Raw genomic sequence first — 46,836 nt, forward strand, 5'->3', positions numbered from 1 at the left:
TTGTAATTTTGCAATCGAACCGACATATTTCGAAATTTAACTTCAGACATGCTCTTCAAATCCTTTCATAGCAAGCTTGTAATGAAAAAAATTGTAATAAAACTCTGATAAATTAGTCTGCAAATAGCTTAATTATCTGAGGTTGCACCTTTTTTTGCTACTTTCCCCCATAAAAATCAAAAATCCGAGTGGCAAAAATGCCGCTCGGATTTTTATTGAGTAACTCCAAATTTATTTAATAGCTCGTTTTAATCCAACTCCAGTAAAGCCACTTAGAATTGAAAAGAACGGACAAAGCAAACTAAAGAACACAAATGGCAGATAATGTAAGGTGGGAACATTGAGCGTGTTAGCTACAAACACTCCCGCCACTCCCCAAGGAACTAAATAGTTAATAACCGCGCCCCCGTCTTCAAGGGCTCGTCCTAACGCTTCTGGGGCTAAGTCTGCCTTGCTATAAGATTGCTTAAACGCCGTCCCTGGTAAAATAATTGAAAGGTATTGTTCACCGATAAAGATATTCACGCCAATCGCTGACAAAACCGTACTTAAAACCAACATTCCGGTTGAGTTAACCTTTTTAGAAAAGCGATCCATCACCGTACTAATAATCCCAAGATTGATTAAGAGCCCGCCCAATGCTAGGGCAATAATAATCAAGGTCATCGTACTAGTCATCGAGATAATCCCACCCCGATTTAAAATCTGATCGACTTCCGAACTCCCTGTTTTAATTTTGAATCCATTTTGAATAACATCTGCAATTTGCGCTAGTGAGTAATGATTTCGTGGTGTAATTAATGTTAAGCCAATCGTCAACACAATGTTCAAAAAAAGCGTTGGGATCGTTGGGATCTTAGCCCATGCGCACACTAACAATAATAACACGGGTAAGAGTAGCCAGCCTGAAATTGTAAAATGCTTCATTAAAATATCAGCCGTTTGCGTAATTTTACTGAGACTAGCTCCCGCATGTCCAAAACTAAGCCCAGCAAATAATACCAATGAGATTAAAAAGGCCGGTACTGTTGACCACAACATATTTTTAATGTGGGCATAAAGATCGTCCCCTGCAATGGCCGAGGCTAGGTTGGTCGTCGCAGATAAAGGCGACATCTTATCGCTAAAAACTGCTCCAGAAACAACTGCCCCCGCAATTAGCGCCGGATCAATTCCCATCGTAACTCCAATCCCCATGGAAGCCAGCCCTACTGTTGAAATGATCGTAAACGCACTACCAATAAAACAACCCACGAATGCGCACATCAAAAAAACAGACGGTAAAAACCAGCGGACACTAATAATTTTAAAGCCCAGGACCATTAAAGTCGGGATCACCCCTGCCATAATCCAAACCCCAATCAGGCTTCCAATTAATAAGAAGATAAAAAGCGGGATAATCCCATTTTTAATACCAACAACAAAACTTTGGTTGATGGTTTCCCAGCTAAATCCTCGGATTTTAGCCCAGCAAATTAATAAAAAAACTACCGTTAAGATTGGAACAACTGGGCTTAGCTGCAACCCAATAATTCCAAGACCCATGATGATTAACATGCCAAACAAAATTAGCCCCGCTTCTAGCAGGGTCGGTTGGAGTTTTGTTCCTTCTTTCGACATCAAATTTCTCCTAGCAGCTGAATTCAGCCAATTTTCGATTCAAGTAATGTGCTAATTGTTCAACTGAGTATACCCCAGTCACTTTTTCCGTCCCTTTGCCCTCCCGAAAGAGGACATAACTTGGTAGCCCCATTACCTGATAACGACGGGCTAATTCTTGCTGCTGATCAACATTTACCTTTGCAAACTTCACGCGTCCCTTAAACTGTAGTTCTAATTCATGCAAAACGGGTTCCATCCTGCGACATGGTCCACACCACGGCGCCCAAAAATCAACCAGCGTCAGCGCCCCTTGGACATTTGTTTTAAAATTATCTTGATTAAGTTCGACGGCCACGTCGTTCGCCTCGTTTTCTTAAAAAATGAATTACAATGGTAACAATAATTGCTAAAATCACAAAAATTCCGAACCAAGTAGCGGGAATCTCAATCGCAATAACGGGAATTGAAAGGAACAATTTAATTCCGATTACCAGCACTAGCACATAAGCCATGGTTTTTAACTCAGGAATCCGCTTCATTAGTTTCATCACAAATTCAGCAATTCCACGCATTGCAATAATTCCAATCATCCCACCAATTAGAACGACAACTGGATTAGAGGAAACTGCTAACGAAGCTAACACGGAGTCAATCGAAAATAGAATATCCATAAATTCAATCTGTGCGACCACCCACCAAAAATATTTTCGGCTGTGGGGATTAAAAGCCGGCTTAATTTGATGCCGTTGCTGACTGCTATTATTTTTCGGGATAAAATAGCGTAGCGCTAGATAAATCAAATACATTGAACCAACTACTTTAATTTCCCAAAAATTGATCAGATAGACGCCGGCTCCAATTACTAGAAACCGAAAAAGATACGCCCCCCAAAGCCCGTAAAACAAGGATTCTTCTTGAAGTTTTTTGGTTGGTAACACTTGCGTTTGGGTGGCCAAAACAATGGCATTATCAACTGACATCACGCACTCTAAGACGACCAGAGAAAAAATAATCAACCAGTCATTCCCAGAAGTGATCACAGTACTCCAATTATGAAGATCAAAAAAAGGACCGTAAAGTTTTTCAATTATTGCAATCAATCAGATGTTTTCCTCCGTTAGAAAAGCTTACTTTTGCATCGCTTCTTTATCATACTTATCCAAACCATGAGTTTTAATCACGTTAATTAGTTTTTTAGCATACTTTGGATCAGTTGCGTAGGTGTTTTTTTGTAATAGTTCTGCCTCTTCTTTATAATCAGTAATCCCGCCCTTCTTTAGGAACTTATCATACAGCGCCTGATTGTGATCCTCAATTGCGGATTGCAAATCAGGGTATTTACGAAACTGTCCTACTTGGGTAACCCGTTTATTATCGATATATTCGTCGGTGTTGTAAGAAATGGACTGCCCGTTATAGGTTCCCTTAATCCCAAACGGATTATAAGCATTTTGGTATAACTTTGACTTACCCCAATCTGATTCCAAAATTGCCTGCGCAATGACAACGCTAGGAAGAACCTGTTGATTCTGCTTGTACTGGGCTACCGCTGGGTCAGCCACCTGTTTAATGAATTTTTGGTGTTGCTGGTAAACCGGATCATTTTCCCGATTAAACTTGCGTTCGTTTTCAAGCAAGCGCTGCTGGTTGATGTGCTGACGAACCTTATAGACACCAAATAACAATAAAACTGTTCCAAACACAATCAAAAAAGCGATGATCGGATACCAGATACTGCTATTGGAGTGTCGTGTTTTTGTTGATTTCATTTAATTGTCGTCTCCTTTATTAGCACAATTATAACCTATTCCCGGATTTTTTCGCACTCGTAAAATATTAATTCCTGATTAAATTAATAAACTAGCAAAACTGCTAAACTTTTCTAAGCAATTATAATATACTATTAACATTGCACATTGGGGGTGTTTTCATGATTAAGACCGAGAAAATTAATCAAAATATCGATTGGGTCCAAGTAACAGATTGCTTACCCGTGGAAAAAAAGACCTTAAAAAAAGACTATCAGCTAACCAATGAGATGCTGTACTATGCCCTTGATCGCCACGAACGTCCCCGCCTTGAGTACTATGAAGAAGAACAACTGTTGTTGATCATTTTTGATGTTGCCGAACCCACTAGGTTTAGCGGTGACATTTCATCTGAACCAATTGGGATTATCTTAAGAGATACCACTCTCTTTACTTTTACTGCTGACAAAACCAACTTCGTTAATCCATTAATTCGCTCGCTAATCGATAAACTACCAGATGTCCAGCGGGATAATCTCAAACCACTTGATGTGGTCTTAAAAACGCTCTATCAATTAGCCATTCAGTTTTTTGATTATATCAATCACATCAACAGTATCCGGACAAGTATTCAACGGGGCTTACACGGCCGCACTAACAAAAAAGCAATTAATCAGCTCTTAAATCTCCAAACTGATCTGGTTTATTTTCTAACCTCACTATCAGCAAATAACGACATGTTAATGATGTTTAAGCGCAAACTGGGGAAAACATTATCTGATGATGATAATGCTGCCCTCGACGATGTAATTGTTGAAATCCAGCAAGGACTTTCAATGGCGCAAATGGCCAATCAAGCAGCCCAACAAGTGGCTAACGCTTACTCTAACCTACTGGACAGTAACATTAATAACACCATGAAATTTTTAACAGTCTTTTCAATTGCCCTAACCGTCCCTAACATCGTGTTTGGATTCTACGGTGAAAACGTCGAGCTTCCCTTCATGCACAATCAAATTGCTTGGCAAATCACTCTATTGATTAGCTTGATTCTCGTAATCATTGTTCTACTAATCATGCACTTTAGTGATTTTTTCAATAAATAACGTCATTGCTATCTAAACTCAAAAAAGCAACTCCAGCTGCAGCACGCTGGTAGTTGCTTTTTTACTTAGATCCCAAAGAATCGACGTTAGCTACTCCGTTACTTGCTTAATCTCATACTGGGGATTACCATCCGAATCCAATCTTCCGTATAATTTTTTAGTATGTTCCGCATTAAAGTAACCTAAATCGATCAAGGTTTCTCCATCCGCTTTTACTAGGCTAGGCGAAATTTTAATTAAAAATTGATGCACCGTTTTAACCGTTTGCAGATGTTCTCGGGCTTTTTGCACAGCATTGCCCAACGTGTTATCGGAATCTAAATAATATTTAATCAGTTTAACCGTCATAAAATTATCATGGTCAAATACCCGCGAGGCCATTTTTTCGCTGCGTTCGCTATGAATATAGCCTTTTTGCTCCCAATAACGGAGCTGTCTTGGGGAAACACCGGTCATTTTACTGACCTCCCCGATTCTAAAAATATAATTTCTTGCATTAAAAGACCGTAAAAATGCCTGATGATCAACCATGTGGATACTGCCTTTCTAATCTATTGGTTATAACTAATCACATGCAGTTGCGTTCCATCGACAGCTATTTTAGTAATGCTCCCATTGGCTGGACGTTGGCTTACATCAAATTGACCTGGTTCTGAAAACCGGTCAACCAAGCTCAAAAGAGTATTACCGTGACTTACTAACAAAACATTATCGCCGTCCACGAGCTGATTATTGGCTGTAATCAACTGTAGACCTTGGTTTAACCGCTTCCAGTATTCAGTTGCATTTTCTGCAAGATGAAAAGGATCGGCCGCTTTCAAAAAGTCTTTAGCGTGATTCATATCATATTTATTCAAGATATCCTTGAAAGTTGGAGTACCGTGAGGTGCTCCACTCAGGTACCAGGTTTTATCAACATCAGCGCCTTCATAATAACCATAGAACTCCTCACGAAAGAACGCGGAGACTACCGGCGGATGGGTACTAAACGAATGACTTTGATCATAGATTAATGACATCGTTTTTTCAGCCCGCCCAGTATCACTACAATAGGCAGCTTTAAAGTCCACATCTGCTAAGCGTTTCCCCGTCGCAATCGCATTTTCAATTCCAGTTTGGGTCAGCGGTGAATTACTCCATCCCTGTAGCTTATTAAAAACATTAAAGTAAGTTTGTCCATGTCGGACAACGTACAAAGTAAATTTTGCCATCAAAATAACCTCTCTTATATAGCTCAAGTATATCACGCTGATTGCTCCGGGCTAATTTTAGTTTTACTTAGTTTTTTTAACATCGATTGTCTGCTATAGTATCATTATATGTGCGAAAGAATGGAAGGAATAACCTTTGAAAACATTTAAAAAAATATTTGGGTTTGCCAGTACCAGAGTCGGTTTTTTTTGCCTGCTCATCTGCTTGTTCTGGGCCAAAACAATTTATGCCTATTTTATTGACTTTTCCCTAGGATCTGAGGGACTGCTACAATTTATTCTCTTGTTTTTAAATCCCATTGCCACCACTGTGATTTTATTTGGGTTGGCATTTTTCCTCAAACCAGCCAAACTTTTTTACCCTGCTATCATCTTTTTAGACTTCTTAAATACCGTACTGCTTTATCTCAATGTGATTTTCTTTCGAGAATTTTCAGACTTTATGACCGTCTCAACCATGACCGGTTATTCCAAAGTCGATCAGGGCCTGAGCGGTAGCTCGTTAGCGCTTACCATGCCGCATGATGTTTTTTATTGGCTAGATATAATTATAATAATTTTGCTTCTCATTTTCCGAATTATTAAAATCGATCACCGTCAATTTGAAAGTCGAATGGGGCTCGCCGTAGTTTCCGTGGGTGCCTTACTCCTCTCCGCTAACATTACAATTGCCGATATGGATCGACCGCAACTATTGACCAGAACCTTTGATCGGAGTTACATCGTTAAATATCTCGGGCTAGATGCATTTACCGTCTACGATGGTATTCAGACCCATAATTCCAATGCCATGCGCTCGAATGCCAACAAATCCGAAATTTATCAAATAAAGAACTTTACTGATCAGCACTATGCCGCCCCTGATCAAGCTAAATTTGGTAAATTCAAGGGGAAAAACGTTGTCATTCTCCATCTAGAAAGTTTCCAACAATTTCTCATCAACAAAAAAATCAACGGTAAAGAAGTCACTCCATTCATCAACAAAATTTACAACAGTAACCATACTTACGCATTCGATAACTTTTTCCATCAAGTTGGCCAGGGAAAAACATCTGATGCGGAAAACATGCTAGAAACTAGTACGTACGGTTTGCCACAAGGCTCTCTGTTTGCACAAGTCGGCAGTGATAATACTTTCCAAGGAGCCCCCGCTATCTTAGATCAACAAGGATACAGCACCGCTGTTTTCCACGGAAATGTGGCTAGCTTTTGGAATCGTAACAATACCTACAAAAACCTCGGTTATCAATACTTTTTTGATGCTAGTTACTATGATACCTCCGGTGACAAAGCAACTGGATATGGTCTCAAAGACAAACTCCTATTCAAAGATTCGACTAAATATTTACAACGACTTCAACAACCATTTTATGCTAAGTACATCACGGTTACTAACCACTTTCCCTATCAACTAGACGATAAGGATATGAAAAATAACCGTCTAAAAGCTCCTGACACTGACGACACAGCCGTTAATAATTACTTCTTAACGGCGCACTATCTCGATCAATCGGTCAAAGAATTTTATGACTATCTTCAAAAAACTGGGTTAGATAAAAACACCGTGGTCGTTTTATATGGTGATCATTATGGGATCTCCAATGCTGAAAATCCTAGTCTCGCTCCTCTACTAGACAAGGATGGTAATAACTGGAACGATTATGATAACGCCATGTTACAACGAGTTCCTTTCATGATTAATTCACCGGCCATCGAAGACGGACACGTCAGCAGCGTATACGGTGGTGAAATTGACGTCCTCCCCACTCTAATGCATTTGTTAGGGATTAATTCCCAAAAATACATCCAGTTTGGAACCGATTTATTCTCGCCCCAACATGATCAAGTGGTTGCCTTTCGTAATCGTGATTGGGTTTCCCCCAAATATACGTCCATTAACGGGACTATCTATGATACTAAGACTGGTAAGGAAATCCACCCAACGGCCAAACAACGCAGACAAATTAAGGCTAATCAAGACAAGGTTAATATGGAGCTTAGTTTTTCAGACACGCTTAACCAACAAAATTTGTTACGCTTTTATCAACCGGAGGGCTTTAATAAAGTAGATCCTTCTGCCTATAACTATTCTAGTGGGCTTTACCGCGAAAAGAAAATTGAGCGCGAACGGGGCGCTAATTCAACTAGCCTTTACGACACTAATGGACGCCAAAATACAGAAAAGGACTATAAAACAGATGCTCCTGAGGCCAACGAACCTCGCAGCAACTCGAATCGAATTCAGATAACCAATCCGGATGCTAATCGAGAAAAATAAATAGGTCAGAAGGCTGAAGAACTCGCTCAAGCTCTTCCCTTCGTGACCTATTTTTTATTGCTAATCATTAGTTTCCCTTTTTTGGTAAAGCTGTACTATGAATTGGTAAGCGGCGGTCTGGGTACAGACGGTTCATAATCGCATTAACTGCCAAAGGTACCTCGCCAAAACCAGTCGCAATCAAGGTATCCTTGCCGGGATACAGCGCTTGATCCCCAACCGCATAAATCCCCTTTTCAGAGGTCTCCAGCTCCTGTGTGACCTTGACCTTGCCATGTTCGGTTTCGGGCTGGACATCCCACTGAGCCAACTCTCGATTATTAGTAATAAACCCATAGTTTACTACTAACCGATCTACGGTTGCCTGCTGCTGCTCACTACCACCAACCTGCTTCATCTGAACTAACAACTGGTGCGCATCGGTTTCCATCAGCTCCTGAATCAAATATGGCGTTAACAGCTTGATTGACGACTGCTGTAACTGTTCGACCTGGTGTTCTAATCCTCGAAATTCTGTTCGGCGATGGACTAAAATCACTTCACGTGCTGTTTGTTGCAAAGTTAGCGCCATATCAACTGCTGAATCACCACCACCGGCAACCATTACGGTCTGACCAGCCACCTGCTGTAAATCAGGCAAGCTATAAAATAAGTACTGGTTCGTATACTTTTCGGCATTCGTCGCTCGCAGTTCACGTGGCTTAAATGACCCATTCCCTGCTGCTAGCAAAATTGCTTTGCTCCGACTAGTTCCTTGGTTCGTGGTGATCACAAAGCTGTCATCTGCACGCGTGATGTTAATTACCTTGGTATTTGCTTGAAACTCAACCGCTGGCACCGTTGCCAACTGGGCTTTCAGATTATTGATTAATTGAGCTCCAGCCACCCCAGCAAAACCAGCTACATCTAAGATCTTTTTTTCTGGATACAGGGCTTGGACCTGACCTCCGGGCTCTGGTAAACTTTCCAGAATTTGGACCTTAGCATTCCGCAAGCCGGCATAAAAACCCGCAAACATTCCAACCGGTCCCCCACCAACAATTGTGATATCATATATTCTGTTAATCATTTTATCAACCCACATTTCAATTTAATTTACAAAGGAAAGTTTAACATTATGAAGTACAAGAAGACATTTATTTTAACTATTTTCTTAGCCATTATCGCGCTTGGTTTCGGTGGTTGGTGGTATAACAATAACAAAATCGGCCACTACCAAGTCAAACAAACTCGGACAGCCACTGTTTTTATCCCTGGTCTCGGTGGAAACACGATCACCTCCGACTTTATGGCTTCTGACTGGGACAAACGAGGAGTTGCAACTCGAGCACTCCAAGTATATGTCAAAAACAACGGCGAAGTTTCCACCAAAAAACAATTCAATCGGGTAGGCAAAAATAATCCGGTCGTTCAAGTTGAATTTCAAACCAACAACAAACCTGGCTTCGAGGGCTCATTAATGCCTAACCTAATGAAGTACCTACACAAGGAATACAATATTAATAGTGTTAATCTGATTGGACACTCCTCTGGAGGCACGATTATCTATGACTACCTGACCCGCCATGATCATACCACGGACGTTCCGAAGACTAAACACTTCGTCTCAATGGCTAATACTTACCCATTGAGTGATCCAAAATACATTAACAATCTTCCTAAAGATCTCTCGATTCTAAATTTCTGCGGTAACATTAATCGTAGTGGTTCTGATGGTCTGATTCCCGTTAAAGACGTCAAGCCAATGCGCCAATTAGTAGAAGGTAAAGTTAAGAGCTACCAGTTCTATGTTTACCACGGCGATCCACAGCAGGCTCAACATTCCATGCTCCACGAAAATCCTGCCGTCAATAAAATCATTGCTGAATATATGTACGGATAAAACAACGAACGAAAATTAGATAATATCTAATTTTCGTTCGTTTTTATCTAAAAAAGAATTGTATTTAGCCCTACTTTCCAGTAAGCTATTAATAAACCACTACTATTTGACCGCTTACTGGAGGATTTTTTATGACCACACGTAAAATGATTTTAGATGTTGATACCGGCGTCGATGATGCCATGGCGATTACCTATGCACTGGCAGACCCCAACGTTGAACTCATTGGAATTTTATCTTCTTTTGGTAATATTGAAGCCGACCGCGCCGCTGCTAATGCGCTCAAACTCCTCCAACTGTACCAGTGTCCCCAAGTTCCAGTTTTTATTGGTCGAGCAAATCCCCTCGATCATCAATACCAACGAATCGCAGTTAATGCACAAATTCATGGTGAAAATGGAATTGGCGATGTCAATTTACCTGCAGCAACTGCTCAGATAGCTAAACAAAACGGCGTTGATTTTTTGATTGACACTGCTCAAAAATATGGAGAACAACTGTGCGTCGTCACTACCGGACCAATGACTAACTTAGCAGCAGCCTTTGCAAAGGATCCCGTTGCCATTCGAAAAATCGGTAACATCACCGTCATGGGTGGGGCCTTAACCGTTCCTGGCAACGTTACTCCAGTGGCTGAAGCAAATGTCGAACAAGATCCCGTAGCTGCCAATCAACTTTTTACGAGTGATCTCAAGATTACAATGGTTGGGTTAGATGTTACGTTGCGAACTCTCCTAACTAAACAAGAGACTAGCCAATGGCGGACATGTAATCCAACAGCCGGGGCTAAGTTGGCCGATATCGTTGATTTTTATATCGATGTATATGACGAAATTTATCCAGAATTAGGCGGTTGTTCACTACACGATCCCTTAGCAGTTGGGGTCGCCATTGACCCCAGTTTTGTTACCACTATTCCGCTGAATCTCTTGGTAACTACTGAACACGACGCTTACTATGCCCGGACTATCGGTGATAAGGCTCGTCTGAATGAACCAACCAATCTAAACGTAGCTGTTGGAGTTGATCGGGAACGTTATTTGAATGTTTTCATGAAATTATTTCTCGATTTTTTGGAAAAGTTAAATTAAATTAAAAAAGTCCATTCAAAATGAATGGACTTTTTTAAGCTTTCCGGTTCATAACCAAACTACAATAAAAAGCCGGATGGGAAAATTATTTTCCATCCGGCTTTTTATTGTCATACTATGAGCAGTCAAGGAATTGAACCTCAATCTTACGGACAAAGGATCCGTTGCTTTAACATTTAAGCTAACTGCTCAACACTGGTTGATCACAACCATGATATACTATAACAAAATTTCTTTGCTAATGCACGCTTTTTATCTAAAGTTTACCTTTTCATAAACTTTTCCAAGAAAAGTGCTACCCCATCTTGATCATTCGTGGCGGTCTCTTCATCAGCTAGCTGTTTAATTTCTGGAGTCGCATTGCCCATCGCCACCCCGATCTTAGCCTGGCGTAACATCCCCGCATCATTTTCTGCATCACCAAACGCTAATAGGTTCGAAAAATCCCAACCAAAATAACTCAACAACGCTCCCAAGCCATAGACCTTATCAACTTTAGGGGGCAGAAACTCAAGAATTTTGGGCTGTGAACGCATGATATGGTAATCATGACGAAGTTCATTTGAAAGTCTGGCTACCACCGCATCTAACTGTTGGGGCTGCGTAGCTATGATGGCCTTGGCATAAGTTTGTTGTGATAGCTGACCCCAAGCAGTTGGAACGAATTTAATCGTCGCACGAAGGGTCTGTTGGTAAATTGATTTAACTAGATCAGTAACGGGATAGACCTGTGAAAAATTCAAAACATCTAACGGGAGTTGTTGCTGTTTTGCAAACTGATACAGGGCACTTAATTGTGGTTTGCTCATCCCATGCTGAAATAGCACCTGTTGATCTCGATTTCGCAAAACCAGTCCGCCATTAAAAGTAATCGTATAATCAGCCGCTTCATGTAAATCTAGCTGATCAACATAGTCTAAAACTGCATTCAACGGGCGTCCGGTGCATAAGACCACTTTGAGCCCCTGACGATGTAACTTTTTTAATACCTTTGTATTGAGGGAACTGATTTTTTTGTCCGAATTTAATAATGTATTATCTAAATCTAATGCAATCATCTTAATCATGGGTTAGTTTCTCCGTCCGGCAGCCTTCACAAAATTGTTTTTAACAATTATACCAAGTAATTTCACTAAAAAACAAAAAAATCCTAACAAAAGTTAGGACTTGACGGAAATTAGGCACGAAGCTTTGATTCCATCTTTTTTAATTCTGCTTGTCGAATACTACGTGGTAAGAAGCGACGAATCTCTTCTTCGTTATATCCAACTTCCAGCCGTTTATCATCAAAAATAATTGGACGCTTGATTAAATCAGGATATTTAACTAGCAAATCAACCAGCTGGCTGAGAGAAAGCTCATCTAAATCCAAATGAAGTTTCTTGAAAATGTTTGATCGGGTTGAAATAATATCTTCACTCCCATTTTCAGTTAAACGTAAAATTTGTTTAACTTCTTCGGCATTTAAGGGCTTTGAATTAATGTTGCGTTCCTTGAACGGAATGTCATGGTCTTTCAGCCAGGTACGAGCTTTTCGACTTGATGCACTACTTGGAGCAACGTACAAGTTTAACATATTAAAACAACCTCCTTTATATGCAATGTATCCGGTGTATCTGACAAATTTTGATTAATTGTCAGCTAATTACAGCTTACCATATTCTTACTTTTCGTCAACGAACTTTACAAAAGCTTAACAATAATTTACACAATCTAAGATTAAGCTTATAATTTACCTATTCTACATTAAAGGAGGGCTTCACTTGAAACTGACCATCTTAACCACTAGCGATATCCACGGATATCTTGCCGCTACCAATTATGTGAAGCCCCATGCCAACCTCCCATTTGGTCTTGAGAAAGTCGCTGCGGTCATTAACAAACAACAAGCTCAAGCCGAACACACTCTCATTCTTGATGATGGCGATTTTTTAGAGGGATCACCATTAGCCTACTATCAGGCCGAGGTTGAGCGCGCAGGAGCTCCGACGGCGATCAATGCTGCTTTCAACACCATTGATTATGATTTTGGCACCATTGGTAATCATGAATTCAATTACGGTCAAGCTTACTTGAAGGCGGCCATTGCCGGATGTGATCGGCAATTTGTCTCGGCCAATATCCTTGATCAAAATAATCAGCCGGCCTTTGGAGCTCCCTATGCCATCAAACAAATTGGTCCAATCAAAGTTGGCGTTTTAGGACTAACTACTCAATCGGTCGATGCTTGGGAAAACCAGGCCTGTATTGCCGGATTGCACTTTATTTCCGCCCAAGCAGCCGCCCAAAAATACGTCCCCCTAATGAAAAAAGCAGCTGATGTCGTCGTCGTTTTATATCATGGTGGTTTTGAACGAGACCTCAGTGATGGCAAACCAAATGATGTCATTGATGGCGAAAATGAAAGTTATCAACTACTTGCTGACGTTCCCGGGATCGATGTGCTTGTTACAGGACACCAGCACCGAGCCTTAGCCGGAAAATTATTTGGGGTGCCCTACGTCCAGCCGGGTCATCGTGGTAATTACGTTGGTCGAATTCAATTGACTCTCGAAGCAGATGCCCAAAACCATTATCAAATTACTGCTAGCAATCAAAAATTATTAAAAACTGGTGAACAAAAACCGGCTATAAAAACTAGCACAGCTTTTCGACAAACTGAAAAAGCAATGGAAGCTTGGTTAGCTCGTCCTTTAGCGCACATCGAAGGGTCCTTAACCTATGATGATCCCTTTCAAGTGCGCTTAAGAGGTGGTGCTTTCATTAATTTTATCCAAAAAATCCAGATGGAAACTATGGGGTGTGATTTATCCGCTACAGCACTCTTTTCTAATGAGGCACGTGGCTTTGAAAATCCAATTACGATGCGCAACATCATCACAAACTATGTCTATCCCAATACCCTCGCCCTCCTCGAGATTACCGGCGCTGATTTAAAAGCCGCTCTCGAAAAAACCGCGGAGTATTTTACCATCAAAAATGATCAGATTATCGTTGATCCTAGGTACCATCATCCTAAAATTCGCGACTACAACTATGATATGTATGCCGGCGTGGATTACCAGCTCAAAATTTCCAATCCGATTGGGAGCCGGGTTCTAAACCCCACCTACCATGGAAAACCAGTTACCAATAAAATGAAATTAAAAATTGCTTTAAATGCTTACCGAGCTGTGGGAGGCGGCCATTACCCGATGTATGACGAATCTAAAATCATCCGCTATAACACCGTTACCATGAGCAATCTGATTGCTAGTTATCTTCAAGAACATCCAAACATTGTCGCCAATCACCACCGTAACTTTAAAGTCATTATCTAAAAAATAAGCTCCGACACATAATTTGCGTCGGAGCTTATTTTCATGTCTCAACTAGCATGCTTTTTCTTGGTCGTAGGTTTCCCTCCCACGTACTGTACCGCACTTAGTTGTCGAATTGTCGTAATCTTAATCTTACCAGGATAGGTTAGTTCGGCTTCAATCTGAGCGGCAACTTCATCCGTAATGGATTGACTTTGGTGGTCATCAACCTCATTGGGATTCACGATAATTCTAATTTCGCGACCAGCCTGAATAGCATAGCTATCCTTGACGCCTTGATGCTGGCGTGCAATTCTTTCTAGCCCCTTGAGGCGGTTGATGTACTCTTCCACCGATTCACTGCGGGCCCCTGGCCGTGATCCAGACAACGAATCAGCCACCCGCACTAAGATGGAAATCGAGTCATCACCATCCACGTCTCCATGCGAAGCGGCAATCGCCTGAACCACTTCGGTCGGTTCTCGATAAGCTTCAGCAATCTTAACTCCTAATTCTACGTGTGTTCCGTTCACTTCTCGATCGACGGCTTTCCCGATATCATGCAGCAAGCCGGCACGCTTTGCTAGCTGTGGCTGTATCCCAAGTTCAGCAGCTATCAGGCCACAAAGTTCGGCAACTTCGACGGAATGTTGAAGGACATTTTGACCATAGCTGGTTCGATACTGCATTCTACCCAGCAATTTCAAAAGGTCCGGATGAACCCAGCCCAGCTGTAATTTTTTCCAAGTGGTTTCCCCAGTTTGTCGGAGTTGCTCGATCAATCGGCGTTGTGCCAACTTAACTGTATTCTCGATCATCCCCTGGTTCAGCTGCCGTGCCGTCATCAGTTCATTAATAACTGTCCGTGCCACCTCCCGACGAAGTGGGTCATTAGTACTAATAATCAATGACTCCGGGAGCTCAGGGTTAAAAATCAAATCAACTCCGATCAGGGTTTCTAATAATCGTAAGCGTTGTTCATTTTTACCCGTAATTTTAGCGCGCATTTTAGGATCAGAAATCAAGATATTTCGTTCGATATGCGTTTTGGGAGCATCGCTGGGAGCACTTTGAATCGCTGAAGTCATCAAATTACGTGCATCGCGAGGTGCATTTAAAACCATAAAATCATGGTTTTCCCGAACCGTCGTCTCAAAATCCTGAGCCAGCTTTGTCTCAGTCTCCTGTAAGACGACCTGTTTAGCTTGATTAGCCGTCAGCGCACTCTTTTGACCCAAGATCTCGCCTCGGCGACGTTGTAAATCTTGTTCTGTTTGTTTCGCCATCGTCAAGCGAGCACGCTGCTGCTCTAAAGCTTCCCGATGCTCATCTAAAACCTGCTGCTGCTTATCTAACCGTTGTGAAAAACTCAGCAAACTCTTTTCCAGTAACGAAACCCGTTCCAGTCGGGCTTGATTTTCCGCGGCCTGTTCAGCAATTTCTTGTTCTTCATCAGCTTGATATTCTAAGACGTCCGCTTGGTTTTCTGCCAGCAAGTGTTGGGTTTTCTGGGTCAATTCCACACGCTTTTTTTCGCTAAACTTTTTGGCCTGACTGGCAGCCTGTGACAAGCGCCGATTTAATTGTTGATTAGCCTGTCCGTACCCCACTAGAAAGCCAAACAGCAGGGTAACAACCACTATAACCAAAAGTGACATGGTTATTCCTCCCTTCGGCTTAAGTTGGTTTTAATTACTTAATTTTACCACGAAACCCGTTCTTTTAAAATGCACCGCCCCCCTGTCTTTTATCTTGCCATGACGTATAATAATAGTAAGGAGGATTTTGGTATGTTTCCAGAAAGATTAAAAGCCTTGCGAACTGGTCGTCACATTACCTTGGCTGATCTAGCGCAAGAACTAAACAAGATGTTTCCTAGCGATCAACATCATGAAAATACTGCTTCTCAAATTGGAAATTGGGAACGTGGGATTCGAAATCCATCCTACCTAGAAGTTCGGAAATTAGCGACTTACTTCGGCGTTTCAATGGATTATCTCAGTGGTCGGGTTGACAATCAAACGACCGATCTTTCCAAACTTTTCATTTCCGGTGTAGCACTGTCTTTCAATGAACAGCCGCTGGCTGCAAATGATCGCTATGAAATCTACCAGTTAATCGATGGTTATCTTCATGGAAAACAAAATCGAAAGAAGACCGAGTTTGAGCACCAAGAAGAACTTGATTTGGGCTATGAATCATGAAAAAGCTAGCTGGACCAAAGCATCCCTACATTCAACAACTACAGTCCTTTCAAACTGAATTTAGTGGGATTCCCATCATTCAAGATCTTATCAAGCAAATCTTACAAGCCGATCATGCCATTACCAACAATCAACTGCCCCAGCCACTCCCGCAACTATTGCTGCCAACTGACATTCAAGATCAACTCTATCACTTTGTAAATCAACGTTACCCCCTAGGTGACCGCCGTGGCGACCAGCTTTGGGATCACTTGATCAATGACCTACCACGACTAGATCAACAAATTCGCTCATTTCGGGACTATTTAGAAGAACACTACGGGATGTGGGCCTATTTGACCGCCCCGTTCATCAGTCGTCTAGCTGACTTTCTCGCTCCACATCCTGTCCTAGAAATCATGGCTGGAAATGGGTATTTAAGTCGGGGGTTACGAAAAGCTGGGGCACAAGTCATTGCCACTGATAGTCTTGCCTGGAAAACAGAAAACCAAACTGGTCGAAACTTGGTCACTGAGGTGCTCAAAAAAGATGCCTTACAAGCCTATGCTTGTTACCACCACCAGGTGGATTATGTCTTAATGTGCTGGTCACCGGATAATGATCCCGTTGATTGGGAACTACTACAGGCTATGCGGGCTGATCAGCACGCCCCTCAACTGTTAGTGATTGGCGAACGTGATGGTGCCACTAATTCCCACGTTTTTTGGGAACAAGCGCACTTTCATAACTCTCCAGAACTAGCTACTTTAAATCAGAGTTTCAACCACTTTGACTTACTCAATGATCAAATTTATCTCATTAGTTAGGAGCTTTCATGAATAAAACAACCCCACATTTGCGACCATTAACGACTACTGATATCGACCGTGACCTTGTACAACAACTATTTACCCAACCGTCAACGGCTCGTTTCTGGTTTCACCCACCGTTTCAAAATCCCAAGGCTGCAGCTAAGTTTGTTAAGAAACATAGTCAGAGTAACCGAATTATCAGCATGGTTATCCAAGCCCCCGTTGCCGACGATCTGACGGAAGTCGGCCTCATCGAACTGGTTGAGCTAGATTCGATTGCCCGCACCGGTGAATTAGAGATCACCCTATTGGATCAATTCCAGGGTAAAGGCTATGCGCAAATCGCTTTTGCTCAAATGATCGATTTTCTCTTCACTTACCATAACCTGCATAAGATTTTTTTGCTGGTGGACGTCGATAATGCCCCTGCCATCCACATCTATCAAAAGCAGGGCTTTACGATCGAGGGAACCATCAAAGACCAATTTTTCGCAAGCGGTGCTTATCACAATGTCTATTATATGGGATTAACCCAGAAGCAATATCACAAAATAACAGCTGATTAACTATTAACTCGGCATAAAAAAAGACCGCCTCTGAACTAAATCAGAGACGGTCTTTTTTGGGCACTAGCAAACCTGCTAATGAACGAGCGGTGTTCACATCACCTCTCATCAAACCATCTGTAATACGACAGAAAAACTGGTTCCCAAATAAAAATGTTACTGCGGCTCGTCGCACATCTGCATTGTAGCACACATAGAACTCCAACCCAACTACTCTGCCGCCAAGTTTTGTTGGAGTTGATCGAGCTGACCACTAGCCCACTGCACTAGTTCAGGTAATTTATTAGCAGCTTGAAACCCCTGCGTGGAAGCTAATTCATCAATTCGTAACTGCGATTTGTTAAGCTTAGGTGCCGTAATTATCATATAGACATTCACTGGCACCGTACCTGCGTCAATCATAATTTTATTGATATTATTGATATACTCCAATGGTAAATTAATAATCGACGTCTGCAGTTTGACTTGGACGTCTGCATCTGTAACTTGCAGTTCGGCACTCGCAATTTGATCGGAATTAATGGCGGTTTCTATGAATTCAGCTAGTGGTCGTAGCGTTGCCTCTAAATCATTCGTTAACTGCTCCATCGTCGCTTCAAACTGACGAACAGCATATCGTTGATCAATGACTTCACTAACAAATTCTGGTTCTTCGATTTTCATAGCTATCCTTTTCTATTTACGGTATTTCAAATAACGGGTAACTCGTTCATTGGTCAAAGCGCGCCGAATCTGCCAGGCTAGGCGAAACCAGTAAAAATTGACCAACAGAGCCCCCAGCAACAAGCCACTAACTAGCAGTTTAACGCTGGTAGTTACGTGAGAAGACGCTATGATCCGGTACAATCCGTTCAGATAACCCATGGTATACAAACTTTGTACAAGCGCCAACACGGCCAAGCCGACCCGCAAATGAAACCAGATCAACAATAACGGAATGATAAATAACATCCCTGCGATTAAATCCGTTCGGACGAGCTGTTGCTGACCGAGTCCCAACACTGGCAACTGCATCACGTAATTCAGGCCGATAAAAATCCCTAGTGCGATTAACGACCAAACTGTAATCTTAGCGGTCTTCATGACAAGCCCCCTCTTCTGCTACCAATATAGCAAAATTACGACCCGCTTGCCAAGCAACAAAACTATGCTAAAACGGTCTGAATTGCCTTGGCCATGCGCTGAATCCCCGTTCGAATCTGCTCGTCGTCCATGTTCGAAAAGTTGAGTCGAAAAGTTCCTGGTTGAACTTTTCCAGCAAAAAATGCCGATCCAGGGACAAAAGCAACGTTGTTTTTTAGACAAACCTTCAACAATTCGTCCGCATCAGTCCCCGGAACCTCAACCCAGATAAACATTCCACCCTCCGGTTGACTATGGCGAACACTTGCTGGAAAATACTGGTCAATTTGACTTAGCATCAGTTCCGCACGGTGCCGATAAACATCCGTAATCTTTTTAATATGCTGATCCAAATCAACGTTATCAAGAAAATCCGCCACGATATATTGCGTTAAATTATCAGTGTGCAGATCGGCATTTTGTTTCAATTGTACAAATTTTTCCATGAAAGACTGCTCAGCCACTAGCCACCCCATTCGGAGGCCTGGTGCCAAAATTTTTGAAAATGAACTAATAGAAATTACCGTCCCATCTTGGTCATAATGCTTAAGCGGTGGGAGATTCGTCCCAGCATAGCGAATCGCTCCGTAGGGGTCATCTTCCACTAGTGGAACTTGCGCCTGGGCGGCCAATTTCACAATTTGCGCCCGCCGATCAGCCGTCATCGTCCGTCCGGTTGGATTTTGAAAGTTGGGAATCGTATAAATAAATTTGGTTTCTGGATACCTTTCCAGAGCCTGTGCTAGTGCTTCCGGTCGCATCCCAGCTTCATCCATCTCCACCCCCACTAAATGGGCTCCGTAGGTCTTAAAAACGTCGATTGCCGCCAAGTAGGTTGGATCCTCTGTCAAAACAATGTCCCCAGGATTAATCAACATGCGCCCAACTAAATCAATCGCTTGTTGTGAACCTGTGACTACCGCAACATTAGGAACATCTGTCTGAACTCCCCGTTTCTGCATCATATCCACAATTTGCCGACGTAGTTTTGGATATCCCAAGGTTTCCGCATACTGTAAGACCTGCTGCCCATTGTGATCAAAAACACGATCGCAAGCTGCTTTCATCTCAGCAACCGGGAAAAGTTCTGGAGCCGGTAAGCCCCCACCAAAAGAAATGACCTGAGGATCAGCGGCTGCTTTTAAAATGGCCGCCGTAGGATTATCAGTTCGTTTTGGGACACTTTCAGAATAGCGAAATTTCATTTTTATTCCTCACTCTCAGCTTAGCTATTAACTAGCAAACTTCACAATCATGGCATGAAAACAGCCATTACTCCATTTAAATTGCACCAATTTAACCATGCAAATGAATCGTTGTCAATATTTTTTGGTAAAATTTATAATCAATCCGCTGCTTTCTAACTACAATCATCGTGTCAATTCGGTCAAAAAATGATATAGTTAAGAAAACAAAGATTGATGGGGTGAGCAAAATGACAGAGAACTACAAGCGGATTCTGGCACCCGTCGATGGCGGCGAAGATACGATGCCGGTCTTAAAACGCGCCGTGGCCATTGCCAAACAAAATAATAGTCATTTAGATATTTTAAATGTGATTCAGGTAACCCAGTTTAACCGCAATTATGGTAACGCAGTTTCAGCTGATACCGTTTACCAACTAACTGACCAGACTAAGGAAATGCTGGAAACCCTCAAACAAAATGCCATCAAGGATGGGTTAACCGATGTCTCAATTCACATTCGCTTTGGCAATCCAAAAAAAATTATTGCGCAAGAATTTCCTGACGATCATCAAGACGATTTGACCGTGATGGGTGCAACCGGTTTGACGGCCGTCGAACGACTGGTGGTTGGATCTGTTACCAACTACGTAACTAGAACGACCAAGACCGATGTCATGATTATTAAATAATTGAGGTTAAAAAAGCAGCCGACGCATGTGGTCGACTGTTTTTTTGTTCAAATTTATACTAAGGAGATGTGCTAATGGCTTGGGACTACCAGCTCGATATCGACCGTTACTATCCTAGTGTTCGTACGTATTTAACCGAGCAGCTCAACCTCCCGAAACACTTGGTTTACCTCCTGCGCAGCAACCAGCGTGTGCTCGTAAACCATCAGTATCGTCCAATGAATTTTCCAATAAAGCCCGGAGAAACCGTCAACATTAGCTTTAACCAGACGGACTTCTCCACCTCAGCTTTTCCCATGTTGCCGGATTGGACACGATCCCTTGAAGTTCTCTGGGAATCAGATGATCTGATGGTGGTTAACAAACCACGTGGATTGAAAACCCATCCTAATCAGCCTGGTGAACTGGGCACCGTTTTCAATTTAGCGGCAGCCTATCTAGCTCCCAAACGTCCACTGATGGTCCACCGCCTTGATCAGCAGACTAGTGGCGCTCTAATTATTGCGAAGGTTCCACCTGTCGTTGCCATTTTAACTAAGCTGTTAAAAACCAAGACCTTGCAACGCACGTACTTGGCTTGGGTTCGCGGGATGCTTACCAACCCACAGGGAACTATCAATCAACCGATTGGAAAAGATCCGTTTGACCAACGAAAACGTCAAGTCAATGGTCAAAACTCTCAACCAGCAATCACCCACTATCAGCTTCTTAAAACTAACGAAAACGCTAGTTTGTTAAAGATTACCTTAGAAACCGGGCGGACGCATCAGATTAGAGTCCATTTTGCCAGTTTAGGGCATCCCATCGTTAACGATCCCCTGTATGATTCCTTGGCTACCAGTAGTCAGCCGATGCTCCTCCATTCTTGGCGCATCGCCTTCAAAACTCCTTATTATAACCAAGCTGTTGTTGTCATCAGTCCCCTTCCACCTGAATTTAAACGTTTCTCTTAGTGAACTTTCAAAGGAGCGCGTGCTGCTTAATCTTTTCGGTTATAGACAAACACTGTTAACGGAATAAATAGTAACAAAACAACTATTCCTGCTAGAAGCACAATCCATGCCGAAGTGGACCAGTATCCATGATTCAGCATGGTTCGCGAAGCCGTAATCACATAAGAAACTGGGTTGATTTTTACCAAAAAGCGAACCAGTGGTGGCAGCGTATGAACTGGAACAAAGGCATTTGACAAAAAAATTAAAATTAACATCGTCATTAATGACATGCTTTCAACCATCGTCGCCCTTTTTGCTAGCAAGCCATATAGTACGAAAATCCAACTTAGTGTCCATCCTAAAAAGATATCCAACCCTACCACGATAATAACCCACTGAAAACCGGCTGCTGGGCGCCAACCAATCAAATATCCAGTTACAATTGCTGCCGTAGCGGCCAGCAACAACCGTAGACTATCAGCTACTAACTGACCCAAGAGGGGCGCTAACCGTGAAATTGGGAGTGCCTTTATTCGCTGGAAAACGCCTTGCTGAAGATCTTCATTGATTAATGATCCCGAACCGGTGGCTGCCGCCAGTAACGCTTGCATTAAAATTCCTGGGACTAACGTTGGTAAATAATTGTGGACACTCCCAGCAATTGCTCCGCCAAACAAATAACTGAACATCAACATAAACAGCACCGGCTGTACCACAACATCTAATAGTTGATCGGGGTTGTGCCACGTCTTTAAAAGATTCCGATAAGCTAGTGTCCGTGTATTGGCTAATAAACGCCAGAGATGCTTTCGTAAGTTCTGCACTTTACTTCCCCTCCTTACTAGTTTTACCGGCCGTCATCGCAAAAAACACATCATCGAGTGAAGCTTGCTTTATTTCCAAATTGGCAATAATAATGCCTTCATTTTTCAACTGATTTAACACGGTAGCAACGTCGTTTACATCGCTTAACGAAGCCATTATCTGCTTACCAGTGCGCTGAACCGGTTCCTTTAAAACTGCTTTAACCAGCCTCCTTGCTGCATTAGCTTGCGTTGGATTAGCAACCGTTAGTAGTAATTTACGTTTGTTAACCTTTCGTTTCAAGGCTGCTGGTGTTCCTAAACTAACTAACTTCCCATGATCAATAATGGCAACCTGTTGTGCCAGTGCATCGGCTTCTTCTAAATACTGGGTTGTTAAGATAATCGTTGCCCCTGCTGCCACAAGCTTTCTAATAGTTTCCCACATTTGTTGGCGGGTTCGTGGGTCAAGCCCGGTCGTAGGCTCGTCTAAGAAAATAATGGCGGGTCGAGTTATTAAGCTAATTGCCAAATCTAAACGACGGCGCATACCTCCCGAATAAGTTTCGAGCGGTTGATCAGCCACCGCTTCCAATGAAAATTCCTGTAGCAGTTCGACTGTTCGCGTTCGAGCTGCTTGTGTTGATAATCCTAGTAACCGCGCAAAAAACAGCAAATTTTCCCGCGCTGATAAAGCTTCATCGACAGCGGCAGTTTGCCCTGTCAAACCAAATAAGGCACGCACCCGATCTGGTTCCTTTTGGACATCGTATCCACACAATCGAACCGTTCCACTGGTGGGTTTTAATAGGGTCGTCAACATCTTAATGATAGTCGTTTTACCCGCCCCATTTGGTCCTAATAAGGCAAAAATTTCACCACGTTTAATTGTAAACGAGACCTCATTAACAGCAGCATGTTCTCCAAATTTTTTAGTTAAATTAACTACTTGCACGGCAGTTTCTGAATTCATTACAACTTCTCCTCTATACAAAATAATCAAGTACCTTGATGATATCATAAGGTACCCTGATTAAATAGTCAAGGCACTTGATTAATTTTCCATCAGTAATTATTTGTTATACTGAAAACATCGTTACCAAATTGGAAGGGGACGTTGCAATGGATAACCTAATTAAAAAACAACAATTAGCAGCTAAACTGTTTGAATTCACTACGTTACAAAACTTGGCCGATGAACAAGCGGAACGCCATTCCCCGGTTTTTAAGGGACAAAATAAAATTTTGGTCGCGCTAAGCGCTGCCGATCACATTTCTCAACGAGAATTAGCGGAACGCCTTGGCATTAGTGGCCAAGCAACCGCAGAATTCGTTGGAAAACTGGTTCGCAAAGGAGCAATTACCAAAAGTAAATCACCCACTGATGGTCGAATTCAGTTGATTAGTCTAACTCCAAAGGGACGCAAAGAAGCTGAAAAAAGTTTATTTTATATTCCCGAATATCTAGATTACCTATATCCACACCAACAAGCGCAGTTAGAAATAATTCTCGATCAACTCAATCATGGTATTCGTGATCATTTGGAACTAAATGGAATTAAACACCTTGGAACCAAATTGTTGTTTAATCAATTAAATCGCAAGACCGATGGATCAAATAGCCACTCTTCCAGACCATAAAAAAAAGAGCCCATTAATGGGCTCTTTTTATTACTTACTGGTAAATAACTATTTGTTTAATGGTTTCCATTTCCAGTTAGTTACTTCTGGTAAATCAGTGCCTTCAGTTCGGATATAGTGATTGTGTTTAGCAACCCAATCTTCCATCTCCTGAACAAAATCAGCATTTTGTTCTGCCATTCCAGGAACAGCTTGAACAACTTCCTTAGCAAGATCAAAACGATCTAACTGGTTCAAGACCCGCATGTCAAATGGTGTTGTGATATCACCATTCTCACGGTAACCATGAATATGAACATTCTTGTTGTCACGGTCAAAGAAAATTGTCCGAATGATATCTTCAAAACCATGGAAAGCAAAGACAACTGGCTTATCAGTGGTGAAGAGATCGTTAAATTCTTTGTCGCTCAAACCGCGAGGGTCTTGTTTTGGACTCCGCAATTTCAGTAAGTCAACAACATTAATGTAACGAATCTTCAGTTCTGGGAAGCGATCGTGTAGTAGATTGATGGCTGCTAATGTTTCCATCGTTGGTTCTACTCCAGCAGATGCCATTACGATATCTGGTTCAGTTCCCTGATCAGTCGAAGCCCAGTCAATGTAACCAAGTCCCTTGTTAACTAATTGGTCAGCTTCATCAATGTTGAACCATTGTGGACGAGGGTGCTTCGAAGTTGTAATTAAGTTGATCTTTTCGTAGTCTGCAAATGCTACATTAGCAGTTGCTAATAATGTATTAGCATCAGCTGGGAAGTATTCACGGATAAACTCTGGTTTCTTTTCAGCCAAATGGTTAATCATCCCAGGATCTTGGTGAGTATAACCATTGTGGTCTTGCTGGAATACCGTTGAAGAATCAATGAAGTTTAATGATGGGTATTGTTTTCTCCAGCCCATTTCAGAAGCCTTACGCAACCATTTGAAGTGTTGTGTCAACATTGAGTCAACTACCCGTCCAAATGATTCATAAGTTGCAAAGAAACCGTGCCGTCCAGTCAGAACGTAACCTTCTAACCAACCTTCATCATCATGTTCTGATAACTGAGAATCGATTACTCGACCTTCGTGAGCCATGTACTCATCGTATGGCGTGTCAATGTCACGTGACCACTGACGGTTAGTCGTATCAAAGATATGCCAAATTCGGTTTGACCAAGTTTCGTCAGGTCCAAAGGCGCGGAAAGTAGTTGGGTTCTTCTTCATTGTGTCACGAACCCATTCTGACCAAACTACCATATCTTCAGCATCCGTAGCCCCGGGAGTCTTGATTTCAACCGCATAATCACGAAAATCAGGTAAGTCCAATGGTTTAGGATCAAGCCCACCGTTTGTGATTGGGTTAACAGACATCCGCCGGTCACCCTTTGGTGCTAATGATTTGATTTCTTCTTTGATGGTGCCGTCTTCGTTAAAGGAGTCCGCTGGTTTATAGCTTTCCATCCATTTCACAAATTCGTCGGCAGTTTCCATGTTGTCAGCACTCAAAGGAAGTGGAACTTGGTGCGCACGGAATGAACCCTCAATTGGAAGACCCTTAGCGTTTTCTTGTGGACCAGTCCAACCTTTTGGTGAACGGAAGATAATCATTGGCCAAACTGGACGTTTGGCTGTTTCAGCTGTTTCAGTTTCACGTGCCTTCTTTTGAATAGCTTGAATGTCTTCCACAGCAGCATCCATTGCTTTTGCCAAATTAACATTGGTTTCGTCAATGTTTTCACCATGAGGCAAGTTTGTTTCAACAAAGTAAGGCTTCCAGCCAAGTCCTTCGAAGTATTTTTGTAAATCTTCGTCAGAAGTCCGGTTAAAGATGGTTGGGTTAGCAATCTTAAATCCGTTTAAGTTAATGATCGGTAGTACCGCACCATCAGTAACCGGATTAATAAAGCTACTAGAGAACCATGAACCAGCCAATGGACCAGTTTCAGCTTCCCCGTCACCAATCTCAACTGCAGCAATTACTTCAGGGTTGTCAAAGATGGCACCAACCCCATGAGATAGTGAGTAACCTAGTTCTCCACCTTCGTGAATTGAGCCGGGTGTCTCAGGAGCAGCATGAGAAGCAATCCCACCTGGGAATGAGAATTGTTTGAATAATTTCGACATTCCCGCTTCGTCAGCAGTAATCTCTGGGTAGATATCAGAATAACTGCCATCAATGTAAGAATTAGAAACCATCACCTGGCCACCGTGACCAGAACCCTCAATGTAGAACATGTTCAGGTCATATTTGTTAATAACCCGGTTCAAATGAGTGTAGATAAAGTTTTGAGAAGCAATCGTTCCCCAGTGTCCGATCGGTTTTACCTTAACGTCTGCAGCCGTTAAAGGTTCTTTCAGCATTGGGTTAGACCGTAAGAATAACTGTCCAACTGACAAGTAGTTCGCTGTGTTCCAATATTGCGTCATTTTGTCAAAATATGCTTTTGAATCATAGTCTACTGACATGCAATAACACTCCTTTGTAATAATAACCAAATGGTTGTTTTTCCCTTGAGAATGAGTTCGAAAGCGAACTCAACTACACAACTATCTTACCAATTTCTGTTAAAAAGTCAAACCATAACACAATTGGTACGTATCAATTGAGAAAGCCCGCCACAATTTATTCTGCTACATCCACAAAGGTGTTGTAGCTAAAATAATGGTAGTGAATCCGCAACTGCGAGAATTCAAACGGGGTTCCATTGTCAAGAAAGAAGATTCCTTCCATGATGCCAACCGGTTCCGTCGGTTCCAAATGCAATAGTTCCTGATCAGTTGCCACGGATGGCTGTACTTTGAGGGTCATTAATGCCTTGGTTCCAGTGTGATGAAGTTCCTTTGCAAAATAATCAAACAAAGAGCCAGTGACAATTTGTCGGGTAAGCGCCGGCGCTAATTTGATTGGGATATAACTCGTCTCAATAATAATTGCTCGTTCATCAATCAACCGTAACCGCCGAATTTGATAGACGAAATCTTCGCTAGTCACAAACAACTCTTCTTGAATTTCAGGCGGAGCAGCAATTACCGCAAAGTCCAAAACCTTGATTTGTGGCTCATATCCCTCAATCTTTAGATTGTTGGTAATCCCTAAGTTCGACCCTTCATACCGAAAAATCGATTTATTTTTCAAGTACAGTGGATTCACGAATGTCCCAGAACCTCGTTTTTTAAAAATAACTCCCTGCTGTGCCAAAACATTCAAAGCTCGTTTGATGGAACTACGACTAACTTGATATTCCGTGCTTAGACTACGTTCATCCGGCAACCGATTATGCGGAAATTGATTAGTTTTAATTCGTTGCTGCAGGCTTTGTAATACTTGTTTATATACTAGATCAGCCACAAGATGCTCCTTTACGACTTAGATTATCTCAAGTATAGCAGAAACAAAAAAGGATTCCCGCTGTGGCGAGAACCCTAGGGTTACCAGTTAATCTTTTGTTGCTTGGTCATCCAATTGATGTTGTTCTTTCAAGCGTTTGTTAGCACGATAAAGATCATATAATACCCACCCTAGCAGAGCTAATACGGCAATAATGATCACATATGCAATCAGATTTGCTTCAAAGGTCTGTTGTGCATTAGGATTGTCGCTAAAGAAGCTGGCAATTGCATCTGGCATGTTATACATGTTTAAGAATGTTAAGGCTAAAACGGAAGCCCAACCAGCAACTTTAACCCAGATCGCATTGGTAAAGCGTTTCCCATTCATTTCCAAAGCACTGTCAGTAAACATCAAGAGTGGCAACATTGAAAATGGTAACGCAAAGGCTAGAAACACCTGTGAATTATTCATCAAATCATTTAGCGCTTCATGCTGCTTAACTGCCGAACCACCGCTAGTCATCATTACACAAATGACCACCGGAACGATCGAAATCAATCGGGTAACTAGCCGCCGAGCCCAGAGTGGCATCCGCATATGAATGAATCCTTCCATAATGACTTGACCCGTTAACGTTCCAGTAATCGTAGAGTTTTGTCCAGAAGCTAATAAAGCTACCGCAAATAGGGTTGAAAGGACTCCAGTTTTTGCAACACTTGCCAAAATCCCATTACTCATAAAGGAGGGATCCTTGAGTGCCTGATATAAACCGAAGAACGATGGATCTTGCACGGAACCAGATTTGAAAACTGCCACTCCCATAATTAATAAGAGAGCATTTACAAAGAAGGCCATGGTTAACTGAATGTTGGAATCCATCGTTGAGAACCGCACCGTGCGGGCAATGTCTTCTTCATCGTTATGATCAACTTTTCGAGTTTGAGAAATTGCCGAGTGAAGATACAAGTTATGAGGCATGACAGTCGCCCCAATAATCCCTAAAGCCCCACTCAATGGCGTCGTCCCGTTAACAACGGGCGTCTCTTTGACCGCTGCAATGCTTGGAACCGTTCCTTTCAATACCCCCAGCCAATCAGGATTTGAAAGTGCTACTTCATAAGCAAATACAAAGAAAATAACTAAAATCAAAGCAACCACGATGGCCTCGATCTTTCGAAACCCAATCGAAGTCAGTAATAGTAATACCAAAACGTCCAAAACAGTAATCAAGACCGCTACTAAAATCGGAATCCCAAACAACAGGTATAGCGCAATTGCACCTCCGATTACTTCTGCAATATCAGTCGCCATAATCGCTAACTCGGTCGTAATCCAGAGTACTACCCCCAACGTCTTGCTGGTTCGAGCTCGAATCACTTGCGCCAAGTCCATTTGCGTCACGATCCCAAGTTTAGCTGCCATGTATTGAAGTAACATCGCAATCAAACTTGAAATCAAGATAATAGACATCAGCAAGTATTGAAAATTTTGACCCCCGGTAATTGACGTTGACCAATTCCCTGGATCCATGTATCCCACTGCCACTAGCGCTCCTGGTCCAGAATACATAAATAACGTTTTCCAAAAACCCAAATTCTTAGGAACTTCAACGGTACCATTAATCTCTTGTAATGATTTCCCGTTTGCATACTGAATAAAATGAGTTTTTTCTTTTTTTCCTTCTGCCATACACAAGCCATCTCCTTCTAATTAGTCAAATTAATTGTAAATGATAGTTGCACGAAAGTCATTAAATTTTTCAAAAGAATTGCTATAATACAAAGTAAATGAGGTGAATTTTATGACAAAAAAGAACCATGGAAAGCTCCATAAGACCCTTGTAGAGCAGGTTTTAGATCAACACAAAATAAAATACCAGCAAATTGAATTTGCAACCCATCAAGTCGGCGATGTTTTTGAACTTGACGCCCACCAACAATCCTACCAACGCCATCAAATCTATAAAACATTGGCCGCTATTACTAAGGATCATGAGCCAATTATTGGCGTGGTTCCCCTCGACTGCCGTCTCAGCTTAAAAAAGCTCGCCCGCGCCGCCGACAAGAAAAAGGTTCAGATGATTCCATTAAAAGATTTGGCTGCCATCACGACCTTTGAACATGGTGCCAACACTCCTGTTGGCATTTACGAGAAAAAAGGTTATCCCATCTACTTTGATTGCAGTGCCCAACAGCAAGGAGAAATCATCATTTCTTCCGGCCAAATCGGTCGTTCGGTGCTAGTCAATGCTGAAGCAGTTGCCAAGCTAGTGCACGGGTCGTTTGCAGACCTCATTGAAGCTTAAATCTAAGTTTGCCCCGACCACTCCGCTTTGAATTCTTGCACAAATGTTTCCATTAAACTTTTTCGCCGCTTAGCAAGTTGCTGGGCGGTTTTTGTATTCATTTGATCTGCTACTAAGAATAATTTTTCATAAAAGTGATTCAAAGTGGTCGTATTGTTGCGATATTCTGCTTTGGTCAGCTGTCGGCGCGGAGGTAGTTTGGGATCATACATGGCAGCTCCATGAACAGCTCCATACGCAAACGTTCGCGCCACCCCAATGGCACCAATCGAATCTAGTCGATCCGCATCTTGTACTACTTGTCCCGTTTTTGAGAGCTGGTGATGCTGCTCAAGGCTATCTGCAAACGATAAATGGTCAATAATTTCCAATACTTGTTTGATTTCCTCGGGGTGGTAACCAAAATCTTGAAGACAATTAATAACTTCCTTGCGCTTTTCAGCACGGTGATCACAAAGTTTTTCGTCAAAAACATCGTGCAAATAGGCCGCGGTCAGTGCAACTTCACCGTTAGCAGGTTCACTAGCTAACAATTTCCCGGTCATATTAACAACCCGCTCAATATGATCAAAGCCATGTCCGGAATGATCAAATGCCATTTCCTGAGCTGCATACTGGCGAACTTTTTGTAATTTTTCGTTGATAAATTTCAGCTCCTTTCAGACGATTCACAACTATTATTATAACGATTAAACACTACAGGTATATCAAAAAGACCTCCACAATGTGAAGGTCTTGATAATAATGCTTATAGAAAAGCTAAAATTTCCATTAAGATTGGAACCACAATTACAAAGAGCACTGTACTAGTTACCACTAAGTTCGTTGCGTAATCTACATCACCATGCGACTGACCAACTAAAATAGGTAAAACGGCCAATCCTGGTGCAGCAGCTTGAATCACAAACGTATTTAATTCCGGAGTTGGTACAGTACCAACAGTATGTTTAGCTGTCAGCAACACCACAATCATAATAGCAGGTGCAATCACAAACCGCCCCGCTAATGCCAGCACTGAATCACGGTCAAAATGAATTGATTGTAACCCAGCATCAGCTAAAATAATCCCAATGTAGATCAAGGAGAGGGGCGTTACCAAACCGCCAACCATGGTGAAAGTGTTCCCAAGCATTGGAAAGGCTGCTGGTTGCACGATAAACGTAATTGGCAGTCCTAAAACCAACCAAACCAACGCCACTATAAAGCCAATCAAAGGAGCAGGCAATAACTTTTTCCAGTTAAACTTTGCTCCACTTGCTGAACTTTTATCTTTAGTTGGATCATCGGCAGAGATAAAGAAGATCCCGACTGCCCAAGTAGAGATGGTATTAATCAAGTAGTACAACAAGAAATAAGGCAAACCTTGGTCACCAAATAACGCAATGTTAAGTGGCATCCCGATGAAGATTGTATTGGCATTGACGAACATGTTAATGAACGTTCCACGCCGTCCCTTGCGGATTTTAAAAATTTTCACAAAGATTAACGCAACCACATAACCCAATACAAAGCTAATAAAGACGTAGAACAAACCGCTCGACAGGCTCAATAATTTATCCCGGTTCAAGTGACTGACCACTGACATAAAAATCGATACTGGCAGCGCAATATTCATAATAATAAACGAAATACTACCCTTAAATTTGTCGTCTAATTTGCCCGATTTTCGCAACCAATACCCAAGTGCGATGACAAGAACAATCTCACCGACACTTGATAAAGACGTTAAAAAAGCTGTCATCATCAAACTCCTTTCATAACTATTTCCAAAGCAATGCTTAGTTCAGTTCACGATAAACGGGGTACCATTTTTCAGCCTCTACCGCTGCTTTCACATCACTAATCTGCTCTCTAGTAACCCCTTGATCAACTGCACTTTGCGCCACAGCATTAGCAACTGTTTGGGAGAATTCAGTCAACTGCTCAACTGGGGGCAAGATGGCAGCTCCTGGCTTAGAAGAATCAACAATTCCTCCTAAAGAGTGCGCAGCTGCACTAATCATTTCATCATTCAAAGTCGTAGCAGTTGCGGCAATCGCACCTAAACCGATCCCAGGATAAACCAACGCATTGTTAGCTTGTCCAATTTCGTAGGTAACTCCATCATGTTCCACGGGAGCACTTGGAACACCAGTTGCCACCAACGCCCGACCATTTGTCCATTTAATCAAATCGGCTGCCGTTGCTTCAGCAAGCTTGGTTGGGTTTGAAATTGGTAAAATAATTGGACGGTTCGTGTGCGCTGCCATTTCCGTAACAACTTCCTGTGTGAAGGCACCATGAACAGTTGAAGTTCCTACCATAATGGTTGGATGAACCGCTTGTACAACCGAGAGTAAATCCGTTAATTCATCGGCATTATCAAATTCGGAACGACTTCTAGCAAATTCCTGTTGTCCCGGTGTCAAATCTGGCATGTCATCAAACAGGAGTCCTTGTTTGTCGACCATGTAGAAGTGCTTTTTAGCCTCTGCTTCGCTCAAGCCTGCTTGAACCATTTCTTCAGCAACTCGCTGCGCAATTCCGACCCCGGCAGTACCAGCACCAAAGCATAGATATTTCTGATCCGTCATTGACTCACCAGAAATGTTCAATGCCCCGAGTACCCCAGCTAAAACGATAATTCCAGTTCCTTGAATGTCATCATTAAAGACCAAGAATTGATCCTGATATTTTTCCAGAATTTTAGCAGCATTAGCTCGACCAAAATCTTCAAAGTGTAAATAAAGATTAGGGAAAAGTGATTCTGCTTCCTGAACAAAGTTATCCACAAATTCATAGTAGTTCTCAGAATAATCCCGATCTTGATCAAGACCAACGTACAAAGGATCATTCTTTAATGATGCACGAGTAGTCCCTGCATCTAAGACCACTGGTAAAATTTCTGACGGGTCAATCCCCGCAGCAGCTGTATAAACCATCAGCTTACCAACCGGAATATCAATTCCCTGAGTTCCCCAATCACCAATGCCAAGGATTCCTTCACCATCAGTCACAACTAACAATTTAACGTTGCGACCTTCAGCAGCATTGATTAAACTTTCCCGAATCGTTGCGCGACTGTGATCATTGATTGATAAATAGGCCGCATTTTGGGGATTAACGTATAAGCGACTGTAGTTTTCAATTGAATCCGCAATCGTTGGATCATACACAATCGGCATGAATTCACTGACATGTTTTGCAAACGTAGCGTAAAACAAAACCCGATTTTCATTAAAAACTGACATTAGATACATACGTTTTTCTAAATCTGTACTCATTTCCTGGTACTGAGCATAAACGCGATCAGTTTGCTGATCCAAGGTTTGAATTCGAGGTGGCAACATTCCTTCAAGGTGTAAATCTTTCCTTTCAGTAGCACTAAAGGCCGTTCCTTTATTTAAAAAGGGATTGTTGACGATTTCTTGACTTCTAGTCATAGTTCTCGCTCCTCTAAATTTATATGGTATTATTCTAAACAAGAGTCATATTAGTCCATCTATAAAAAGATAGTCAAACGTTAAATTTGAATAAATTTCATTAATATGAGGTGTTAAAATCAAACTGCAAGATTTACTCTACTTCAATAAATTAGCTGAATTGCATAGTTACACCAAAGTTGCAGCTTACTATCAGGTCAGCCAGCCTACCATTTCCTTAGCTGTGCAACGACTGGAAAACGAACTGCACATCGAATTAGTCCAGCGTAACCAAGCACACCACCAGATTGAGATTACACCGGCGGGAAAACAACTCGCCCAGCACGCCCAAATCATTAGCAATGAAGTAACTGCGATTGAACAGTCGCTGGTGCCACAGAAACAGCAGCCCATTAACTTTGGGCTACCTCCAATCATCGGGAACTATTATTTCCCGAGTTTAGCGGCGCAACTTGGAGAAACCGGCATCCTAGATGACTTATCCAATCTAGAAGCGGGCTCAAAAAAATTGTTGCATCAATTGATTGACGGCACGGTTGATATTGCCCTGCTTGGATCAGCAGCACCGTTTCACAACCAGAACCTAACTACGACGGTCTTGACCCAAAACCAATTTAAAATCATCACCGCCAAGGAGCACCCGTTGGCTCAGCATCCAACTGTGCGCATGCGTGATTTGGATCAGGCCGACTTCATTGGCTTTAATGACGACTTTATCCATGCAGAAACCTTTCAAAAACTATGTCGCCTGCATGGAGTCCGAGTTAATACTCGCTATCGAACCCAAGACGTCGAACTAATCAAACAACTAGTGGCTCAAAACGTCGGAATCTCATTTTTAACGGAAACGGCAATCACCCCCAAGGATCAAGTTCAGACGCTTAACATTGCTGATGATGACGTCCCTAATTTTTTTGTGTCACTAGCCCGTCGCACCAAACATCCACTCTCAGAAGAAGAACAACGATTAATGCAAGTTCTACAAACAGCAATTAAGGCAAAATAAAACACCGAAAAGTTACTTTTCGGTGTTTTATTTTTTTAATGCTGAGCGCCAAATTGTCAACCGCTGCCAACTCCAATTCACCACTCGTTGTAACAGTAAAAACATCGGATTAATTAGTAAAATCATGACCGCTCCCACTAACAAGGCAACCCAATTGTTCAACCCCGTTAGCGAAAACAGTGGTCCTAAAAAGATGAAGACTGCTAAAAACAGGGTAATGCTGATCGAAACTACCATCAGTTTATAGCGGTTCCAAGGACGACTAATTAGCAACATCGCCTGCCAACAAACAAAGCCCGTTACTAATACATTCAACGAAGCGATACTAGGTGCTGAAAGTCCGAGGAAAGGACCTAATCCACCTAACAATAAAACGTCCACTACCACGCATAGCGCAGATGGAATGGCAATTGCAATAATTCCGCTCACAAATCGATTGCGGATCGGATGAAACTCAGGTGCCATTGCTAGGAAAAAGGATGGCACTCCGACCATTAGACTATTAATGGGAGTGAGCTGAATCGGTTGAAACGGATAGTTACGAGCCAAAAACAGAAAAATGACACTCAAAATAACGGAAAACATGGTTTTAATTAAATACAGCGAAGCAATGTTATCAATATTGTTAATAACTCGGCGTCCCTCTTTTAATACATTGACCATGGCAGAAAAATTAGAGTTAATTAACACGAAGTCCGCAATACTCTTAGTACTTTCATTTCCAGTCGCCATGGCAATCCCACAATCAGCCTGTTTCAAAGCTAGAATATCATTAACACCGTCCCCCGTCATTGCGACCGTCTTCCCAGCCTGTTGCATCGCGCGAATCAGCTGCTCTTTTTGTTCTGGTTTAACTCGTCCGAATACCCGATTATGCGCTACCAGTTTCGGATAGTTTGGAGTTTTCACCGTACTCATATCGACATACTGATCGGCTTGTGTCACGCCAACCCGACTAGCAATGCTGGCAACCGTGGTTGGATCATCTCCAGAAATCAGGCGAAGCGTCACTCCCTGATTGGCGAAATAACGTAGCGTTTCTGGGGCATCGCTCCGAATCACATCTGACAAGATCACAAATGCTATTAGTTTAGTCTTTGATAACGACGTTTCTGTCATTGTTTCGGCTGTAGCAAAGGCCAAGACCCGCAAACCTTGGGTCGCAAGTTCATGGACTTGATTAGACTCGTTCGAACTCATTTGCAAAACAAATTGTGGCGCTCCTAGCACGTAGTTTTTTCCATCGGCTAGTTGAGCTCCACTCCATTTCCGCGCCGAAGAAAACGGAATGATCCGCGAAGCAACTTGATTGGCTTGCATAAATTCTTTTTGCAAAGCCATCGCAGTGGCATTCGTATCGCCAACTTCTCGTAAGACTGATCCTAATAGCGGAGCAATCGTTGCTGTCGTTGTGCCCGTCGCGAGTTGTTCCAATCGGTCAAACTTTAGTTCCCCACTGGTGATCGTCCCCGTCTTATCAAGACAAAGCGTGTCAACTCGGGCAAGCGTTTCAATCGAAGCTAGGTCGCGCACCAGCACTTTGCGGCGTGCCAATCGATAGGCCGAGACCGCTAGCGTTACAGATGATAGCAGCACTAATCCTTCTGGAATCATCCCAATCATGGCGGCCACCGTCCCTAAAATGGCATCATTCCAACTTACTCCACGTAAAATTCGCGAGGTAAACAGAGCGAGTCCAAGCGGGATGATAATCACCGTTAAAATCCGAATAATTTTGTTAATCAAATCCAGTAATACACTTTTTTTTCGGCTCGTAGTTTTCGCCTTGGCAGTCAAAGAATTTACAAAAGTGTCATCACCAACCTTGGTGGCCTGCATCACCGCATGACCCCCCACCACAAAACTACCAGAAATCACGCTAGCGCCATTCGGTTTGTTAATCGGATTGGATTCACCCGTAATCTGTGATTCGTCGACTTCTAGTTCTTTAGTTGCCAAAATAACCCCGTCAACCGGGATTTGATCGCCGAGTGTCAACTGAATTACATCATCTAAAACCAGCTGCTCTGAAGGGATTTCAACTGTTTCTCCATCTCGAACCACTCGACTATGCGCTTGCGAAAGTAGCGCCATCTTATCAACTTGCCTTTTAGAGCGAACCTCTTGGATAATTCCAATCAGCGAATTTAAGAAAGCAATTAATAAAAACAAGAGGTTTTTATAGCTACCAGTGGTAAAGACCAACAGCCCAAGCACCAGGTTGATAAAATTAAAGAGGTTAAAAACATTGCTAACTACAATCTGTCCCACCGTTTTGGTTAAGGCAGGGGGTGGCGTATTCTTTTGCCCAGCCGCTACTTTAGCAGCAACTTCTGCTGAGCTTAAACCGGAATAATGCTGATCTGACAAGAGTGCTTCCTCCTTAACATCCTTTTCTAACAATTATAGCTGAAATGGGCAAACCCCGCTGGAAAAGTGTCACTAGATCAGACGATCTGCCTTAATTACAGGAAAAGGATGGTCATCGATAAAAAAAGTACTGATACCTCCACGTATGAAGGATATCAGTACCAAAATAGAACTGTTTTTCTAATTTATTTGTTTAATTAATATCAATTGACTTGCTAGTCTGCTCTTCTTTTGCTGACTTCGGTAATTCAATCTTTAAAAGACCACCATCGTAAGTAGCACTAATTTGATCTTTTTGAACATCCGGTAGGTAGAATGACCGACTAACATCGCTTGACCGACGTTCCTGATTGACCACATGTCCATCATCATCACGAACTTCTTTTTTCAGATCATGAACTGCGTGAATCGAAAGCGTGTCATCACTGTATTGAATATCGATATCTTGTTTTTGAAATCCCGGCAACTCAGAAACAACTTCATAGTGATCGTCATGATCAATCACGTCCGTTTTCATCCGATTATTACCGCCTGCGACCGAATTTAGTAGGCTTTTACCAAAGTCGCCGAAAAAATCGTCCAGTGGGTCGTAACTAATGTTGCTTAAATCTTTATTTGCCATCATTAAACTCCCCTTTGTTAATTAATTGTCAGCTTCCTGACACCTTTAATTATAGGGCGGTTACCTTTAAGATTCAAAAAATTTGTTTTCTTTTTACTGATTTCAAAACAGCTCCCGCCACTGTATGTTAATATGGTACAGAATTGTAAAATCCAAAAATTTTACAACTGCAGTTCCTGACCTCAAATCAACCTATCAAGAAAAAGGAGTACACGACATTGGTTACTGGATCGATTTTTATCGACTTAGTTATTATTCTCATCACATTCTTTTTAGCAGGATTTTTCGTTGCCTGCGAATTTGCCCTCGTGCAATCGCGCCCCACTGCCTTACAAGAAGAACTCGATGATGACAACACTTCAGAAAAACGCAGAAAAAAACTGACCCGCGAAATCAAAATGGTTAAAAATCTCAATGAATACCTGTCCACCACCCAAGTGGGTGTCTCATTGGCGGGGATTATTCTTGGGTGGATTGGTGAAACCTTTGTGATCGCACTTTTTGTTAATCTATTGGGCACCGATATGGGGGTTAACAGCGCTACCGCCCACGGTATTGGGGCAGTTCTTGGGATTATCCTACTGACTTATTTAGAAGTCGTTTTTACAGAAATTCTACCTAAGAACATCAGTATTGACATGCCTTTACAAGTGCTGAACGTGGTCAGCACACCACTACATTACTGTCATGTCGTCTTTTATCCCTTCGTCTGGCTGCTTAACATTTCTGCCAATGCAGTTGTCCGCATGTTGGGGCTCAAGGTTGCCAATGAAAATGACGAAGCTCTGTCACAATCAGAGATTCTGAGCGTTTCCAAAGCAGCCGTTAAAAATGGAGACCTGGAACAAAACGACTATCTCTACATGCAGCGTGCCTTCGAGTTAAACGATAAAACCGCTCGTGATATCATGATTGACCGCACCCAACTTAAAACCGTAGATTATAACGATACCGTAGCAGAAGCTACCGAAACCTACCTCAAGACTACTTTTAGCCGGCTTCCGGTGGTCAAAGATAACAACAAGGACAATATCCTTGGTTATGTCTACATCTATGATCTAGTTCAGCAAGCCCAGATTAACCCCAAAAAATCCGTTAAAGGGCAATTACGTAAGATCAGTACGACTGCTGAAACAACCCCGATTGCCATGGTTTTACAACAAATGATTAAGAATCACCAACCAATCGTGGTCGTAATCGATGAATACGGCGGTACTTCCGGAATTATTACCGATAAAGACATTTATGAGGAACTATTTGGAACCGTTCGTGATGAAATCGATCCTGCTAATCAGGCGCAGATTTTCAAGCAGGCTGACGGAACCTACAAAGTTAGTGGTAAGCTAAATACTCATGACTTTGAAAAATTCTTCGATACTAAGATCAAATCATTTGATAGTTCTGATATCGTTACCATCGCTGGATTTGTGATTGAACACAATCCCCATATTAAAATCGGTGACGTGGTTACAATTGGGCGCTTTCAGTTTAAAGTATTGGATTACGAAAACTCATTTATAAATTGGTTCGAAGTAACCCCCCTTAAAACTGACGAAACGAACCCTGCATAACCTTAAGAAACGCAAAACGAGGCCTGCCTCGTTTTTTTCGTGACAAGGAGTTTCCTATGAAAATATTTAAAAAAATTCCCGTGTGGATTGCCTATACTGCCTGCTTTTTGGTGATCATTAGCGCCTTTTGGCTGACTTTTCGCCTCACTAATCGTTCCCTTATTTGGAGTTTCGATGGAATTGCTCAACATTATCCCATCTTGATCGATTTTCGCCAAATGATCGTTAATTTTATACAGCACCCCCAGCATGGATTTACAAATTGGGCTTGGAATATTGGATTGGGTGCAGATCAACTGACAAGCTTCTCTTACTATGTTGTCGGGGATCTGTTTAACTACCTTATTATTTTGTTCCCCAAAAATCAGGTAGCTTTAGGCTACAGTGTCTTAGTAGTTCTCAGGTTATATTGTGCCGGACTGGCCTTTTTATTATACTGTCGCAATTTTCACTTCAAAAAATTCAGCCAACTTATCAGCACGCTTACCTATACCTTTGCTAGCTATGCCCTATATGCTGGCATGCACCATGCCTTCTTTTTATTACCATTAATTCTGTTCCCACTCCTTGCAAATGGAATTGAACAAGTCTTGCACCGTCACGCGGTAGTTCCATTGATAATTGCCGTCACCATTACCTTCCTCAGTAACTTCTATTTTGCCTACATTCTTGGGTTAGGTTGCCTCGTTTACGTCATTGTACGTTATTTCGACCTTCGCACCTCCAAATCATTTCGTCCTTGGAAATCCTTGCTTAGCCTGACAGCAGCGGTTATTGCCGGGCTCGGCATGGCTGCCGTCCTCTTCGTCCCAACAATTATGTATGCTTTTCAATCGACTAGAATCACTAATCAATTTGCCAATGGTTATCATCTCTACCCACTTAGCTACTATCTTGGGCTTCCTGGAAAAATAATTGGGATGGGAAATAGCTTTAATTTCTGGTTAATAATTGGGATTAGCGGTTTTAGCTTGTTAGCCATCATCTACGTATTGAGCCACTTTCGAAAATATCGTGCCCTTAATTGGTCCTTAATTTTACTTGGAATTGGAATTGTTTTCCCACAAGTTAGTGCTATTTTCAATGCCTTTGCTGCGCCATCAAATCGCTGGCTATCGCTCGGGCTATTGCCCATTGGACTTGCCAGTGCATATTTTGCTGAAGCGTTGCGCCACCTAACCCACCGTGATCTTGCCATTCTAGCAGCCAGTGGACCGAGCTTGCTTCTGGTGATCTGGCTCAGCAACGGAGGGATATTAAAACTACATCGGCATGATTTGGTCGAATATTTACTCTTCTTTAGTCTCATCGGCATCCTTTTAATAGCCAATTTATTTAACTGGAAACGACGGTGGCTACAAAGTTCCGTTTTAACCCTAGTGATTGTTAATCTAATTAGTCTAGGAATCGGATTTTACAGCCCCAATAGCAGTAGCTATTCTAAAACGATGTATCTACAAAATCAGGCTCAGCAGGCTGTTTCCAACTACTATGACCAAGCCGATCACTATGTAACTCCCCGCCTCAACCATGAGCGAACCACGATTGGACCACGGTATCATTATCAGCCCGATCAGCGAAAAAATTCTTTAAATACCGACTATTTTAATGCAGAATCAAATATCCCAATGGTTCTCGGAACCCATGACATTGCTTCATATCTGACCGTTGAAAATGGTTATGTTGGCGCATTGGAACAACAGGTTCAAAACAACCAATTCACACCGAATAATCCAGTCGCCCAAAATGACTACCGCACCTCGCTAGAAAACCTGATGGGCGTTAAATATCTTTTCTTAGATAGCACTAGGGAAGAAAAAAATTTGCCCGCTGGTTTTAAAATCGTTCGTAACCGCGATCGCCAGCCACGCCTTTTCCCAATCCCTAACCAGCTAGTTAATCCGGCCAAACCAAATGGCACTATCATCGCCAAAAACAACGAGGCGTTGCCCCTTGCATATACCCAAACACACGTGCTGACCGATCAGCAATTTCATCGCTTAAGCCCACTTGAGCGTGAACAAAGTCTGATAGCAGCAGCCAACCTTCCTAGCGCCATTTCGGGCATTAAGCCCTTACACTACCACTCGAACCTGCGCTCGTTGGCTTACCAAACGCAACTAGATCAGACCAATTTATTGACGAAGCCCGAGCAACTGGATCAATTACCTGCAAGTACTCGGTCAAATCGATCTCAGCCTAACGCTACTTATGCTACCGCACAACAAATTAAAGCAATTCTCAAAGAAAATACAGACATCGCAAACCAAAGCGTCCAAAAAAATCGAACTGGTTTACATCAACTAACCTCTGATGCTCTAGGCAACCAAAATCAGTACGAGTTAACCATTAAAAATCCAGAACAGACGCGTAACCACGAGTTATACCTAAAATTAGAAGGTATCACTGTTACCCCTCTTGATGCAGCGCAAACGGCTGCTAACAAGGCCAATCGAGCCGTATTAGCTAATCGGGCACTAGTTCCATTAAACCAACTAACCGCTATTCGAAATAATCTAACCAGCTATGATAATGGTAGCTTTGTGATCACCGCCAGTGCCCACGGAATGAGCAACGCCGTTACTCAGCTTGGTAAAGACGAACTGTCAAACTACTTGCCAAAACACCAAGCACTCCTTAACTTGGGCTACTCTGCCAAATCTCGCAAAACCATTACCATCAAATTTGACGGACCCGCCGCAATTAACATCAAAAAAACACGGCTCATCGCGGTTCCGTTCAAGCAAAACTATCACCGTCAAATCAAACGGTTACAGCAGGCAAGGCTACATCAACTCCGCCTCCAAAAAAATACGGTTACTGGAATCAGTCATGAACCCCAAAAAGCGGTTTTGACAACATCAATCCCATACTCAAGCGGCTGGCAGCTTTCAATTGATGGGCACCCGACCAACACTAAGGTAGTTAATCAAGCTTTTGTTGGTGGCGTTGTCCCTGCAGGTAATCACCGAATTCGACTCACCTACCACACTCCCGGTTTGCTAGTTGGTTTCATCATTACTCTGATAACCAGTCTGTGTTTGGCTGGTAGCTGGTTGTGGTACTTAATCGTCATTCGAAAGTCATCGCAAAAATAATCTGAAATTTTTCTAAAAAACGATTACACTTATAATAAGGAGGTGGTAATTGTGAAACAAATCCGAATTTTATTTATTTCTATTGAGGGAAATACCCGTAGTTTCGTTAACCACTTGGTTAGCTATGCTGAGCAGCAACATCAAATACACCCAACACAACCACTAATTACTGCTACAGAAATTAGCGATCAAACTGATCTACAAGCCGAGCACCAGCCATACTTTGTTTTTGTCCCCACCTATCTAGATGGTGGCAATGGGATTGATAATGGCGTAAAAGAACTAATGACAAATTCAATGGGCGAATATCTTGATTTTCAAGAAAATGCTCAGTATTGTCAGGGAATCATCGGCAGTGGCAACAAAAATTTTAATGCTCAATACTGTTTAACTGCCAAGCGGTATGCTCGAAAATTTCAGGTTCCCTTTATCGCTGATTACGAACTTCGTGGAAATCATGATGATTTAGAACGAATCTATGCTGATTTAGTAGCCTTTGTAGCAGAACAAGCTGCTGTTTAATGACTGCTGGCGGGCAGATTAATTGACTTTAACATTAGAATTCTAAACAATGGTTGTATACAATGATATTAGGATTTTCTAGGAGGTCGAATGATGGTTACAAATGATTATCAATACGATGTTTTATATCTCGGCAGTGGTCATGGTGCCTTCAACGGCGCACTTGCACTGGGTGCCAAAGGTGATTTTAAGATCGGTATGGTCGAAGCTGACAAGGTTGGTGGAACCTGCCCTAACCGCGGTTGCAACGCCAAGATTGCGCTTGATATGCCCGTCAAATTAAAACATGAAGCTGAAAATATGCAGGGAAAAGGGATTCAGGGGATTCCAAAAATTGACTGGGCCGCAAATGTAGCCCATGAAAAAGAAGTCATCAAAGTACTTCCTGGAGCAATCGAAGAATCATTGGTTGCTAATGGCGTTGAAATGATCCACGGCTATGGAAAACTAGTTGATCCTCATACCATTCGCGTCGCTGGAACTGACTACACCGCTACCAACATTGTGATTGCCACTGGTGCTCACTACCACCAGCTCGACATTCCTGGTGCGGAATTTCTCCACGATGGAACTGATTTCTTAAGCTTATCAGTGCAGCCCACGGAATTAACCATCGTTGGAGGAGGCTACATTGCGGTCGAGTTTGCATCCATTGCAGCAACCGCCGGAACCAAAGTAAACTTATTGTTGCACCACGATACTGCCCTACGACAATTTTACCAACCATTTGTGGCGGATCTTTTACAACAACTTGTTGACCAAGGGGTTAACATCGTCAAAAACGTTACTCCAGAAGCAGTTAAAAAGACTGCTAACGGCTATGATTTACAGACAAACCAAGGAACCTTTAGTTCTGACTGGATTCTAAATGCCACTGGTCGTGACCCCAACACAAGTAACCTTGGCCTAGAGGAAGTCGGCGTTGCCTACGACCAAAAAGGAATCAAAGTTAACGATCATTTGCAAACTTCAGTTCCTAGTATCTATGCTTCTGGTGATGTTTTAGATAAAAAAGTCGGTCGCCTAACACCAACTGCCATCTATGAATCAACTTATCTAACTAAATTATTTGCACATGAAACCAGTGCCGCCATTAAATATCCGGCAGTTCCAAGTGCTGTCTTTACCATGCCACGTATCGCACAAGTTGGCGTAACTGTGGATGAAGCCAAGCAACATCCAGAAACTTACAAAGTTGTTGAATCTGACTTAGCTGGTGACTGGTTCCGTGTCTCGATGCGTGCTAACCGTGGGAAAGCTATCACTATTTTCGATCAAGAAGGCTATTTAGTCGGAATGACTGAGATTAGCTCTGAAGCAGACAATGCCATCGGTAGCATTCTGCCCTTCATCGAGTATCATATTGATCCTGAGCAGATGAACGACTTCATTACCCTCTTCCCTACGATTTCATCAGAAACTAAAAATCACTTATAAAAGTTCATTTAAAAACCAGCCTGGTTAGCCCAGCTGGTTTTTAAGTTAGCCGATTAGAGCTTAACTGCAAATCTGTTGTATACTAAACAAGAGCATGGTTGGGAGGTCGTTTATGAAACTTCAACTGGAACGGATTTATACAAAGCCGGCTGATTTAAATGGATATCGGATTTTAGTTGATCGATTGTGGCCCCGAGGAATTTCCAAGGCTACGGCACACCTCGATGCATGGGAAAAAGCAATTGCCCCCTCGCCAGCGTTGCGGAAGTGGTTTAACCATGATCCAAGTAAATTCTCTGAGTTTGCTAAAAACTATCAACAAGAATTAAACCAAAATCCAGCAACCGCCATCTTTATTAACGAGGTTGCCCAACGCTTAGCGACGCAAAATGTAATTCTATTGTATGGAGCTAAGGATCAGAAACATAACCAGGCAGTGGTGCTTTTCCAGTACCTGCAAAATTTATCAATCATTCAGACATCGTTATCTAAAGATTAGGAGTATTTTTATGACTAGTGTTAAAATCGGAAAAACCAATGTTACTACGCAACCACTTGGATTAGGAACCAACGCCGTTGGGGGCCACAATTTATTCCCCAATCTTGATGACCAAGTTGGAATTAAAATTGTTCGTCAGGCACTTGATGACGGCATCACAATGTTAGATACTGCCTTTGCCTATGGAATGGGTCAATCAGAAAAATTAATTGGGCAAGCCATTCAGGGATATGATCGCAGTAAGTTTCAGATTGCCACCAAAGGGGCGCAACGGGTTACCGCAAACGGCGACGTAGTCATCGATAGTTCTCCCGCCTTTTTAAAACAATGTGTAACAGACAGCCTAGAACGACTCCAAACTGATTACTTAGATATTTTCTACATTCATTTCCCTGATGGAAAAACACCCTTAAATGAGGCCGTAGCAGCACTCAACGAGCTCAAACAAGCTGGCAAAATCAGAGCCATTGGAGTTTCTAATCTATCAATGGACCAACTTAGAGAAGCTAATCAAGATAACCTAGTGGATATCGATGAAGAACAGTATAATCTCCTGCATCGTGATGCCGAAGCGGAACGCTTCCCCTATCTACGTGAGCACCAGATTTCATTTGTGCCTTTCTTTCCATTAGCTTCAGGACTGCTAACTGGCAAGTACCATGCAGAAACTTCATTTCCAAGCGATGATATTCGTCATGATAACCCGGACTTCAATGGTGAACGCTTCACCACAATTGTTAACCAAGTTGAGCAAGTCGAACAAATTGCGCGGCAGCATCACGCTAAGGTTGCCCAAATTATCTTAGCTTGGTACCTTAAAAACCCCGATATTAGCGTGGTAATCCCGGGAGCTAAACACCCAGCACAGGTTCAAAGCAACGCTCAAGCCTTACAAATTGACCTTTCTGCTGCCGAATATGCTGAAATTGATCAGTTATTCTCACCAGAAAAGTTGCAATAATTAAATCTAAAGCTAAAAAAAATAGCCGTTCGACAATTTGGTCGAACGGCTATTTTTAAACCACAGTAATTTTGTAGCTAAAATGGATAACCACCAGCAAGATAAATTCCCATGAAACCGACAAGCAACAGCAAAAATAGTGTTAAATAAATCCACATTTTGTTAAGCCGATGATGAAGCCGCCAGGCAAAGGCCAACTCAATCACCACAATCAAAAGTAGAGCGGCTACGACTTTAATAATGGTTAAAACTGGGGCAGCAGCATATGCTCCACCAAGAAGCAATAAACCGGTACCAAGCGCAATTAAGTAACAAATACGGGCAATTATCATACTAACTTTACTCGTAGTTGGACGCTTACTGAACAGTGCTACCAAAACGACTATAAGCAAAATTATCCAATTGATTAAATGAAGCCAGCTGATTAACATAATATCGCTCCCTCTACATATATGTAAACATAGTTACCAATGTTATTATAACATTTCTAGAATCACATTATTAAATATGATAAAATCACTCCAAAGGAGATCTATCTTACTATGAAAAATACATTAACTACTTTTAAAGAAATTACTCATGCCGTCGAAAACATCAATTTAGCAACGGTTAGTGAAGAAGGTATCGTATCGAACTCAATTGTTACTTTCAACCAAGATGACACTGCCGACAACGTTTACTACGTACTGACTAATTATCAAAGTCATCGCGCCCAGAATATTATTACCCATCCCCAGGTCGCAGTTTCATCTTGGTTTGAACAAAAATCAGGAAAACGTTTTTCCTCTAACAACGCTACTGCGAAAGTCCACACGGATCTTGACTTTATCGCCGCTGTGGCTGGGAATCACCCAGCGATGACTAAATTTGGAACGGACTTCTCTGGTAAATGCATCCTTGAAATTACTTTGAAGTCTGCGCTGATCGAAGACTTCGCAGGTAATGTGCAAAACGTTGAATTCTAGATTTTATCAGTAGCAGGAAGCCACCCTACACTCCATACTTAAGAAAAACGTTTGATTCCAGTAAGCAATGTTTAATCCCAAGTCTATATAATTTATTTACTATTTGGAGAAATCGTGGCTGTGCTTTTCAATTGCTTCATTTACCTTATGAGTCCACTTACCCCTATTATTGAGTTCCATCTTAGTAGTACCATTTGATATAAAGCCAGTTGCTTGCTCCTCCAAATTTTTAACTTTTGCTAGTTGACTAGTTTGCAACTGTCCATTTACATATCCGCCAACATCGATCCTACCCATTGGATTATGTCGCACACTAAAATAGTTGATTGTAACGTTTTTTATCTTATGATATTTGTCATCATCATAAACGAATTTTCTTAGTTCAGTTGAGTTATCCATGACGATTTTTATCAGGTAAATCCGATAACCACCATAACCAATAATTATTCCACCTACGATAAAAACTAGGATAATTTTTAAACCTAAGCTACCGTTTTTAAATACAGCTTAATTGTTCATCATCCTATTTGGTATCTAATAATCTACCTAATTTTTGTGACATTAATCCAGCGCCATAATAAATTTTTCCATTA

45 protein-coding genes and 1 tRNA gene are annotated in these 46,836 nt (G+C 42.0%); 20 read left to right on the forward strand and 26 right to left on the reverse strand.

The window, feature by feature from the left end; translation table 11 throughout:
* Window positions 1-231: 231 nt before the first annotated feature.
* From nhaC to B808_RS01745, 4 genes are read right to left on the reverse strand one after another with little or no spacing between them, the layout of a single operon-like run.
* Window positions 232-1,620, reverse strand: coding sequence for a Na+/H+ antiporter NhaC (nhaC, locus tag B808_RS01730; RefSeq protein ID WP_009166310.1), 1,389 nt, complete (start codon window positions 1,618-1,620; stop codon window positions 232-234).
* Between the two features lie 10 nt (window positions 1,621-1,630).
* On the reverse strand, window positions 1,631-1,957 hold the full coding sequence (gene trxA / locus B808_RS01735; protein ID WP_009166311.1) for a thioredoxin: 327 nt from the start codon (window positions 1,955-1,957) through the stop codon (window positions 1,631-1,633).
* The gene (locus B808_RS01740) at window positions 1,941-2,699 is read right to left on the reverse strand and encodes a TerC family protein (RefSeq protein ID WP_035421579.1); all 759 of its coding nucleotides are present in this window, start codon (window positions 2,697-2,699) and stop codon (window positions 1,941-1,943) included. Before B808_RS01740 ends, trxA begins: the two co-directional genes overlap by 17 nt.
* Before the next feature lie 30 nt (window positions 2,700-2,729).
* Entirely contained in the window at window positions 2,730-3,371 is a 642-nt protein-coding gene (locus tag B808_RS01745; RefSeq protein WP_009166313.1) for a glycoside hydrolase family 73 protein, read from the reverse strand.
* 161 nt (window positions 3,372-3,532) lie between these two features.
* On the opposite strand from B808_RS01745, the gene B808_RS01750 reads away from it, so the two are divergent.
* Entirely contained in the window at window positions 3,533-4,456 is a 924-nt protein-coding gene (locus B808_RS01750) for a magnesium transporter CorA family protein (RefSeq protein WP_009166314.1), read from the forward strand.
* Window positions 4,457-4,546: 90 nt separating this feature from the next.
* Here B808_RS01750 and B808_RS01755 read toward each other — a convergent pair whose 3' ends face one another.
* Both B808_RS01755 and B808_RS01760 read right to left on the reverse strand, forming a co-directional pair.
* On the reverse strand, window positions 4,547-4,987 hold the full coding sequence (locus B808_RS01755; RefSeq protein ID WP_081716722.1) for a MerR family transcriptional regulator: 441 nt from the start codon (window positions 4,985-4,987) through the stop codon (window positions 4,547-4,549).
* Window positions 4,988-5,007: 20 nt separating this feature from the next.
* On the reverse strand, window positions 5,008-5,667 hold the full coding sequence (locus tag B808_RS01760; protein ID WP_009166316.1) for a histidine phosphatase family protein: 660 nt from the start codon (window positions 5,665-5,667) through the stop codon (window positions 5,008-5,010).
* 136 nt (window positions 5,668-5,803) lie between these two features.
* On the opposite strand from B808_RS01760, the gene B808_RS01765 reads away from it, so the two are divergent.
* Window positions 5,804-7,945 carry an LTA synthase family protein gene (locus B808_RS01765; protein WP_035421549.1) on the forward strand — a complete coding sequence of 714 codons (2,142 nt, stop codon included), beginning with the start codon at window positions 5,804-5,806 and terminating at the stop codon, window positions 7,943-7,945.
* A gap of 67 nt (window positions 7,946-8,012) precedes the next feature.
* Here the strand turns inward: B808_RS01765 and B808_RS01770 are convergent, their stop codons facing one another.
* A complete protein-coding gene (locus tag B808_RS01770; protein ID WP_035421552.1) occupies window positions 8,013-9,014 on the reverse strand; it encodes an NAD(P)/FAD-dependent oxidoreductase in 1,002 nt (333 codons plus the stop codon).
* A 48-nt stretch (window positions 9,015-9,062) separates the two neighbouring features.
* Between B808_RS01770 and B808_RS01775 the strand changes: the two genes are divergently transcribed.
* Window positions 9,063-9,827 carry an alpha/beta hydrolase gene (locus tag B808_RS01775; RefSeq protein ID WP_035421554.1) on the forward strand — a complete coding sequence of 255 codons (765 nt, stop codon included), beginning with the start codon at window positions 9,063-9,065 and terminating at the stop codon, window positions 9,825-9,827.
* A gap of 131 nt (window positions 9,828-9,958) precedes the next feature.
* Window positions 9,959-10,918, forward strand: coding sequence for a nucleoside hydrolase (locus tag B808_RS01780; protein WP_035421556.1), 960 nt, complete (start codon window positions 9,959-9,961; stop codon window positions 10,916-10,918).
* Window positions 10,919-11,036: 118 nt separating this feature from the next.
* On the opposite strand, the gene B808_RS06525 is transcribed toward B808_RS01780, so the two are convergent.
* The 3 genes from B808_RS06525 to spx all read right to left on the reverse strand — a co-directional run bounded on the left by B808_RS06525 (window position 11,037) and on the right by spx (window position 12,494).
* Window positions 11,037-11,109 (reverse strand) — tRNA-Lys (locus tag B808_RS06525).
* A gap of 72 nt (window positions 11,110-11,181) precedes the next feature.
* Entirely contained in the window at window positions 11,182-11,985 is an 804-nt protein-coding gene (locus B808_RS01785) for a Cof-type HAD-IIB family hydrolase (protein WP_035421559.1), read from the reverse strand.
* A gap of 110 nt (window positions 11,986-12,095) precedes the next feature.
* Complete coding sequence (gene spx / locus B808_RS01790; RefSeq protein WP_009166322.1) at window positions 12,096-12,494, reverse strand: transcriptional regulator Spx; 399 nt, start codon at window positions 12,492-12,494, stop codon at window positions 12,096-12,098.
* Window positions 12,495-12,681: 187 nt separating this feature from the next.
* On the opposite strand from spx, the gene B808_RS01795 reads away from it, so the two are divergent.
* Window positions 12,682-14,238 carry a bifunctional metallophosphatase/5'-nucleotidase gene (locus B808_RS01795; RefSeq protein ID WP_009166323.1) on the forward strand — a complete coding sequence of 519 codons (1,557 nt, stop codon included), beginning with the start codon at window positions 12,682-12,684 and terminating at the stop codon, window positions 14,236-14,238.
* A 47-nt stretch (window positions 14,239-14,285) separates the two neighbouring features.
* On the opposite strand, the gene rny is transcribed toward B808_RS01795, so the two are convergent.
* On the reverse strand, window positions 14,286-15,875 hold the full coding sequence (gene rny / locus B808_RS01800; RefSeq protein ID WP_035421561.1) for a ribonuclease Y: 1,590 nt from the start codon (window positions 15,873-15,875) through the stop codon (window positions 14,286-14,288).
* 132 nt (window positions 15,876-16,007) lie between these two features.
* Between rny and B808_RS01805 the strand changes: the two genes are divergently transcribed.
* The 3 genes from B808_RS01805 to B808_RS01815 are packed head-to-tail and all read left to right on the forward strand — an operon-like array spanning window position 16,008 to window position 17,778.
* Entirely contained in the window at window positions 16,008-16,421 is a 414-nt protein-coding gene (locus tag B808_RS01805) for a helix-turn-helix domain-containing protein (protein ID WP_009166325.1), read from the forward strand.
* Window positions 16,418-17,227, forward strand: a complete 810-nt coding sequence (locus B808_RS01810) for a methyltransferase domain-containing protein (RefSeq protein WP_009166326.1) — start codon at window positions 16,418-16,420, stop codon at window positions 17,225-17,227. The genes B808_RS01805 and B808_RS01810 overlap by 4 nt, the downstream gene beginning before the upstream one ends.
* A gap of 8 nt (window positions 17,228-17,235) precedes the next feature.
* Complete coding sequence (locus tag B808_RS01815) at window positions 17,236-17,778, forward strand: GNAT family N-acetyltransferase (protein ID WP_009166327.1); 543 nt, start codon at window positions 17,236-17,238, stop codon at window positions 17,776-17,778.
* Between the two features lie 210 nt (window positions 17,779-17,988).
* On the opposite strand, the gene B808_RS06330 is transcribed toward B808_RS01815, so the two are convergent.
* The 3 genes from B808_RS06330 to B808_RS01830 form a co-directional block, all read right to left on the reverse strand.
* Window positions 17,989-18,441 carry a hypothetical protein gene (locus B808_RS06330; RefSeq protein WP_009166329.1) on the reverse strand — a complete coding sequence of 151 codons (453 nt, stop codon included), beginning with the start codon at window positions 18,439-18,441 and terminating at the stop codon, window positions 17,989-17,991.
* A gap of 12 nt (window positions 18,442-18,453) precedes the next feature.
* Window positions 18,454-18,861, reverse strand: coding sequence for a hypothetical protein (locus tag B808_RS01825; protein WP_009166330.1), 408 nt, complete (start codon window positions 18,859-18,861; stop codon window positions 18,454-18,456).
* A gap of 62 nt (window positions 18,862-18,923) precedes the next feature.
* The gene (locus B808_RS01830) at window positions 18,924-20,105 is read right to left on the reverse strand and encodes an aminotransferase-like domain-containing protein (RefSeq protein ID WP_009166331.1); all 1,182 of its coding nucleotides are present in this window, start codon (window positions 20,103-20,105) and stop codon (window positions 18,924-18,926) included.
* A gap of 230 nt (window positions 20,106-20,335) precedes the next feature.
* Between B808_RS01830 and B808_RS01835 the strand changes: the two genes are divergently transcribed.
* Complete coding sequence (locus tag B808_RS01835) at window positions 20,336-20,776, forward strand: universal stress protein (protein WP_009166333.1); 441 nt, start codon at window positions 20,336-20,338, stop codon at window positions 20,774-20,776.
* A 74-nt stretch (window positions 20,777-20,850) separates the two neighbouring features.
* The gene (locus B808_RS01840) at window positions 20,851-21,729 is read left to right on the forward strand and encodes an RluA family pseudouridine synthase (protein ID WP_009166334.1); all 879 of its coding nucleotides are present in this window, start codon (window positions 20,851-20,853) and stop codon (window positions 21,727-21,729) included.
* A gap of 26 nt (window positions 21,730-21,755) precedes the next feature.
* On the opposite strand, the gene B808_RS01845 is transcribed toward B808_RS01840, so the two are convergent.
* Both B808_RS01845 and B808_RS01850 read right to left on the reverse strand, forming a co-directional pair.
* The gene (locus B808_RS01845; protein ID WP_009166335.1) at window positions 21,756-22,535 is read right to left on the reverse strand and encodes an ABC transporter permease; all 780 of its coding nucleotides are present in this window, start codon (window positions 22,533-22,535) and stop codon (window positions 21,756-21,758) included.
* 1 nt (window position 22,536) lies between these two features.
* Complete coding sequence (locus tag B808_RS01850; RefSeq protein WP_009166336.1) at window positions 22,537-23,487, reverse strand: ATP-binding cassette domain-containing protein; 951 nt, start codon at window positions 23,485-23,487, stop codon at window positions 22,537-22,539.
* Between the two features lie 149 nt (window positions 23,488-23,636).
* Here B808_RS01850 and B808_RS01855 point away from each other — a divergent pair, with 149 nt between their 5' ends.
* Complete coding sequence (locus tag B808_RS01855) at window positions 23,637-24,155, forward strand: MarR family winged helix-turn-helix transcriptional regulator (RefSeq protein WP_035421563.1); 519 nt, start codon at window positions 23,637-23,639, stop codon at window positions 24,153-24,155.
* 48 nt (window positions 24,156-24,203) lie between these two features.
* On the opposite strand, the gene B808_RS01860 is transcribed toward B808_RS01855, so the two are convergent.
* From B808_RS01860 to B808_RS01870, 3 genes are all read right to left on the reverse strand, one after another.
* Window positions 24,204-26,600: a phosphoketolase family protein gene (locus B808_RS01860; protein WP_009166338.1), complete on the reverse strand. Its 2,397-nt coding sequence runs from the start codon at window positions 26,598-26,600 to the stop codon at window positions 24,204-24,206.
* Window positions 26,601-26,757: 157 nt separating this feature from the next.
* The gene (locus tag B808_RS01865; RefSeq protein WP_009166339.1) at window positions 26,758-27,483 is read right to left on the reverse strand and encodes a GntR family transcriptional regulator; all 726 of its coding nucleotides are present in this window, start codon (window positions 27,481-27,483) and stop codon (window positions 26,758-26,760) included.
* 87 nt (window positions 27,484-27,570) lie between these two features.
* Entirely contained in the window at window positions 27,571-29,154 is a 1,584-nt protein-coding gene (locus B808_RS01870; protein ID WP_009166340.1) for an Nramp family divalent metal transporter, read from the reverse strand.
* 112 nt (window positions 29,155-29,266) lie between these two features.
* On the opposite strand from B808_RS01870, the gene B808_RS01875 reads away from it, so the two are divergent.
* A complete protein-coding gene (locus B808_RS01875; RefSeq protein WP_009166341.1) occupies window positions 29,267-29,770 on the forward strand; it encodes a YbaK/EbsC family protein in 504 nt (167 codons plus the stop codon).
* A 2-nt stretch (window positions 29,771-29,772) separates the two neighbouring features.
* On the opposite strand, the gene B808_RS01880 is transcribed toward B808_RS01875, so the two are convergent.
* From B808_RS01880 to B808_RS01890, 3 genes are all read right to left on the reverse strand, one after another.
* A complete protein-coding gene (locus B808_RS01880; RefSeq protein ID WP_009166342.1) occupies window positions 29,773-30,369 on the reverse strand; it encodes an HD domain-containing protein in 597 nt (198 codons plus the stop codon).
* Between the two features lie 149 nt (window positions 30,370-30,518).
* On the reverse strand, window positions 30,519-31,511 hold the full coding sequence (locus tag B808_RS01885; protein ID WP_009166343.1) for an AEC family transporter: 993 nt from the start codon (window positions 31,509-31,511) through the stop codon (window positions 30,519-30,521).
* Between the two features lie 37 nt (window positions 31,512-31,548).
* A complete protein-coding gene (locus B808_RS01890) occupies window positions 31,549-33,192 on the reverse strand; it encodes a malolactic enzyme (protein WP_035421567.1) in 1,644 nt (547 codons plus the stop codon).
* A gap of 124 nt (window positions 33,193-33,316) precedes the next feature.
* On the opposite strand from B808_RS01890, the gene B808_RS01895 reads away from it, so the two are divergent.
* Window positions 33,317-34,198 carry a LysR family transcriptional regulator gene (locus B808_RS01895; RefSeq protein ID WP_225349212.1) on the forward strand — a complete coding sequence of 294 codons (882 nt, stop codon included), beginning with the start codon at window positions 33,317-33,319 and terminating at the stop codon, window positions 34,196-34,198.
* Between the two features lie 27 nt (window positions 34,199-34,225).
* On the opposite strand, the gene B808_RS01900 is transcribed toward B808_RS01895, so the two are convergent.
* Window positions 34,226-36,568, reverse strand: a complete 2,343-nt coding sequence (locus tag B808_RS01900; protein ID WP_051393786.1) for an HAD-IC family P-type ATPase — start codon at window positions 36,566-36,568, stop codon at window positions 34,226-34,228.
* Window positions 36,569-36,761: 193 nt separating this feature from the next.
* Window positions 36,762-37,193, reverse strand: a complete 432-nt coding sequence (locus B808_RS01905) for an Hsp20/alpha crystallin family protein (protein ID WP_225349211.1) — start codon at window positions 37,191-37,193, stop codon at window positions 36,762-36,764.
* A gap of 215 nt (window positions 37,194-37,408) precedes the next feature.
* On the opposite strand from B808_RS01905, the gene B808_RS01910 reads away from it, so the two are divergent.
* From B808_RS01910 to B808_RS01935, 6 genes are all read left to right on the forward strand, one after another.
* A complete protein-coding gene (locus B808_RS01910; RefSeq protein ID WP_009166348.1) occupies window positions 37,409-38,761 on the forward strand; it encodes a hemolysin family protein in 1,353 nt (450 codons plus the stop codon).
* Window positions 38,762-38,817: 56 nt separating this feature from the next.
* A complete protein-coding gene (locus B808_RS01915) occupies window positions 38,818-41,859 on the forward strand; it encodes a YfhO family protein (RefSeq protein ID WP_035421571.1) in 3,042 nt (1,013 codons plus the stop codon).
* 51 nt (window positions 41,860-41,910) lie between these two features.
* Window positions 41,911-42,381, forward strand: coding sequence for a class Ib ribonucleoside-diphosphate reductase assembly flavoprotein NrdI (nrdI, locus tag B808_RS01920; protein ID WP_035421573.1), 471 nt, complete (start codon window positions 41,911-41,913; stop codon window positions 42,379-42,381).
* A 93-nt stretch (window positions 42,382-42,474) separates the two neighbouring features.
* Window positions 42,475-43,818 (forward strand): dihydrolipoyl dehydrogenase family protein, encoded by a 1,344-nt coding sequence (locus tag B808_RS01925; RefSeq protein WP_009166351.1) that lies wholly within the window; start codon window positions 42,475-42,477, stop codon window positions 43,816-43,818.
* Window positions 43,819-43,930: 112 nt separating this feature from the next.
* On the forward strand, window positions 43,931-44,317 hold the full coding sequence (locus tag B808_RS01930; RefSeq protein WP_009166352.1) for a DUF488 domain-containing protein: 387 nt from the start codon (window positions 43,931-43,933) through the stop codon (window positions 44,315-44,317).
* Window positions 44,318-44,327: 10 nt separating this feature from the next.
* Window positions 44,328-45,278, forward strand: a complete 951-nt coding sequence (locus tag B808_RS01935) for an aldo/keto reductase (RefSeq protein ID WP_009166353.1) — start codon at window positions 44,328-44,330, stop codon at window positions 45,276-45,278.
* Window positions 45,279-45,355: 77 nt separating this feature from the next.
* On the opposite strand, the gene B808_RS01940 is transcribed toward B808_RS01935, so the two are convergent.
* On the reverse strand, window positions 45,356-45,709 hold the full coding sequence (locus tag B808_RS01940; protein WP_035421575.1) for a DUF1516 family protein: 354 nt from the start codon (window positions 45,707-45,709) through the stop codon (window positions 45,356-45,358).
* 111 nt (window positions 45,710-45,820) lie between these two features.
* Between B808_RS01940 and B808_RS01945 the strand changes: the two genes are divergently transcribed.
* Window positions 45,821-46,243 carry a pyridoxamine 5'-phosphate oxidase family protein gene (locus B808_RS01945; protein ID WP_009166355.1) on the forward strand — a complete coding sequence of 141 codons (423 nt, stop codon included), beginning with the start codon at window positions 45,821-45,823 and terminating at the stop codon, window positions 46,241-46,243.
* Window positions 46,244-46,342: 99 nt separating this feature from the next.
* On the opposite strand, the gene B808_RS01950 is transcribed toward B808_RS01945, so the two are convergent.
* Window positions 46,343-46,642 carry a hypothetical protein gene (locus B808_RS01950; protein ID WP_009166356.1) on the reverse strand — a complete coding sequence of 100 codons (300 nt, stop codon included), beginning with the start codon at window positions 46,640-46,642 and terminating at the stop codon, window positions 46,343-46,345.
* Window positions 46,643-46,836 lie beyond the last annotated feature (194 nt).

Origin of the sequence: Fructilactobacillus florum 8D (genome assembly GCF_000512295.1) — a bacterium.
Taxonomy (GTDB): domain Bacteria; phylum Bacillota; class Bacilli; order Lactobacillales; family Lactobacillaceae; genus Fructilactobacillus; species Fructilactobacillus florum.

Bases quoted from the DNA above. Each gene is read 5' to 3' on its own strand.
- B808_RS01940 (WP_035421575.1), bottom strand. From the start codon at position 45,709: ATGTTAATCAGCTGGCTTCATTTAATCAATTGGATAATTTTGCTTATA.
- B808_RS06330 (WP_009166329.1), bottom strand. From the start codon at position 18,441: ATGAAAATCGAAGAACCAGAATTTGTTAGTGAAGTCATTGATCAACGA.
- B808_RS01885 (WP_009166343.1), bottom strand. From the start codon at position 31,511: ATGACAGCTTTTTTAACGTCTTTATCAAGTGTCGGTGAGATTGTTCTT.
- B808_RS01890 (WP_035421567.1), bottom strand. From the start codon at position 33,192: ATGACTAGAAGTCAAGAAATCGTCAACAATCCCTTTTTAAATAAAGGA.
- B808_RS01925 (WP_009166351.1), top strand. From the start codon at position 42,475: ATGGTTACAAATGATTATCAATACGATGTTTTATATCTCGGCAGTGGT.
- B808_RS01785 (WP_035421559.1), bottom strand. From the start codon at position 11,985: ATGATTAAGATGATTGCATTAGATTTAGATAATACATTATTAAATTCG.
- B808_RS01815 (WP_009166327.1), top strand. From the start codon at position 17,236: ATGAATAAAACAACCCCACATTTGCGACCATTAACGACTACTGATATC.
- B808_RS01905 (WP_225349211.1), bottom strand. From the start codon at position 37,193: ATGATGGCAAATAAAGATTTAAGCAACATTAGTTACGACCCACTGGAC.
- B808_RS01930 (WP_009166352.1), top strand. From the start codon at position 43,931: ATGAAACTTCAACTGGAACGGATTTATACAAAGCCGGCTGATTTAAAT.
- B808_RS01945 (WP_009166355.1), top strand. From the start codon at position 45,821: ATGAAAAATACATTAACTACTTTTAAAGAAATTACTCATGCCGTCGAA.
- B808_RS01825 (WP_009166330.1), bottom strand. From the start codon at position 18,861: ATGAAGACCGCTAAGATTACAGTTTGGTCGTTAATCGCACTAGGGATT.
- B808_RS01860 (WP_009166338.1), bottom strand. From the start codon at position 26,600: ATGTCAGTAGACTATGATTCAAAAGCATATTTTGACAAAATGACGCAA.
- B808_RS01935 (WP_009166353.1), top strand. From the start codon at position 44,328: ATGACTAGTGTTAAAATCGGAAAAACCAATGTTACTACGCAACCACTT.
- B808_RS01770 (WP_035421552.1), bottom strand. From the start codon at position 9,014: ATGATTAACAGAATATATGATATCACAATTGTTGGTGGGGGACCGGTT.
- B808_RS01915 (WP_035421571.1), top strand. From the start codon at position 38,818: ATGAAAATATTTAAAAAAATTCCCGTGTGGATTGCCTATACTGCCTGC.
- rny (WP_035421561.1), bottom strand. From the start codon at position 15,875: ATGTCACTTTTGGTTATAGTGGTTGTTACCCTGCTGTTTGGCTTTCTA.
- B808_RS01855 (WP_035421563.1), top strand. From the start codon at position 23,637: ATGGATAACCTAATTAAAAAACAACAATTAGCAGCTAAACTGTTTGAA.
- B808_RS01760 (WP_009166316.1), bottom strand. From the start codon at position 5,667: ATGGCAAAATTTACTTTGTACGTTGTCCGACATGGACAAACTTACTTT.
- B808_RS01755 (WP_081716722.1), bottom strand. From the start codon at position 4,987: ATGGTTGATCATCAGGCATTTTTACGGTCTTTTAATGCAAGAAATTAT.
- B808_RS01835 (WP_009166333.1), top strand. From the start codon at position 20,336: ATGACAGAGAACTACAAGCGGATTCTGGCACCCGTCGATGGCGGCGAA.
- B808_RS01750 (WP_009166314.1), top strand. From the start codon at position 3,533: ATGATTAAGACCGAGAAAATTAATCAAAATATCGATTGGGTCCAAGTA.
- B808_RS01880 (WP_009166342.1), bottom strand. From the start codon at position 30,369: ATGGCATTTGATCATTCCGGACATGGCTTTGATCATATTGAGCGGGTT.
- spx (WP_009166322.1), bottom strand. From the start codon at position 12,494: ATGTTAAACTTGTACGTTGCTCCAAGTAGTGCATCAAGTCGAAAAGCT.
- B808_RS01810 (WP_009166326.1), top strand. From the start codon at position 16,418: ATGAAAAAGCTAGCTGGACCAAAGCATCCCTACATTCAACAACTACAG.
- B808_RS01780 (WP_035421556.1), top strand. From the start codon at position 9,959: ATGACCACACGTAAAATGATTTTAGATGTTGATACCGGCGTCGATGAT.
- B808_RS01840 (WP_009166334.1), top strand. From the start codon at position 20,851: ATGGCTTGGGACTACCAGCTCGATATCGACCGTTACTATCCTAGTGTT.
- nhaC (WP_009166310.1), bottom strand. From the start codon at position 1,620: ATGTCGAAAGAAGGAACAAAACTCCAACCGACCCTGCTAGAAGCGGGG.
- B808_RS01745 (WP_009166313.1), bottom strand. From the start codon at position 3,371: ATGAAATCAACAAAAACACGACACTCCAATAGCAGTATCTGGTATCCG.
- B808_RS01950 (WP_009166356.1), bottom strand. From the start codon at position 46,642: ATGGATAACTCAACTGAACTAAGAAAATTCGTTTATGATGATGACAAA.
- B808_RS01830 (WP_009166331.1), bottom strand. From the start codon at position 20,105: ATGAAATTTCGCTATTCTGAAAGTGTCCCAAAACGAACTGATAATCCT.
- B808_RS01775 (WP_035421554.1), top strand. From the start codon at position 9,063: ATGAAGTACAAGAAGACATTTATTTTAACTATTTTCTTAGCCATTATC.
- B808_RS01850 (WP_009166336.1), bottom strand. From the start codon at position 23,487: ATGAATTCAGAAACTGCCGTGCAAGTAGTTAATTTAACTAAAAAATTT.
- B808_RS01870 (WP_009166340.1), bottom strand. From the start codon at position 29,154: ATGGCAGAAGGAAAAAAAGAAAAAACTCATTTTATTCAGTATGCAAAC.
- B808_RS01875 (WP_009166341.1), top strand. From the start codon at position 29,267: ATGACAAAAAAGAACCATGGAAAGCTCCATAAGACCCTTGTAGAGCAG.
- B808_RS01805 (WP_009166325.1), top strand. From the start codon at position 16,008: ATGTTTCCAGAAAGATTAAAAGCCTTGCGAACTGGTCGTCACATTACC.